Genomic DNA, 57,671 nt, shown 5'->3' with positions numbered 1-57,671 from the left:
CTCCTCGGTCTCAGCATCGACCGGAGCAATGTGACTCGCTACCCGAGCGAATCCGACCTGGACACACTCGTACGCCTGCGCTACGCCGAGCCGGCGGTCTCCTCGCTCTGGCTCGAAGCGTTTCGGGAGCGACTCAGCCGGCACGACGAGGCCGTCCGGCGTCTTGTGATCGGCCGATGGGGTGTGATGGTCAACAGCGAACTGGAGGACCTCACCGGAATGGTGCTGAGCGAGGATCTCGACGGCGCCCGCCTGGTCGCAGGCAAGGCCGCAACGTTCGCGGCGAAGGCGGTGGCGGCTGCCGCCGGCGACGTCTATGTGGGCACGAAGTGGGTGTACTCACAGCTCAGGCGATCCGCACCGGCCGACTTCCCGATGACCGCGTTCCAGGACTGCGTCAGAGGCCGATGGGCCGACGTCGATCCGTGGCGGGGTGCCTCCACCCTGTGGAATCTGGCACAGACCTGTATGGCGGTGGCCTGGACGGTCGGCTGGCACACCACAGACATCTCCCGATGGCCGACCTGGATCCCGGGTGACATCGGCCTGCACCGGGTACCGACGCTGATGCCGATGAGACTGCTGGACACCGTCGTGCTCAACCATGAACTGCACCGGCAGGTGACCGTCGCACCGGAGATGGCGCTGGTGTGGAGTCTGTGCAACGGGCTGTCAGCACGCAACGTGGTGGATGTCGTACAGCCGTTGCGTGCGATCGCTCCCGAGTACGCGTCACTGGACGAGGAACGATGCCATGACATCCTCGTGCAACTGGAACAACATCGCCTCGTCGTCACGGGGGAACGTCCCGCGTTGGAGTTGCTGCCGTGCTGAGCGAACCGCTGAGTCGACGCCTTGTTCTCACGGATCGGCTGCGGGTCCGGGTAGAGCTGGAACGCCTCGGAAGGCCGGCTGCGGGTACGGTTCGGATCGCGGTGCGCGACTGCGGAGTCTGTGGTTCTGACCTCTTGCGATACCGGACCACCACAGCGGCTCACCGGAATTGGGGGCACGAGGCGGTCGGCACGGTGGTGGCGCTGGGTGCCGGGGTGAGCCCGGACTGGCGGGGGGCATCGGTGGCTCTGCACACCAGCGTGGCCTGTGCTGCCTGTTCCCACTGCCGCGCCGGACGTCAGGAGAACTGCACGCGCTGGGAGTACCGGGAAGTCGGCGGGTTCGCCGACTTGACCGACGTTCCCGTCACCCACGTGGAGAGACTGCCGGCACCGCTGACGGACGTCGACGTTCTCCTGGAGCCGCTCCATGTTGCCCTGGACCTCGTCGCGAGGGCAGCTGTGGAGCCCGGGGAGTCGGTACTCCTGTTCGGAATCGGGCCCATCGCATTGCTGACGCTGCGCTGTCTGCGACTGCGTGGCCTGGGGCCGGTCCGTGCAGTGCACCGCGGCCACCGACGGGCATGTGCCGCGCTCGCGAGTGCCTGGGGAGCCGAGATCTGCACCGCGCGCACCGCACCGCCCAGCCGGGTGGCCATCGTGACGGCACCATACGCGGCAATCCCTGAGGCCGCCCAGGTCGTGGAGCGCGGCGGGCGTATCGTCTACAACGGTCTCAGCGAGCCATCCGTCACGCCCCTGGATCTGCGCACACTTCAAGTGGGGCAGAAGTCGCTCGTCCCCTCGTTCCCCCATCCTCAGGAGTCCTTCTGCGCTGCCTACGACATCCTGCACGGCTCACCGGAGGAATTCGGCAGGATCATCTCGCACCGCTTCGACCTGTCCGAGGCGGACCGGGGCTTCGCGCTCCTTGAGCGGGATGTGTCCGACGCCGTCAAGGTCGTGCTGGGCGACTACGGGAAGCGTCGTCTGCGGCGTCCGTGACGATGAAGAGCAGGCTCTTCGAGCGGCGGCCACGCTGAGACGAAGTTGTCGTCAAGCCCGGCGGATGATCACATCTGATGTACCCCTCACCGTCGCACGGTGGTGCGCACGCCATCGCCGTAGACGTCGATGTGGGACAGCGCGTACGGCACCGAGTGATCGATGGCTGGCAAGACCAGGGTGTGCGGCAGGAAGTGACGCAGGGTCCACTTCAGGTGCGTCCGCATCCCGGCTTGCGTTCCGGTGCCGTGGGTGACGACCAGGGCGGCAGGGGATTCCAACGACATGTTCCTGAGCAGCCACAGCAGACCGAACGCGTCGAGGCATGCATCGTCCTTGAGCGGCACGACGATCGCCGAACCAGCAGTGCCCGCCAGGCGTTTGAGCACCTGGCGGGCGTCTGTCGTGTGCCGGGCCGTGCCGCGCAAGTCCACCACAGGCCCGCAGAAGGCGCCCACGGAACCGTAGACGGCCGTTCCGCCCCGCGTTGCCTGCCGCCGGACCAGTCTGCGCCGTTGCAGCCAGAACAGGCCTCGACCGCCGTCGATGATGAACTCGAGTTCGAGTAGTTCACCGGAGGGGACGCTCTCGGAAAGCGCCGAGAGGACGTCGATGATCTCCTGGACGATTGCCCGTGGAAGCCGTCGGGAGGCGTACAGGCTCTCCGCCGAGTCGAAGACGATCGCTTCCCCGCCCACGGGAGCGATTTCGACGACGTGGGTGTCCTGACCGAGGTAGGCGACGCCTTCGGCCGCCACGTCCAGCAGTTCCATGACGATGAGGCCGGCGACGCGCGGAGTCGCCGTGTTCACACCGGAACCTTCCATGCACAGGGACGTGTACGCCTTGTACAAGCCCGCGTACAGACCGAGCAGTTCCTGCTCGCGGTCGCCCGGCACCCGCAGGAAGGCGTTGGTGTCGACACCTGCGAGACGTTCCGAGCTGCCTTGCCAGGTCAGGCTGGTACGTATGACTGCCGGGGCGCTCAGGTTGACGCCGGTCCCAGCCAGGAACGAGGGGAACGCCCGGGCGACTTGGAGATGGGTCGGCGGGATGCTTCCGACCTCGGGGATCGCCGGATAGCCCAGCGGACGACTCCGACGTAGGTGCGCCAGGTTGAACTCGCGCACCACATCCGCTCCGACGATGTGGAACGCCGGGACTCTTCCACCGATACGGGAGAGTTCCTCGGAGAATTCGATCAGTTCCGCGGCTTTCACCCCGACTGCGGCACGCAGTGGTTCGGACGGCCGGTCGACCGACGGCTGATTCACTGGGAAGGTCCTCACGAAGACGTCGGGCAACGGCAGCAGCCGGTCAGGCCGATGGGTCCACCCTCAAGTAGCGTGCCGCGGCTCGCCCTTGCGGGGTCAGACGAGCCATCTCTGAAGCCGGGATGGCCGCCGCTGCCCCGGCCCAAGGACGCAGACCCGTGCTCACCTTGAGCATGGTGCGGCTTCGGGAGGTGGGCTTGACGCCCCGATGGAAACCGCGGGTGTCGGCGGCGATGAGATCACCGGTTCGCCCCGTGAGCACACGTATCGCGGCATCGCCATAGAATCCGGCCATTTCCCTCCGAGTCCAGGTCAGGGGATGGCGTCGCCACCGGTACGGCTTGCGCCGGTGGCTGCCCGCGACGAAGCAGAACGGTCCCTCCGCGACAGTCGGTACATCGGTGAGGTAGACGAAGAACTTCAGGAACCGCGTGTGCTGATAGTCGGCGTGAAACCGGTTGGCGCTCGACTCCGGAAGGTCGTTGGGATAGCTCTTGACCACCTTGGGCGAGATAAGGCCCGTCGGACAGCCGTAGTAGCCCTGGGCGATGCGCAGGACGATGTCGGAGAACAGCACCGAAGAGGCACTGGAACAGTTCATCAGGGGATCCGCGACGTAAATCATGCTCTCCTCCCGAGCCAGTTCCTCCTCCCCACGCGTCATCAGCTCCCGCAGCCGGGCCATCTCACCGGCATCCGCCTCCTGTTCCCGCAGGGGCTTGCGCACTCGGGCCGGCACGATGCGCCCGTCTCCCCAGGCTGCGTCCGCCTCGGACCTCACCCGCAGGAGCGCCGAGCGGTCCACGACATCGCGAAGGACGCAGTAGCCGTTGAGCCGGAGATCGCGCACCGCTTTTCGGGCCAGACCGTCTGGCGACCCGAAGCCGCTGTGGCGCAGGGCCGCCCGACGCTGGTCGATGAGAAACCGTAGCGATTCGTCCATTGCGCCCATGGTTCACGCTCCCTTCGGGGCCGTGTCGGTCGGGCCCGATGCGGGCCGAGCCTTCGTCACGCAGTGGCTGCGCCCCGTGCTCAGGTGGAGCATCGCCATGTGATGGCCGTGCCTGACGTACGGTCGTGGATGACGGAAGTCGTCGAGGAGCGAGGCCTGAAGCCCGGCCGCCTCCGCGTAGTGCGCCAGGGTGGCGAGGTCGTAGCTCCAGTCTTTGATGTCCGCCCTGCGGGGCCCGGGTGTGTCGTGCAGGTAGAACGTCGCCAGCAGACAGCCGGTCGGCGTCAGCATGTGGGGAACGGCGGAGATCAGGGTCTCGGTGTCCTTGGGGGCCATGTGTGTCAGAACCGACTGTGCCCAGATCATGTCGAAGCTCCGCCGGGCCAATGGAGCCAACCACTCCGTAGCGGGCAGCAGGACGAGGTCGGGACGGCGTGCGGCCAACTCGGCTGCGGCGATCCGGTCGGTGCCCAGATTGAGAGCCGTCCTGGAGATGTCCGCGCCCACGTACCCTCCAGGATCCAGGTATCTGATCATCGCCAGACCCGCGGCGACCGGACCGCAGCCGAAGTCGAGCAGCCGCATGCCCCGGCGCAGACCGTGTCCGAGGCAGTAGTCGAGCTGGAACTGTCTGCTGCTGTAACTGAAGTGATGGGGGTCGTCACGCCAGAGCCGGTCGTACCGCTGCTGCTGGTAGCGGAGATAGTTCTGCCCCCGCAGCCGGCAGAGGGCGTAGCGCCAGGTCTCCGCGATACGCCGGGAGAGAGTGATCGGGGGTGTCGCACGCGTACTGGCGCTCATGGAAACTCCCTTCTGCCTCTGTCGAAGCCCGGCCTGGTTTCCGCCACGTCGGCAGGTCTACTTGGGCCGGCCGATCCAGGTGCAGAGGTAGTCCTGGTGCACGAGGCGCTGTTCGGAGCGGATGACCGGCTGCTGCGGATACGTGAACCCGGGCGCCACGTCTTTCGGGCAGTACGGATCGCGCGCGCGCATGGACCGCTCGCTCTCGGTGTGCATGTGCTGAAGGTAGGAGCGGCCGGCGCAGCCACCGCCGCACTGGGCGAGCAGTTCACAGCCGGAGCAGCCGTCGATCTGATCGGGATTCTGGTTGCGCTGACGGAACACCCGGAACTGGGGCGTGTTGATGATGTCCTTGAGGCTGTGCTGGAGCAGATCGAGCGGTGCTTTGTAGTCATGCAGGTAGACGCAGGGGCTGGCGTAGATCTGCCCCTCGGGCGTGATCGAGTGAATCCTGAACGACGTACGTCCGCACGGGCACCGCTTGGCCCCCGCGAAGTCGGTCATGGCAGCTATCGGCGGCTCGCCCAGGTCGACAGGGTCGCACAGTTCCAGTAGCCGGGCGAAACCCTCGTAGTACATCTCGGCCGGCAGCGCGATCTCCATGTGCTCGGGTTGCACCGGCTTCACCGGGTTGATCCGTACGTTGGCGTCGTATTCCTTGGCCAGTGCGACTATCGCCTCGATATGAGGTATCGAGAAGTTCCACTTCATTCCGCACATGATGGCGGTGTGCGGCTTGTTCTCCTTCTGCGCGATCTTCATCGACTCGATCGCCTGGTTGTAGATGCGCGCGCCGCGGTTCTTGTTGTGCTCGTCCTCGAACGGGGAGTCGAAAGAGATGTCGATGTCGTTGAGGAGGTCAAACGATTCGCGGTGGTCGCGGTAGAGACGCAACAAGGTCACGCCACTGGTGGTCAGACCCACGATGATGCCGGCGTCGACCAACTTTTTGATGATGTACGGCAACTTGGTGTTGACGGGATTCGCGCCATTGGTGAAGAGGGGCTCGTTACCACCGAGGTTGACCGTCTCCACCCCGATACCGGACAGCTCATCGACGATTCGGTCGACCATCCACTCTTCCATGTCGGCGCCTTTGACTCGCGCGTTCATGCTGTAACAGTGGTTGCACCGGTAGGGGCAGTCGTTGCCCAGAGTCCAGCCGATATTGCGGATGGTGGGCGGGCATTCGGCCAGGTCGCCGAATTCATCCACCGGTCCGACGTTCAGCTGGTAGTGCTCAAACTCGTCGAAATCCTCTGGGTTGTAACGCTTGGGGGCGACGAGCGGCCACGCCAGCGGTGTGATGTTCGAGGGAGTGTCCGGCACGGATTTCTCCTTTGATCGGTCGGCGAACAGCCCGGAAAGGGCGTATGCATGCGATGCATCCACGGAGCGCGTCGGCGGACGGCATCGGTGGGCGGATTAGCGTTCGAAATGACGGGCGGCGACCTCGTGCACCAGCGACCGGATGGAGGAGGGTACGGAGGAGCGCACACACACCGAGAAGGACCAAAGATCGGCGTACCTGCGAGTGATGCCGAGAGCGTCCTCGCCGTATCCCCGGTGTGCCAGCGTGCCGAGAGACAGGACTTCGCCGTCGGACCAGCCGATGAGGACACTCGGGTCCTTCATCTGCATGGTCAGGGGCAGGCAGCTGACAACGATGTCTGTCTGTGCCAGCCCGGGGACCTCTTTTACCAGCTGTTCCTCGAGCACGTCCCGTTCGACCGGCACCGACGCTTCTCGCAACGTCGTCTCGGCTCGTTCGGAAAGCCGGTCTCGGTCCTCGATCCGGTAGGCCACGTCGAACAGGCGGCGGGATCGGAGATCAGGGATCACCGGACTCCCGAGCGGTCCCAGACTGACCTTCGACTCCCCGGCCTCCACCAGGTCGAGGAACTGATCGTCCCCCAGGACCAGCAGCTCCGACTCGTCGAAGGGGTCACCGACGTGGTGTGCGTTGAGGTTCCGGATGGCCTTGTCGAGCATGGCGTCGGCCGTCACCTTGCCGGAGGAGTACACGATCTGTTCGAGCGTCTGGTACCGCACTCGAAGCAACTCGATGACACCACTGACCACGGAGTGCCGGCGAGCGCCGCCCGCGTAGGCGCCGAAGCCGAAGCGGAACAGTCGGTCACCACCGGCGGCCGTGCTGCCGAGCAGCTCGCTCTCGATGTCGTTCGGCCGCGTGGCGAAGACGGCGGCATGTTCCAGCAGCTCCGTGTTGAAGTGCCACGGAGCACCCGCGCCGAGCGTGTCGCGCTGAGTGAAGTCGATGAGGTCAGCGCTGACCGTCGCGGTCACGAGCGTTTCCACGAAGGAGTACACGGGCAACAGGCGGACGATCTCGCCCTCGCTCTGGCAAGAGTGGTGTCCGGGCTTCCCGGCTAGCAGCAGAACCGATACTGCAATGGCCTCGACCGCATCGATGTGCCGTAGCAGCGAGTTGATGACGTCGGCTCGCTCCACGCCGTCGACATCCACGGCCGCCGTGGCGATCTCCTCACGGATGCGTGTGAGGTATCCCTGGAACCGAGGAACATTTCCGGGCGGCGCAAAGTACCCGAACTGATAGCTCAGCGTGTGTCCGAACGGCAAAAGGTCGGAGTCGTGGACCAGCGCGTAGATGCGCGCGAGAAGGTCCAGGGACAGCTCGGGTCCGAGCAACTCGTCGAGGTGGTCCAAACGCTCGGTGTTGCCCGGCAGCTCGACAAAGCCGTCGGCGACCGAATGGCAGAACTCGTTCGACCGCATTCGCTCGATGAAACGGGCCGTCCAGTAACTGGTCCCGATGCAGTGCGGCAGTCGAGTGTTCTCATTCGTGGGGATGGTCAGATACGCAAGTCCGGTCTGACGCAGCCGACTCATGCGCTGCACCGATCGAGTCTGCAGCACCATGCGCTCGGCGAGTGTCAGACGGTGAATGAGACCGGGATGAACGAACACCGACTCGGTAAGCGCAGCGAGTGCGCTGACGGCTGCGGTCTTGTGGGGGGTGGAAAGGGGACTCATTGCGCTCCCGCGGGGTCAGCGTCACACGGACCAGTAAAGCAACTTGAAGGTACCGCCGGGTTTCTGACGGAGCAACAACCACTAGGTGTTTCCCTCGTCAAGTCACCTGTAGCCGACAGGTGTTGACACATGTCATCGGGTGTGTGTAGCTGCGGCAGCTTCTCCACCGGTGGAGCACGTGTGTGCACCTCGTCTCCCGGCCAACTGTCAAACCTGTTCAGTTGAACGTTTTGACCGCGATGGTTCTGCGTCTAACGTCCGAGCCGTCGGTGAGGTCAACAGACTCACTGAAGGACACCCACGAAGGGAGATCGACATGGGCGAGAACCAGGTTGCCGAGCTTGAGGTGAACGAGTTCCCCGAGGCCCCGCTGGACGTCGAGACGGCGCTTGCGCTCGACGAGTCCGACAGCATCCAGAGCACCCTCGGCTGACCCCGCTTCGCTCACCAGGAACCCGGTGCCGACCGCTATCGGCACCGGGTTCTGACATCTTCGACGTCGCTGCACCTGTCGTACAGGTAGCTGTGGCGACAGCCCACCGGGAGGCGTCTGCACATGGACATTCCAAGGCCGAGCCGATGGCATTCCGCATTGCGGCTGTATCTCCTTGCGTACGCGGTCACGTCCTTCGGCTCGGGCATGATCTATCCGCTCAACGCGATCTATCTCTCGGAGCACCGTGGGATGGGCAACGGGGTGGTGGCCGCCTACTTCGTCGTCTTGTCCGTCTCGTCGATGGTCATCACCCCACTGGCCGCACTCTTCGTACCCAAAGTCGGCCCGGCCCGCCTCTTCGGCCTCGGACTCGCCGGCCAGGCGGCGGGCATGCTGATGATCGTCCTGATACCCGCCCTCTGGGCTCCGTACCTGGCCGCTCTCGTGGGCGGGGCGGGCGCAGGCGCCTACTACGCCATGCTCACTCCCGTGCTGGTCTCGGTCTTCGGACTCAACAACCTCAGTGAGGTCTTCGGGCAGCAGTACAGAGTGGCGAACCTGTCGATGGCAGCGTCCGGTCTCCTGGCGGGCGCGCTGGTGACGGGACTGGACTCGGCGGGTTTCGCCATTGGATACGTGTGCAACGGCCTGAGCTTCGTCGCCTTCGGTTTCATCGTTCTCGGCCCGGTGAGGCGACGAGCCGGTCGCGTTGGTGACCCTGCCGGCGCGACCGAGGCCTTGGAACGGCCGGACAGGCCCCGAACATGGCGGGGCGCGTGGGCACCCTACCGGGACCCGAGCTTTCTGCCGCTGCTGGGCGTGCAGGCAGGCATCGTGATCTTCGGCGTCGCGCAGCTCGACACCGTTGTTCCGCTGGTGCTCCACACCAGCGCCCATCTGCCTGTCTGGGGTATCACGACCGCTCTGGTGGTCAACTGCGTCACCGTCATGCTGCTCCAGGGGTGGGGAGTGCGCTGGGTGTCCGCCCACTCCACCGTCGCGGCGCTGCGCCTGGCGCTGGTGCTGTGGCTGGGGTCCTTGGTCTTCGGGGTGGCGGCGAACGCCGTTCCCTGGACGCAAGGCCGAGTCCTGGCGGTCATGTTGTACGCAGCCGTCTTCGGATGCGGCGAGGTTCTCGTCTCACCGAGTCTGCAGCCACTGGCGGCACGCACGGCGCCGGAGGGCGGCCTCGCGCCCTACACGGCGTCGCTGTCGCTCGCCTACAGCCTCGGCCTCGTCGTCGGCCCCGCCGTGATGCTGCAGGTGTTCTACCGACTCGGGTACGGGACCTATTGGACGATTCTGGGATGCGGCCTGGGGGCCGCCCTGGTGCTCTTGGCCGTCTTCAGCCGCCGGTCGGCCGCTGCACGGTGCGGGCTGACCGTGTACGCACCGGAGGCGGACGGTCCCGGCCCGGCGCGGGCCGCCTCATGAGCATCGTTTCGGTCGATGCCGGACCCGCGGTCCGCGACCTGGCCATCGAGTGGGCGGCGGCCTGCTCGCACTTCGACGAAGCTCTGGTCCACACTCAGAGCGCGGCGAGAGTCAGCGTTCTCACCCGTGGGCACCAGCGGCGTGGTCTGCACATCGAATACCAACAAGGCGTCAGTGTCCTCGTGCGCATGGGCCGTCGGTGGCTCCACCAACATGCCCCGGTAGAGACTCCGGCGCGCCTTGCGGACTGGCTGAGCGAGCTGTCCGGACGGCCGGTCACGGTCCCGGACGGGGCTCCGCCGCCCCCCGATGAGTGGATCAAGGAAGCCGTCTCACGGATCACACCGTCCGACGCGTGGTGGCGAGCCGTTCCCCACGACACGGACCTCACTGTGCAGGAGGATTTCGAAATACGTCACGTGGCGAGCGCTGACGCACACGGTGTCGCCACCGAGCACACGACAGGTGGTACCCGCCGACGCTGCACCGTTGTCCATCGCGTCGAGCACGGTTACGTGGGCAAGAGGCGCCACTACCGGAGCGGGCTCAAGGCCTTCGAGGAGCGCACGGCCATGGAACTCGCGGCACGCGCGCTTACTCAGGCCGTGCAGATCGCGGCGGCGGCGCCGGTGACGCGGCGGACCACTCCCGTGGTCTTCGCACCGGCGGTCGGCGCTGCCTTCTTCCACGAACTGGTGGGTCACGCCGCCGAGGCGGACAACCTTGCCGCCCCTGACAGCTACTTGGCGCGTCTGCTCGACCGAAGGGTGACCGACTCCGGCCTCGTGGTGATCGACGATCCCGCTCTGGAGGACGGCTTTGGATCGATGGCCGTCGACGACGAGGGAGCGCCGGCGCAGCCGGTCCGCCTGATCGACAGAGGAGTGGTGTCCGGTTCGCTCAATTCGCTTCGCACACGCGGCGGGGGCGCCCGCAACGGGCACGGCCGCCGCGCGAGCTTCCGGGCTCCGGCCCTGCCGCGTGCGACGAACCTGGTCATCGGACCTGGTCCAGCCGGGCCCGCTGATCTGACCGCGCCGGGCGCGGGTGAGCTCCTGCTGATCTCCGCACTGGGCGCCGGTGGCGTCCACCCGCACTCGGGGGAGTTCCTGTTCACCGCGTCCGAGGCGTATCTGATCACGAAGCAGGGCCGCCGACCGCTGCGGGACGTGCATCTCACCGGCATGGCGACTGACGCGTTGGCCCGTCTGACCGCGATCGGCTCCGACGGCGCGACCGACAGCGCGGCCTGTCTCAAGCGCGGCCAGGCGATCGGCGTCGGCTTTTCCTCTCCTTCGATCCGTTTCGACGAGTTGACCTGGTGGAGCTGACGTGGAACCGCGCAAACAGCACGCGATGATCCTGGAAGCGGCCCAGCGGATCAGCTCGCTGGCCAGACGCGGCGAGACGGTGGAGGTGCACCTCGCGTCGACCGCGACGCGGACTCGCCGACTGATCGGCGGCCGTGCCACGGCCACCGCGTCGGACGTGGCGGGGCTGCTCCGATTCGTCGCGGACGGACGTGAGGTGTTCGCCTCCTTCGACGCCGCCTCGCACTCCCGTGCCGAGCAGGTGCTCGCCCTGTGTCGGCAGGCGGTCGCGGCGGCTCCCCTGTCGACCGACGCCACCGAAGGCGACGAGGCAGCGCATGCGGGCCCCACCTGCAGCCCCCTGGCGCCGCTCGCGTGCTCCTGCCCGCGCACGGCCGAAGAGCAGGGCTCAGCCCCCGAGGATCTCAAAGACCGACTGACGGAGGCCGCTGCGGGTGCCCTCACCGAGGCGCTGGTCGAAGAGAAGAGCACGGCGGTCGTGTTCGTCTCATCGGCAGGCACCGTGCGTTCGTACACTCGGGCTCTGGCGCGTGCCAAGGTGACGACAGGTGCCGACGGCGCATCCGGGACCTCCACCGTTCATGCCTGCCACCCGGGCCGCCTCGACCTGCCTACCCTGGTGTCGACGGCTCGGTGGTCCGGTCAGTTCGCTGCGGTCCGGCAGACAGGGCGCCGGCCGTCCGTACCGCACACTCTCGCGCAGCGGCGGGCCCTGTTCATGCCCGCCGCTGCGGCCTCTCTGGTGCACCTGATTACCTTTCACCTCCTGGACAGCGGCGATGAGAGCCGGGACGGCTCCACCGGACTCTCGCTCTGCGACGATCCGCATGCCGCAGGCGGTCCGTTCGCCAGCGCCTTTGACGAGGAGGGGGTGGCCTCGGTTCCAGTGGTCCTGTGGAGCACAGCGACCGGCCGCGGGTCCCTGGTGAGCCGCCATGGGTGGCTGGGCGCGCGGCCCATCGGGCCCGGGACCGGACTCACCGGTCATGCCCGCCGGCGTGACCTGGACGTCATGCCGACGCCACAGCCCACCAACGTCCGGCTCACGGGCCCGCGGCCGCCGGCCGCGACCGGTTGGGAGGGGACCGTCGTCTACGGGATCGACGGTCTGGACAAGCAGGCTCACCACGCCGGTGCCCGGCTCTCTGTCGCTCTGCTGTCTGCCCACGTGCGCGACGGCCGGGTGCAAGGCCTCCATGAGCCGGTTCGACTGACTGGCACGGCCTATGAGTTGCTGCACCGCATCACGGCTCTGGGGCCCCCGCTGTACTACCAGCCCGGTTCCCAGTTCGCCACGTCGGCGTCCTGGATGGTCGTCGACACGACTGCCTAGCCTCGGGTCGGCAGGGTGGCGACGTAACGTGGTCCTCGGCGAGCAGGTCACTTCTCAAGCAGCCGGGCTCGCAGCGCCTCGCGCACCTGCCGTGTGACACCGAACGGTGCCAGTGCGTGCTCCAGATCGCCGTACCGGGAACGGACGGAAGCGAACAGCCGATGGACCGCCTCCGGGCGGGTGCGGCCCAGCTCGGCAACAGCATCGATGCCCCGCTCCCACCGAAGACGTCGGCTCCACTGCGCCGGTGCCGCCGCCTCGCTCGTCAATGCATACTCCTGTGCGATTTCCTGGTCGGGGGCGCCCAGGAGACCCAACAGCACGGCCACCGCCAGCCCCGTCCGGTCCCGGCCGAGAACGCAGGACACAACCACGGGCACGACGTCGTCGCGGGCGAGAGCACATACCAGCGCGGCCAAGTCGGGGCGTGCGGCGGCAAACGCGCCCGTGAGGAGTGCGCTCTCGTCAGTCCCCGGCTCGGGAGGGCCGTCACTGCGGCGGAGCGGGAAGCTCTCATGCCTGACACCTGCGGCGGAGAGCCTCGTCACGAGGTCCGGCTCGACCTCCCGGGCGCGCCGCAGATCGTACACACGAGCGAGCCCCAGCTGCTGCCCGAGCACGTCCAGATCCTTCTGGGACGCCGGCATGAGCCAGCCACTGCGGTACAGAACTCCCCGCCGCAACGGTCCGGTCGGGGTGGATATGCCTGTCACTTCCCTGAAATTGCCGATCGCCTCGAACGGTGTGCGGGTCACAGGCCGAGCACCTCCAGGGACAGATGCCGGCCAACCGCGTCGGCCCACAGATCCGCCAGGACATCGGGTGTCCGCTGATCCGCGTCGTCGTGGACCGTGAGTCTGGGGATCACTCCGATGAGCGGGAGACCCGTGTACGTGGTGACGGTCCGCGACCAGGAAGCCACGTCAGCGCCGGGCAGCGGACCGCTGAGAAGGTATCCGATCACATAGCGGCGCACGTCCCGGGGAAGCAGCGTATAGGTGCCGCACAGCGCGGCCTGAGAACCACCGGCACCGCTGTAGTGCGACAGCAGAATTCTCGGCCGCGCCGAGGCACCTTCCGCCAAGATGCGGACGACCTCCAGGTTGGCCAGGTCCCGCACTGCGTCCAGCGGACTGCCGGCACCTTCCACCAGCAAAGTGGAGTCCAGGGACGATAGCCGGGACAGCGCTGCACGGACTGTCGCCACCAGCCGGGTGGCGACTTCCGGGGGCAACTGCGCCAGATCGAGTGTGTCGGGCGTGGCGAGGGGGACAGGACCGGCCTTGGTGGTGCCCATGGCGAGCGTCAGGGAGTCCCGACGCAGGGTCACTGGGCTCAGCTCCGGTCGCCACCGGGTGCGGGCGGCGGCCACGTGCAAGGGGATGGGGCACTCGCCGGCCTGTTCGGATTCGACCACTGTCACCGCCTTGAACGGCGTGACCTGGCGGCCATGACGGACGAGGTGACGGGCCAGCCCGACGCTGATGTGCGTCTTCGACGAGTTCGGGCCGGTGCCCCAGACGATCAGGGGAGCTGGTCTCATCTGTGCGTCGTCACTCACCGTCGACCTGCCTCGCCTTGTCGGGGCGTCCCATCCGCCTGTAGAAGAGGGCGAGTTCAGGCCGGGCGGCGACCGGCACCCGCAGATCGCGGAACGGCTCGAAGACGCGCCGATCGGCTACCGGGGCCGGACTGAGCCATGTTCCGGACTCCAGACGGATCTCGAGGCCGCCCATGATCTCCACGATCGCGGGCCCCAGGCGAGTACGGCCGAAATGTGAGCGGACGTGTTCCGCCGCGGAGAACGAGACCGGTCTGAGCACTGTGCCACCGAGTAGGTCCTGGATCAGATACGCGCCCTGTGCATCACATTCCACGTCGACGTCGTGGCATCTCACTGGCACACCGTGCAGAGCGGCGGCCACGCTTCCGGTGAACATCCATGACGCCTGGGAGTCGAGGAGCCCGCTTGCGACCTCCCACACCGCTTGGTCGATCTCCTCCGGCTTCAAGCGACGCTCCCCATCCGCCGGGCGCGCTCCTGCCAGGTCGCCCAGGTCTCGGCGCCACCGTCTGCGGCCCGGACGCGCAGCGGGACGTATCCCCGGCCCATCAGCCGCCGGTGCATGGCCGCGTACCCCATGCTCTCTGCGTGCGTGAGAGTCTGGAACTCCCGGGTCGCCTCGAAACGGAGATCGACGCTCCATCGCACCGAGTCGGACCTGTTCTCCGTGCCGGTGTGCAGGAGAAGGCTGTTGAACACGACGACATCCCCCCGCGCCATGGGCAGCAGGGTGACAGCGGACTCCCGTGCACGCGTAGCGCCGAGCTGGTAGATGCGCAGTTGCCGGTCCCGTGTGCTTTGAGGAACGTTGTCTTCGCCGACGGCTTCGGAGAGCAGCCCCCAGCGATGACTGCCGGGTACGACGGCGAGACACCCACGATCCTCGCCGGCGTCGACGAGCGGAATCCAGACCTGCGCCATGCGGTGGGCCATCAGTTCTGTGCCGTGTCCGTAGAACTGAGCGTCCTGATGCCAGGGGACGGGCACCAGGCGTCCGGGCGTATGGGCGCGGAGGTGGCCATTGCCTTGGTAAGTGATGTCGGGACCCAGCACATCGGTCAGCAGCGCGGTCAGCGACGGGTCACACATCAGGTCTCGTGTCTGCCGGCAGAACAGCAGTTTGTCGAAGGCTCGCGGAGAGACTGGCCGGGCTCCGGCGACGGCCGGCAGGCGCTTCTCGATCGGCAGGTCGCGGTGGGCGCAGTCGATCTCACCGGCTTCCATCGCTGCTGCGGCGAGTTCGGAAAGGTGCTGGTCGATCACGTCGCACAGGGCGTCCAGCAGCGCGCCGGGAATGACGTTGCGGTGCACCGCGAATCCCTGTTCGTCGAAGGTCTCGCGGCCGTTCGTGTCAGTCACCGCGTGGTCCTTCGACGATGGCGGCGATGCCGTCGAGTTCGGTCAATGCGTCCATCTCCTCTCGCAGCACAGCCATGGTCAGATCGAGCAACGCGTCGACGATCCAGCCGGGCTGCCGCGGATAGTAGGTGGGGTTGGTCAGGACCAGCAGCCGCTTCGCGAGAAAGGGGGGGTATGAGTCGCGGGCGAAGGTGTTTCCCGACAGGCCCAGGTAGGTCTGGACTGTGTCGTGATACGCCTGTCGATAGGCGCCCTGGAAAGCCTGATGGGTTCGTAGGCTGAACCAGATGTAGTTGACGAGCAGCGCGGCGAGGTCGTCCGCGACGTCTCCCGTGCCAGGCAGCCGTGCGCCCGTGACCGTCACGGTGTCGCCCTGCAGGAAGATGTTCCACGGGTGGAAGTCATGATGAGTACGGTGCAGACGCCCCTCGTCCGGGAGCCGGATGCGCCAGTCCGTCAGCCGGTGTTCCAGTTCGCGGTGCATCGCGGACCGGTGGCCCCAGCGCTCCGTACTGCTGTCAATGAGGCGGAACGTTGCGTTCATCAATGTGTCCCGGATGCTGCGGCGGTACAGCGTTCCGTCGTCCTGGACCGGCACGTGCAGTTCGGCCAGGTATGCGGCAAGCGCGGCGGCGTCCTTCGCGTGGAGGCCGTTGTCGAGGCACACCAGCCTGTCCGCCAGGAGATCGCCTGGTATCTCCGGTTCCATCAGGCACCAGTCGGCGGCGGGCCGGTCCACTCGTACCAAGCGGTCTCCGTCGAGGGAGACGGCATTCACCTGCACATGCCCTGGAATCCGGGAGTAACCCTCCATGCGCCAGGCCAGCTCGCGGGCGCGATCACTGAGCAGTGTCTCCCCATACAGGGCCTCGTGCGGCGTTTTGAGGAAGAAGGCCGCGGTGTCGCCACCAGGCTTGACCACGGCCACTCGGACCGAACGGGTCATCCCGTGCTTCTTGGCGCCGGTCTCGTAGTCGGTGTCGACACCGGTCACCTCGACGGGCAGGGAGAGGAGTTCACTCATCGCGGTACTCCAACGCTCCGGCGTGGTGCCCAGGGCACGGATGAGTTCGTCTAGCGCGGGCAAGAGGGCTCCTTGGGCTGTCAGCGAGACGCAAGCTACCCGCGGCAGGAGTCGTGCACACCTATCAAGTGCCGAGAGCGCCGAGGACGAGATATGTATCTAAAGTCGGTGCCCGGCCTCACTCCGAACCGCCCTGGTTATGCTAGGGAGATGACCAATGTTGACGCGTGGCCCGGCATGGACATCTGGCAGCACGCGGATCAACTGATCCAGCGAGGACGCCTCCATGTCGACAGGGCCTGCGGGTCTGCGCATCCCATGCTCCCGGACCTTGTGTATCCCCTCGACTACGGCTACATCGAGGACACCAGGGGCGGCGACGGAGAGGAAGTGGATGTGTGGCTGGGGTCCGGGCCCGACGATCAGGTCACCGCTCTCGCCTGCACGATCGACCCCTTCCGGAGGGACGCCGAGGTCAAGTTGTTCTACAGGTGCACGCCTGAGCAGATTCAGCGGATCCGGGACTTCTACGCACCGCAGTCGCAGGCGAGTCTCATCGTGCTTCGCCCTGAACGGGACGAGACAGCCGTCCTGTCGTCCCCTTGATGACATCGGTCAGGCTCGCCGCGGCGGACGCTGTCCCTCACGGAGGCAGGCTTTCAGGACGACTCCGCAGGCCCGCGAACCTGAACTTGGCGGAGTCGTTGCCTGGTGTGTCTGCTTGTCTCGGGTTCCCGGGTGGTGCCGGACCCGCTACTCGATGAACTTCGGCAGTATGAGCGGGGGCCAGCGCCCTTCGCGGAACATGCCCAGCGCGTGTGCCCTGGCGACCAGCGCCGCGCGGTTGGGCGCCTGGAGTCTTCGCAGCATGAGGCCGACGTGGTAGTCGACGCCTTGGCGGCTCAGATAAAGACGGGCGGCCAGTTGCAGTGTGGAGGCACCGGCCGCAATGCCTTCCAGGATTGCCGCGTCGATCTTGCTCAGCTGTGGATGCGAGTCCGTAGCCGGTTCCTCCTTCGCCGCGGATTCGACCGTGTCCGGCGGGGGCTTGTCCGGGTGGAGGAAGACGATGATGCCCGCCAGACCCGTCCCGGTGTCTTTGACGGCTATCGCGGTCAGTTCGCCGCGGAAGACCCGGCCTGACGCCTCGACGCCGGAGACCCGCTCGACGAAGCGGTTCACGCGTTCCTCGGCCAGTGCGGCGAAGCGCTTGCTCAGCACGGTCACGGACAGGGGGTGCAGCAGCTCCAGGAGACTGCGGCCACAGGTCTGCGCCGGAGTCCGGCCGAACTGGTGGGCGAAGTCAGGCTCCGCTGCCGTGATGATCAGATCAGGAGATACGTGTGAGGTAAGTGGCTGCTGCAGCAGCGGGGTGTTCCAGGAGTCGCCGCGGGAGCCCATCCGGTCGTTGGGTCGGGGCCGGTCGACGCCGATCGGTTTCTCTAACGCGAAGACCACGCTGCTTGTGTTCACGGTGAACCTCGTCTCTCGGGGCGCGACAGATCGGGTGAGACGGACGGAAAGTGGCTGACAGGACCGTGCGTGAATGCTCCGGTTCCACTGTTCGGCGCCTGCCAGGAGCGTAGATAGGTGTGCTGTAGCGACGCAAGCAGTGTTTTGCCAATCATAAAACACATGTGAATCCACGAGTCGTGCTGTGCGCCGCGCGTGGGCGATATGTCCAGTCCTGCCGTGAGATGCGGCGCGAACCGTGCGCCGACGCCTCGGAGCGAGTGTGGTTCCTGTGGCGCCAGCTTTTCCTAACGCTTTAGCGGCGGCAGGGCATACCTTTTACAAGTGGTCTTATTCGCTGAGTCTCTGGTGGGATCGGCGCGCCAATAGCAGGAGGCCAAGACGCCCAGGCGCCAGCAGCGACTATTTGAGTTGTTTCCCTAGAAATTGGAACTGCACCCGTGTCCGGCCGCCCTGTGGGAATCACCCGGTGAGCAGCCTCGTCCGGTCTCATTCGGCCAATGCGCGGGTACGGCGCCGGGCGGCCCGCGAGTCGCGGCGACGGCTTTAGTGCTGTGCGGCGAGCATGTGATGGAGGATGTCTTTGCGCTGCATGTCACTCATTCCACCGGTGATGAGGGCGTCTTGGACGAACCTGGCCTCAGACCCCCGCGCACAGCCCAGATGTTCGTGGAGCACCATCAGGCACGTCGCCGCCTTCACGAGCCCTTCAGAACCGACGAACTGGGCGATCGAGCAGCGCAGCGCAGCCTCCGAATCCTTTGTCAGCAGCGCATCGATGCCCGTCAATGCCGTGGCCCGGACCGTCTCGATGACGATCCGTACATCGGTGAGCCAACCCTGAACGTGCCTGTGATCGAGGGGCGCTGAACCCGCCGTCCGACCTCCCCGAACGAAGGTCAAGGCCCGTTCCAGTTCCGGCTCCAGCCAGGCCACAGCGGCCAGCCCGTAGAGAGCACGGCCGAAACTGGTGATGTCGTACAGAATGCGCGGACCGTCTCCGGGAGCGCCGAGGACTGCGGTGCTGGGCACCGGGACCGAGTCCATGAGGAATGTGCCGGTCGGGCTGGAGCGCAGGCCGGTCAGCTCCTCCTCCGGCCCCCGGCTGACCCCCTGACTGTCGAGGTCGAGCAAGAAGAGAGTGATGCCGTGCTCTCCGAGGTCCGCGATGCGGGCCTGGATCATGGCGCGATCGGCCACGGGAGCGTTGGCGACGTGTTCCTCCACACCCGTTAATGACCAGCCGCCCGTTTCCCGGGCGACAGCCCGGGAAACGGTGCGGACCGAGTTCCCCCAGCCCTGCGGCTCGGTGAGCGACGACGCTCCCACCTCTCCGTTCAAGAGCGGACGCAGGTAGTGCTCGTGTTGCCAGGGCGAACCGTACTCGGTCAGTGCCCGTATCAGGCCTGCGTGGGTGATCAGGGACAAGACGAAACCCAGGTCCCCGCCACCGCGGGCGACGTCGGCCAGCCGCAACGCCAGATGGCGCCATGTCCCGCCGTGGCCGCCGAGGTGCTCGGGTACCCCCGCACGCCACAGGCCGGCCTCGGTGAGACGGCGCCATGAAACGAGATCGAGGCCCTTTACGCGGTGGGAGGGATGCGCGCGAGGGGCCACATGAACGCGGGCCAGCTCCTCGAAGGGCCGATCGCCGGCGGGGATCCCTGGGATCGCCGGTACCGGAAGGGCGGTGGAAGGTGCATCGGAGGTCACGGATTTCTCCTCGGCTCGGTACCGGCGCACGATCAAGGCGCCGGCGGCAGGGCTGCCGCGAGGACCGGGCGTCGGGGCAGTGATGGCGCTCCGGACCGAGTGGCGGCACGCGCCTCGGCAACCGGGCGCCGGCCCGATGGACTGAGAAGGCCGGTGTCCGCGTCGTCGCCGAAAGCGGGCACGTTCGACGTACCAGGCTGGTGTGCCATGGCGTGCGTCTGAGGGCCGGACCCGGTGCGGGCAACTCGTCGCCCACAGAGGCGTCGTCGCGTGGTCCTGGCTCAGCGCAGCTTGAAGTGAGTCAGCTCCAGGGGTCGGTCGTGTCGACCGAGCCCCCATCGGACCCCTCGGCCCGGACGACGGCGGTGTGCTGGGCGTGGGTGGGCGTCTCGGCGGTTGTCACCGCGCCGCAAAGGGCGATGAGGACTAGGCCGCCGAGGACGATGAAGACGCGATTCCGCTGCGCGAGGTTGCTGTTCAAGTCCACTCCTTCCGTACCGAGGCCTGCTGCGGGCTTCTGGAGAGGAAGTTAAAGGCGGCCGTTATCCCACCCCTTTGGCGCTGCTATCCCTTTTCGATAGTCGGCGTGCGGTGGGCTGCCTGGCCAGGTGAGTGGCCCGGTCGCGGCCGTGGAGCCGCTCCCGGCCTGCTCGGTGCGGGCCCGGGCGATGTGCGTCATCTCGTGTTCCCACAGATACCAGCACACCCGCTCGACACCGCGTTTCAGGTAACGGCGGTAGGTGCTGAAGGAGACCGAGAGTTCGCGGGCCACGGCCTGCTGGGTGTTTTCCCCGTTCAGGTAGGTGGCCCAGACTGCTGCTCGCTGCCACTTCGCCCTGGGGTCCTGGCCGATGGCCTCGACCGCCTGCACAATCAGTGCGCGCAGGATCTTCTCCGGGTCGCCGGAACTCTGCACGACGAACGCGGCGTGCAGCAGGGGGTTGTCAGCCAGACGTTCGCGCTGATGCCAGGTGCGCAGGGCGTCGTGCACCGCGTCGTCGAAGGAGGCCCTGGAGAAGACGGTCGCGCGGGGGGCGCTCGTTCCGTCCGGTGTCAGAAAACCATGAAACATTCGGTTGTCCAGACGGTCTGCCCACTCGGACACACCTCTGGCCCGCCAGTCATGTCCGAAGAGCGTCACCCGCTCTTCGACGGGGTACAGGGTTTCCGGCAGCCGACGGAAGTCGGCGGACTCCAGCAGGCGGTTCAGGCGGGCATCGCCCCGGACCGCAAAGAAGGTCCAGTCCAGCCGCTCCTGGCTCAGAACTTCTCGAGTGACCTGGGCAAGCATCCGGGGCAATACAGTCAAACGCTCGGCAGAACGTTTCCGCGTGAAGGCGAAGCGCATGAGGTTGGCCCCTCGTCCAGGCCGCAGGCCGCCTTCGGCCTCTGCGTGGTCGCGCACGGCGCGAACCACGGGATCGACTGCCGTCTCGGCGGCGTCCCACCGGCCCAACCGCAGCAGAGCCAGGCACCCCACCGTCTCACCGGTATCAGCCGACCGATACAGACGAAAGTTCTCCGACTGCCGGTGCAGCCAGAAGTCCACGACCGCCAGGCCGCTCTCGCCGAGGGACGTATGAGCCAGCTCGCGTACCTGCCGCATGCCCGCAGCATCACACGGGATCTCGTACACGCTGTCGTGGCGGTCGCTCCAGTCGTAACCCAGCATCCAACTACCGTGAGCCTGAAGATGGTTGAAGACGGCAGCGGCTCGCAGCGACTCCGGTTCCCGACGATCCCGGACCATGTCCTGCACATGGGACCGCAGCGCCTTGTGCATCGACAAATACAAGTCGGGCGCACGCCAGCGGAGATCCCGGTCCACGGCCTCCGCCACCACGGGCAGCAGGCGCAGCCCGGTCCGTCCAGCTGAGACGTACGGTAGGCGCCGCAGCCAGTCGAACACGTCGTACGCCTGCTCCGGCATGAACAAGCGCAGCAGATCCTCAGTGACGTCCGGGACGTGAGCACATATCTCCAGCGCCTGCCGGTGGACGGCGGAGGGCGCCGGATCCACCACTCGGCGCAGCAGTTCGGCAACTGCCGGCGGAGAGGGGCACCAGCCGTCCTCGGGGCCGTATCCGCTTTCCTGCCCGAGGAGACGAAGGGCGAGGGGATGCCCGTGGGAGAAGGCGATTCGCTGTCTGCGGCCGACGGCCGAAGCAGGCATCGCATCGGCGAGAACCCGTGCTGAATCCTCCCGACCCAAGCCTTCCAGAGCCCTGACAATGAGACCGTCCTGCCATGCCGGATCGCTGCGCCAGCGCGGGCTCGGCGGCTGACGCCCGGCCAGGACGACCAGCGACCCCGGCGTCAGGGACAACAGGAACCGGTCCCTGAACCAGCCTTCCAGGCGGTCGAGGCGTTCCGCCCCGTCAACGAGAAGGACCACACGTCCTGGACCGGGCGGGACGGCCGCGGCGGCGAAAGCCTCTGTGGTCGGCTCGATCAGATCGACATCCACCTCGACAACGTCCCGCCCCATGCGAACGGCCTCGACGGACAATCGCTGCAACAGCATCGTCTTGCCGATTCCGCCGGGCCCGTACCAGGCCAGCACCGTGACGTCGTCCGGCCGGCCATCCAGCGCCTCGCGGAACTCGTGCAGTTCGGCCCGCCGGCCCACGAACCCTCGTAGGAATGCTGCTTGCCGCAGTCTGACGGCGGGATCGGCGGGAGCGGGATGCTCCCGTTCCACAGCAACGTCGCTGGGGGTCATCGGCGGATGAAGACCTCTTGTAGGCGGCTCACCGGTCGAGCAAGGGTGAAGTGGTCGGAACTCGGGGCCCGGAAGCTGAGGCGCAGGCGGGACCGGTGGGGTCGACGGTCGGGATCCAAGCCAGCAACTGCTCGGCGCGCTCCCTGTCCTCGGACGGACCCCGTGTGGCCAGCGTCGCCATGGCACTCTTCAGCAGAGCCCGCGCGCGGGTGTGCTCGCCGTTCCGCAGCCACAGCTCCGCCAGATCAAGCCGAGTGGACGCTGCGCCGGCCTGGTCCAGCATGCGTTCACGAACCGCTATGGACCTCTCGAAGAGCGACGACGCCTCGACGGGCAGACCGAGCCGCTCGTTCACGCGTCCGAGGTCGTCCAGCAGATAGCCTTCACCGATCACATCACCTTCCGAGACAACCGTGCGCAGTGCCTCGTCCAGAGCCTCCCGGGCCTTGTGAACCTGTCCGCGACGCAGGAAAAGCTGCCCCATCCTCTGCAGCGTCCGAGCTTGGCCGCGCGCAAGCCCGCGAACACGTTGAATCTCTAGGGCCACCTGCAGTTCCGCTTCGGCCCGTTCCAGCTCGCCCCGTTGGATCAGCAGCGGCGAGCGCGCCGTGAGCACCGTACTGCGCACCCACTCGGCGCCCAGGTCGTGCTCGGCCTGGTCGAAGAACCTCAGCGCAGTCTCGTCATCGCCCGCCAAGCGCTCCACGGTGCCAAGGTCCCTCCGACACAGCCCCGACTCCCGGGTGGCCCCCAAGGTCTGGAAGATCTCCAGTGCCGATGACAGCAAAGTGCGCGCCTCGGACAGCTGCCGACGGTTGAAGTGCAGGGAACCGAGGGAGAACAGCAGGGCTGCTTGCCCCCGGAGATTGTCCGTGCGGCGTACGGCGGTCAGCGCTTTGCGGTGGGTGCGGGCCCAGTGGTCCAGATAGCCGCGTGCCTCGTAGAACCAGGCGAGGTTGACGGCGATCTCCCAGGCGTAGTCGTCCTCGCCCTGCTGGGCGAGGTCCTCCACGACCAGGCTGAGGTTCTCCCGCTCGCTCTCCAGCCATTCGGCAGGCTTGGCCAGCAGCATGCGGGCGTGGCTCTCCGGCAGGTGCCAGCGCTCGGCCGGTCCGCTGATGAGGAAGTAGTCGCCGAAGGCATGACGATGCGCCCGGGTGACCAGGAAGAGCCAGGCACCGCCCATGCGGCGTAATGCGGCGAGCCGCTCGGCCTCGCTGGACTCCGCGTGCAGCCGGTCGCGCGCGAACAGCTGCACGAGGTCGTGAAGTCCGTAACGCAGTTCGCCATCGGCCTCGACCCCCGTCGCGTCGAGCATCTGGACGTCGACCAGGGGTTCCAGCAGGTCGGAGGGGTAGGCGTAGGAGTCGTCGAGCAGCGCGCCGCCGATCCAACTGGGGAAAGTGGATCCCTTGGCCAGACTGAGCAGGCGCAACAGTCTTCGGTCGGTGTCGGCGAGTCCGTCGTACGTGAGAGAAAGGCTGGCGCGGACGGTCAGCTCGCCGTGGGCCAGTTCGTCGAGACGGTGACGCTCGTCCGCCAGACGCTGCACCATCGCGGCAAGGGACCAGTGTGGGCGGGCCGCGAGCCGGGCTGCCACGATGCGCAGGGCAAGCGGCAGTCCTCCGACGGCACGGATCAGCGCCTGCGCGGCCTCCGGTTCATCGCGCACCCGTTGCGGGCCGATGACGTTCTCGAAGAGCTCGAGCGAATGCGACTGGTCGAGGATGTTCAGGAGGATGCGGTGCGCTCCGGGCAACGCGGTGAGCCGGGCCCTGCTGGTGACGAGGACCCCGCACGAACGACTACCCGGCAGCAGGGGCACGATCTGCTCCTCGCTGGCGGCGTCGTCCAGGACCACCAGGATCCGGCGGTCGGCCAGCAGGCTCCGGTAGATCTCCGCACGCTCCTCCAGAGAATCCGGGATGCCCGGACCGGGCAGGCCCAGCGCGCGCAAGAATCGTCCCAGCACCTCCCGGGGCGCCACGGGATCCGTGCGACTGCCGCGCAGGCGGCAGAAGAGTTGACCGTCGGGGAAGTGGCGCTCGGACAGACGGTGGGCGACTCGGGTGGCGAAGGTGGTCTTACCGACCCCTGGCCGGCCCACCACGACAACGATGCCTGTGGCCCGGTGCGAAAGCGTCTGTGTCAGCACATCTTCCGTCTCTGCCATATGGGTTTCCTGACCGACGAAGTCCCCGGTGTCTACAGGTAGTTGCCGGGCCATGGCAGCTCGGGAGGCGATGGCTCCCCGGGCGTGGGATGCGCCCGCGAGCTTGTCGGTCCTCTCGTTCGCCGACCTCTTCGGGACAGGAGAGACATGCTCGGTGCGCAGCTGCAGGACCGGATCGTCGGTCAGGATGGCCTGTGCCAGATGGCGCAGATCCTGACCGGGTTCGAGGCCCAGCTCGTCCTGGAGCAGGGTACGGCCCCGACGGTAGGTGTCCAGAGCTTCCGCCTGGCGCCCGGAACGGTAGAGAGCGAGCATCAGCTGCCCGCGGAATCGTTCGCGTAAAGGGTTCTCGTCGACCAGCCGTCCCACCTCGGCAATCAGCTGGTGGTGGCGTCCCAGGCCGAGTTCCAGGTCGAGGAACGTCTCCGTCGCCGCGAGGCGTTCCTCGTCGATCCGCTCGGCGACCCGGGCGAGTGTCTCGCTGGCGATGCCGTTCAGACACGGCCCGTGCCACAGGCCGACCGCGACGCGCAGTCGGTCGGCAGCCTCCGCAGCCCTGCCCTCACCGACCATGGTGCGGGCTTCCGCCACCGAGCTGCGGAAGACATTGAGGTCCAGGGCATTGTCACTGGTCTGGAGCAGGTAGCCGGGCGACCTGGTCACGATCACGGCCTCCACGCGTGCCGCTGCCAGCGTTTTGCGCACTCTGGAGACGCAGATCTGTACCTGTGTCCGAGCCGTCTCGGGTGGGTCCTGCGTCCAGAGCAGCCGCACGAGGCGATCGCTGCTCATCAGTCTGCCGCTCTCCAGCAGAAGTGCCGCGAGTACGACCTCTTGGCGGCCGGCAGTGACCGTCACTGCGCCGTGGTCACCGAACACTTTTAGTTCGCCGAGGACCCGGAAGGCGAAACCACCCGTCCGACTTCGCGACTCGAGGTGCGCTGTTGCCATGGCCCTCCTCATCCCACACACGGGGAGACATGTTTGTCTGCCGGAGGAAGTGTAGGACGCAAACGTATCTCTCGGATCGGCATGGCCACCGGATGAACAGCAATGCTTCCGGCGCCCGCCGTGATCGCCTGTCCCGATCGGGCTGCGGCCGTCAATTCAGGCACGTGCGCCATTGCGGCTGACCCGGCCATGAGCATCTTCGGAACACAAGTTGACCATGGCTGCGCGGCTGGATAGCACCGGGATAGCGCTGACTTAACGGTTGACCGAAGGATGACACGGCGAGAGCCCCATCCTCCCACTGGTTCGGATACTACGAGGAGTCGGTCATCCAGTGATCAACGGTAATGAATCCGAATTGGTTCCGGCCAGTCCGGCCGCCACATCGGCCGGTGTGCAACATGTGTTACTCACGTACCACTACGAGGACGTCGGCGATCTCGAGGGCTATGCGTCCCTGCTTACGGACGATGTGATGTTCGATCACCCCGGAGCGCCACCCGCGCGAGGCCGCAACGCCGTACTAAGCGCGCACACCGCCCAGGCGACTTTGCACACGCAACACGAACTGATCACCGTGGTGGCTGAAGAGGGCACTGTCGTAGTCCTCGGGCGTCTGCTGCGTTCTGCTCCTGGTGCCTCGGAGTGGACGTGCGGTCAGGTGGAGTTCGCGGACGTGTTCATCCTGTCAGCGCAGAGTCTCGTGCGAAGCCGCCGCCGGTACTACTACGCCCCTACCTGACCAAGTGGGGGCGTCGTGGTGCCGAATGCGACGATCGAGATCGTCAGCCACCTGCTCTTGGATATCGTGCGCCGTGAGGAGTCGATGCAATCCGCCGCCACGCGGGCTCCCTCGACGGCCAGCCCGACGGCACGGTCGAATCGGACGGGGCCGGTGGGCCCGGAACGGGGACCTGCTCTCCAAGGAGCTGGGGGCGGTGATCGAGCTGAGCGCCGAGCGCACACGGTGTTTCGCCACGCTGCAGCGCGCCTGTACGTCTTCTCGGGCTCCACGGCCAAGCTGACGGTCCCGTCCTCCGCCTTCCGGCCGGCACGCATCTGCGCCACCGGGTGCGGGCGTACCACGGCACGGATTACGGCTCCTGGTCCGGTTGCACGACCTTCGTGAGGGACACCGGCCTCCCAAAAACACCTTCAACATGACCGTCTCCTTCTGAGTAGCGGGCCGGGGTGGAGCATGCCGACGCCCCACCCCGGCCGGATCTCACCGAATGCGCTTCGCCGGCTTGGTGGCCGCGTTGAGCAGATACTCCAGAGGGCCGCGATGGAAGAAACGGGACCAGACCGCCGCGAACACGATCGCCCCGAGGACGAACATGAGCAGCGGCACCCAGGACTGCTGGCTGCTGGTCCCGGCGTGCACGGACAGCGCGGACTGCGCGAGGAAGTGGCCGACGTAGGCGGTCAGGGACATGGTGCCCACGGCGATGACCGGCTTCGCGAGGCGCCGCAGGCGCGGCAGGCGCTCCATCGCCACTGTCGCGCCCACGATCACGAGGATCGCGACACCGACGCTGCCGATGATGTCGAACGTGGTGCCGCTGTGCGGCCCGGCGGTAGAGCACGTTGTGCCCGTAACGGGCGCGGGCACGGTCGGCGACGGCTTCGATGGCGAGGATGCGGTCGTCGCGCTGGTCAAGGGTGAGTTGCCGGGCTGCGGCAGCGGCCGGTCTCAGAGCGTCGGCACGCAGCGCGATGCTCCGCACGCGGGCGCGTTGCAGGCCGAGGAGGTCATAGATCTCGTAGGCCGTGCGGGTCAGCATCGTGGTGTGCAAGGTGGGTTCGGGCAGGGTGCGGCTGCGGCGGGTGGCGCTGGCGTCGGCGTATCGGATGGGCAGGTGAGCCCTTGGGCGATCTGCTGGGGGTCGCGCAGCTGGGTGCTGAGGTTCTCGGCCAGGGCGAGCAGGTCTCGCCGGTGGGCGGCGGGATCGAGCTCGTCGTGTGCGAAGCGGTGCTCGGCGCTGAGGGTCGCAGGGGTGTTGCCAAGAAGGTGGGCGGTTTTCGTGCCCACGCCCGGCAGTTCCCCTACGGGGCGGGGACGACGGAAGGCCGCGATCTCCCGAGGAGCCGCCGATGACGGTTCGCCGAGCGACGGTCTCCAAAACCGGATGTCGCAGGTTCGAGTCCTGCCTCCCCTGCCACCGATCGGGTCGTCAGAGCATTCCGCGCAGGAGAACGCGCAGTTCTCGCAGCCGGGAGCGGGGACGGGGACAGGGGACGGCCAACCGGCAATCTTCGGAGCCGGCCGTGTATGGGGTGATCAGTTGGCGAGCCCTGCGCAGCGCAAGCGGCTGCGGCGGGGTACGGCCAGAGCAGCTCTGTCCCGCGGCGCTGTGGACGGGATTCCCGCGCACGCCTGCACCTGCCCGGTGGGCGAGACAGCGGGTGCCGCTGCTGCCGTGCGCAGCAGGGTGGGGTCGGCTCGCAGGACACGTTGGTGCATCTCCTGGAGTTCAGGGCCGGGATCGACGCCGAGTTCCCGGGCCAGGAGCCGTTGCACTTCACCGTAGACCGCCAGACCTGCGGCCTGCCGCCCCGACCGGTAGAGGGCGAGCATGAGGAGTTTCCGCAGGCCTTCGTCGAAAGGGTGGTGCGCAACGAGTTGCTGTAGGTCGACCGCTGCCGCGGTGGTGCTTCCGAGTTCCAGTTCCGCAGCGAGCCGGTCGGTATGGGCCTGGAGACGGAGATGCTCAAGGACGTGCCGATGAGCGTCGGCCCGTGGCCCCCCGAGCCCCTGCAGTGCCTCGCCCTGCCACAGTGCCAGTGCGTGGTGCAGATGACGGGCGACATCCTGGAGGCAGCCTTCGCGCCGGGCCCTCTCCGCCCTCGACGTCAGGGATCTGAACGCCTTGAGATCGCAGTTGGTTTCCGTGGTGGCCAGGGAGTAGCTGTCCCCCCGAGAGTGGATGGCAGACGACGCCGAGGTGCAGGCCGGTTCCAGTGCCCGGCGCAGCCGGTAGACATGGGTGCGTATCGTGCCGACGGCTGTGGCGGGGGCGGAGCCGGCCCAGATGGCGTCGGCCAGGGCACTCACGGACACCGGGGTTCCCTCGGCAAGGATCAGTGTGGCCAGCACCGCCTGCTGCTGGGGTGGGCCCAGCTTGATTTCCCCAGTTCTGTTCCAGGTGCGCACGGGGCCCAGTACTGAGAAACGCAGGTGGTTCATCGAAGAAATCCTCCATCGCGGGCAGAAAACGCACCCGGAAGAACACGTGCCGCGGACTTCCCGGGCTGTCCCACAGTCTGGGAGGCGTACTTGACGACCTCTTGGAAGTCACTTGCCGACACCTTGCAGACGACTCGAATCGACCTTCATGCAGCGCTCGCCTCGTCGCGTGCGCGCATCGTGGTCTGCAGATGGCGCAAGGCGTAGTGGACCCTTGACTTGACCGTCCCCGGGGGTATGCCCAGGGTCGTAGCAGCCTGCTGCACAGTGAGTTCGTCCAGGTAAGTGGCGCGCAGCGCCTCCTGGTGGAGCGGGGCGAGATCCTCCAGGGCCTCGTGGAGGTCCAGGGCGGCCAACATGCGTTCGATCTCACGGCAGTTGCTGTCGACGTCCTTGAGCCAGGTCGCCGTACTGCTGATCTCGTGGGGTCGCAGCGAGCGGGCGCGGTATTCGTCGATGACCAGATTGCAGGCCACGCGGAACAACCACCGCCGTACGTTCATGGTCGCGGTGTCGTAGAGGTTGCGCTTGACCCAGCAGCGCAGCAGAGCCTCCTGGACGACGTCCTCCGCCCGGTAGGCGTCGCCGCCGACCAAGCGCAGGACGTAGGTGTAAAGGTCCCTGGTGTGAGCCTGGTAGAGGTCGAGCAGTGCCCTTTCCTCCGCTGACGCGGACCCGGTCGATCCGATGACGTGGTGCTGCATGGTGTGCTCCCGAGCTGCCGTGGACGCGTCAAGTGGTGGAGCACCTGAAGGTGTTGCCTGGCGATGGCAGCCCGATGGTCGTCCGATGGACGCGGTGACGATGGACGCGGTGACGAATGATGCGGTGACGACGGATCGATGCCGTGACGCTCTACGGGGCTACGGGCCTACGGGTCTACGGGCTCTACGGCTCTACGGGCTCTACGGGGTCTGCGCGGCGTAGGCACGCGGCGGCGTGCGCATCCGCTGTCCGACGTACCGCACCAGAGGAGCGTGGGCATTGGGGACCAGGCCCTGATCGCCCAGCCGCTGCCACATGTTCAGCAGTTCCGTGCCGTGTGCGAGGACCGGCTGCTCGTCTTGCAGGAAGCTCCAGGCGGCTGTCGCCCGCGCCACGTCATCGGCTGCCCGCGGGTCGGCGTGCTGGCAGCGGACGCGGGCTACGGCCAGTGCCAGCAGCGTTGCCTGGCGGGGGATGCCGCACAGGTGGGCGAGGTAGGCCTCCAGGGCTCTGGCTTCCAGGGCGTAGGGGTGTGCCGCCTCGTATCTGCCGGTGAGGTACTCGCGTAGCGCGGTGGCCAGCAGCAGGGCCTGGTCCAACTGGTCGGCGTGTGCCTGCCGTTGGATGGTGGTGACACGGTCGGCCAGCGCCGGGGGGAGCGTGGCGTCGTGGGGAGCCGGGGAGGCTGTCGGCGGGAGAGGGTCGTCGGACGGCACGGACAGCCGGCTGGAGCCGTCGGGCAGGACGTCGAGCAGGAAAGTCTCGCCGCTCGACCGGTCGTTCACGGCTGCCCGCACGACGGTGTCGCGCTCGCGGGCGTAGTCGTGCAGGAGGTTCAGGACCGCCTCGTGCACCGGGACGTCCTCCGCCTCCGGCACGAGGTCACCGTTCAGGACGGCGCGTTCCTCCTCGGAGATGTACACGTCGCAGGAGAAGACCTCGGAGTCCGGGGCCGGGAGTGTCATGGGTGTGTCCTCGGAGGATCGTGGCCGGCGGGCCGGCGCAGGAGAAAGTCGCGGGCGAGGTGAACCGCCCCGCACAAAGGGCCGTTGTGGAGTGTCATCACGCTCCCCCGGTCCAACGGGCCGGCATCCGATCCGGTTCAAAACCGGCCTAAAAACACAGAAGAAGCATGAAAGTAGACACTGTTACGACCTCGGAGAGGGCACCCGGTGGGAAATCCTTCAGCGATGCCACCGGGAGCCCATGCGTGGGTGCGCGGGCCCGCGTCCGCCCAGCCGCCGTCGGCCGCGGCGAACAACGCTCCTCCTCAGCCCCGGCCCCCGCTCGATCGCCAGGAACACGGCACCGGGCCCGTCGCCCCGCCCCCGCGCCGCAGCCACGGGCCGGTGGAGCGCACGGGCGGGACATCGGTCGGCCCGAACGGCTCCCCGGCCACGGCCATCGGCTGGGTGCAGGCGCACGGCGGCGCCGGCGTCACCTCCCTCGTCCGCTGCCTGGGCGGGGTGGACGTGGGACCACGCTGGCCCCAGCCCCTGCGCGGCGAACCCTCGCGTGTCCTGCTCGTCGGACGCACCAGCCTCACCGGATTGCAGGCGGTCTCCCGGCAGCTGGACGCGCTCCGGCAGGGCAGGGCTCCCCAGGGGCTGGACCTGCTCGGCGTGGTGCTGGTCGCGGACGTTCCCGGCAGGCTGCCACTGACGCTCGTACGGCGGGTGCGCGTCATCACCTCGGCCGTCACCGTCCACCGCGTCCCCTGGATCCCCTCCTGGCGCGTCGGCGAACCGGGTTCCGAACCACCGAGACAACTCACGTCCCTGGCCGCCGTGGTGAGCGGCACGGACATCCCCTCGCGGAGGCGTAGATGAGCGGCGTTTCCTGGATGCTCGCCGGTTTCAACCCCGACCCCGAGGCCGGGCAGGTGCTGGGCATCCTCGCCTGGTGCGCGTCCGCCGCCGGAGTCGGAGGGCTCATCGTCGTAGGCATCAGGATGTCGCTGCAACTGCGCCGCGGCGACCCAGGTGAAGGCGGCGAACACTTCCGGGGCGTCTTCTACATCGCCCTCGGCTGTCTTCTGGCCGCCACCGCAGGGCCACTCGTCGCCGCCCTGGGCGACCTGTCCCTCTGACCCGCCACCCCGTCCTGGGCGACCTGTCCCTCTGACCCGCCACCCCGTCCTGGGCGACCTGTCCCTCTGACCCGCCACCCCGCTCGTGCACCGCACTCCACCACCGTGCGGATGGGCCCGGCGGCCGAAAGTCCCACCCCTCCGTCCGAGCCCACCGCCCGCACGCGGACCGCCGGACGGACCGTGCACTGCACCCCTCTTGCCACCCTCTGCCATGCCACGCCATGCCATGCCGCGCCGCTCCGGGCCCGAGTACGCCCTGCTCGACGGAGACCGGCGGCATCCTCACCCGGAGATCCTCATGACTCTGCTCGACCTGTCCGTTCTGGCGGCCGGCGTTCCCGACCCCGTACGCAACGCCCCGCCCGCGCTCGCCGACAAGGTGAACACTGTGCTGGGCATCGCGGCCTGGGCAGGCACCGCCGCCGGGGTGGCCGGTGTGCTCGTCACCGGGGCGATGATGGCGATCTCCGTGAAGCGGGGAGAGAGCTCGGAACACATGAGCCGACTGGCCATGGTGCTGGGCGGATGCGTGCTCGTCGCCACGGCCGGTCCTCTGGTCACCTTCGTCTTCGCGTGAGCCGGACCCACCGATGCCACGTACACGACGTCCGTCGAAGCCGGACACCCCTTACTGGACACACCGCAGCTGGCAGGCGTCCGCCGCCTTCCTCGCCGTGGTGGCTCTGGCGTCCGCGGTGGTGTTCTTCACCTCCGGCGCCGAACGCGGCGGCTACGCCCAGGCGGTGCCGCGCACCCCGGCAACGTCCGAGGTACGAGTGAACCCCTGCCAGGCCCAGGCACAGTCCCAGACCCAGACCCAGCCCCAGGCACAGTCCCAGGCTGAGGCCCAGGCTCAGGGCGGCGACGCAGCGCCGGCGGATCTGCGCTGGGGCACGGTGCACGGCACCCGGGTGCCCGTCTCGGCCTCCCAAGGACCCGCCCGTCAGGAGAGCCGGCTGTGGCGGTGTTTCGCCCGCACCCGGGTTGGCGCCGCACTCGCCGCGCAGATCATCTGCTCACAGATGAGCGGACCCGACTGGCGCTCGGCCACCGAGGAACAGGTGGTACCCGGGCGGGGGCGGGAGAAGTTCGCCGCAAAACGTGAGTTCGTACAGGACACCGCGGAGTCGGCCGCCCGGGCCACCGCCACCTGGGCGGGCTACCGCACCCTGTCGTACGAGGGCCGCTCCGCCACCGTGGGGCTGCTGATCAAGACGGCCCAGGGATACGCGGCGACATCGGTGCGGTTGCGCTGGACGGACGACGACTGGAAGGTCCTCGCCGCCGACGACGGCGCCCTGTACTCCCGGCTGACCACCAGCGCGGTTCCCGCCGGATACACCCTGTGGGAGGCCTGACATGGCATGCCCGAACGGCAATCCGCTGGCCGACGCCGTCGTCGGCTTCTTCGAGTTCCTCGGCAACCCCGTCAACACCATCGTCAAGGGGATCGCCAACGCGGTACTCGCAGGCGCCATCGAGATCTTCGACTCGCTCATCACCAACGTCCCCACGTTCTCCTCCACCACCACGGCCGCGCAGGTCAGCGACCAGACACAGTGGCTGGTCGTCTATCTCGCCGTCGGATCGCTGCTGGTCGCCGCCGCCCGCATGGCACTTCAGCAACGCGGCGACGCGGGACGTACGGCACTGAAGGGCATCCTGCGGGTCATCTTCGTCGCCGGTGCCGCCACCACCGTCGCCACCGCCTGCGCGTCGCTGTCCGACCGGTACGCCGACCATCTCTTCCAGCTAGGGGCCGAAGCCCAGATCAACAGCATCGGCTGCCAGGACGGCGCGAACATCGAGCCGTTCCTGCTGCTGATCCTCGCCTTCCTTCTGATGATCGCCGGCATCCTACAGACGATCATGCTCTACATCCGGCTGGGCGTCATGATCCTGCTGCTGGGCACGCTTCCGCTCGCCGCCGCGGCGTCCATGACCGAGTGGGGCGCCAGCTGGTGGCGCAAGCACATCGGCTGGCTGACCGCGTGGCTGGCGTACAAGATGGCCGTCGCGCTGGTCATCTACGCGGGCTCCGCGATGACCACCGCGGGCCGGGGGACCGGGGACCCGGAGGCGATCCACGAACGCATCGCCGGCATCGGCGTGATGCTGCTGTCCGCCATCGCCCTGCCCGCGCTGCTGAAACTGGTCGTGCCGGCCACGGCGGCCCTCGGCGGGGACCCGGTCACCTCCTACGCCGTCTCCCAGGGCCAGAACGCCCTGGCCTCCGGCGCCCGCTCGGTCGGCAGCCAACTCAGCAGCCCCAGCGGCGCACAGCCCGCGGGCGGCGGTGGCGGTGCGCCCGGTCCGGCCGGTGCTCCCGGAGGTGCTGGAGCGACCGGTGCCGGCGGCGGGGCCGGAGCAGTCGGCGGTGCCGGAGCCGCGGGCGGAGCCGGGGCCGCGGGCGGAGCCGGTGCGGCGGGCGGTGCCGGTGCGGCGGGTGCCGCGGGCGCGGCGGCCGGACCGGTCGGTGCCGCGGTCGGCGCAGCCGTCGGAGCGGCGCAGACCGTGGGACGCGCCGCCGCCGGTGCGGCGGGCGGCGGCAACGGCAACAACAACTGAGCGGCCGCGTCCGCCAGTTCTCCTCGACAGCCGCCGGGCTCCATGTCCCCCCTTGGAGTCCGGCGGCGCCCCTCACCACCGTGAAAAGACCATTCACCCGCACCATCAGGACAAGGACACCGGCTCACCATGACAGCGGACATCACGACACACCCCACATACGGCAACTGGCGCCGCCCCAGGCGCCCGGGCCTGGGCCCCCTGGGACTGGTCGGCACCGTCGTCGTCTTCGGCGGGCTGGTCCTGACCCTCCTCGCCTCCCTGATCTCCCTCATCGCCGCCCTCGTCGTCCTCGTCCCCGTGGTGCTGTTCCTCATCCCCCTCGCGATCCGCACCCAGGACGGCCGCAACGTCTACCAGTTGATGGCCCTGCGCATCGGATGGCTGCGGCGCAAGTCCAAAGGCGCGCATCTGTACGTCTCCGGCCCACTGTCCCCGCGCCCCGGCGGCCGCTTCCGCCCGCCGGGTCTGCTCAACAAGGTCACCGTCAGCGAGGGACACGACGCCTACGACCGTCCCTTCGGAGTCCTCCACCATCCCGCCCGCAACCTCTACACCATCGTCCTCGGCTGCGACCCGGACGGCGGTTCGCTCGTCGACCCCGAGCAGGTCGACGTGTGGGTGGCCCAGTGGGGCGAATGGCTCGCCCGGCTCTCCCACGAGCCCGGACTGCGCGGGGCGGGCGTCATCGTGGAAACCGCCCCCGACCCCGGCACCCGGCTCGCCAACGAGGTACTGCCGCGCATCCACCCCGACGCCCCGGCGGCGGCCCGCGCCGTGATGCACGAGGTCGTCGAGCGCTACCCGACGGCCTCCTCCGAGATGCACACCTACGTCACCCTCACCTACGGGGTGCCCGGCGGGAACAAGCGCAAGAAGGAGGACATCGTCACCGACCTCGCCATCCGCATCCCCGGACTGCTCAGCGGCCTGGTCGGAGCCGGCGGCGGCGCCGCCTACCCGCTGTCGGCCGAGCGCATCGCCGAAGTCGTGCGCGTCGCCTACGACCCCGCGGTCGCCGCCGACGTCCTCGAAGCCCGCGCCCAACACGGAGGCACGCACCTGGAATGGGACGACGCCGGACCCGCCGGCGCGGTCGAGACGGTCAGCAGCTACCAGCACGACTCCGGTGTCTCACGGACCTGGCTGATGACCCTCGCCCCCCGCGGCACGGTCCGCTCCTCGGTGCTGCGCAGCATGCTCGAAGCCGTGTCCGGCACCCGCCGCAAGCGGGTCGCGCTCATCTACCGGCCCGTCGACCCGGCCACCGCCGCCCGCATCGTCGAGGCCGACCGGCGCGCCGCCCAGTTCATGGCCACCTCCGGGCGCGGCATGGTCCAGGCCCGCGCCGCCTCCGAGGTACGCGCCGCCGAACAGACCGCCGCCGAGGAGGCATCGGGCGCCGGCCTCGTGGAGTTCTCGCTGATGCTCACCGTCACCGTCGACAGCGCCGAGCAGCTCGCCGACGCCGGTGTCGCCGTCCGCAACCTCACCGCCGCCTCCCGGGTCCAGATGCGTCCCGCCGACCGGATGCAGGCCGCCGCGTTCACCTGCACCCTGCCCGTCGGGATCCTCCCGTGGGAGCAGACCTTCATCCCGCACGAACTGCAGGAGGCGCTGTGAGCCGGGAGAACCAGAAGAAGGCCAAGGCCAAACCAGCGCCCGCACAGCCCAAGGAACTCTTCGTCCCACCGCGTGGCTGGTACGGCCCGGGCGGCGGACGCGTCGGTCACCTCGACCCGCCCACCATGTGGCGCGCCACCACGGTGCAGGCCTGCGGCATGTGGCCGTTCGCCGCCGGCTCCGGCGCCCCGATGATCGGGGTCCCGCTGGGACAGCACCTGTTCACCGGCGCCACCGTCTGCGGCGACCCGCTGTCCTGGTTCACCCGCGCCCGCTACATCTCCAACCCCTCCCTGTTCATGCTCGGCATGCCGGGCCTGGGCAAGTCCACCCTGGTCAACCGCATGCTCATCGGGCTGGCCGCCACCGGAGTGGTCCCGCTGGTCCTGGGCGACCTCAAACCCGACTACGCCGACACCGTCCGCGCGCTGGGCGGCCAGGTCATCTCCATCGGCCGCGGCCGCGGCGGCATCAACGTCCTGGACCCCGGCGCCATGGGCCAGGCCGCCGACCGTATCGGCGGCGAGGCCGGGGACATCCTGCGGGCCGAGACCCACGGCCGTGTCCTCAACATGGTCGCCGCGCTGATCACCATCGTGCGCGGCCGTCCCATGGACGACCACGAACAGTCCGTGCTCTCCGCCGTCCTGCACCACCTGCGCGAACGCACCGCACCCGGCCGCACCGCGCTCCTTCCCGACCTGCTCCAGGTCCTGACCGAGGGACCGGACCGGGTCCGCGCGGTCACCCTCGACCGGGGCAACGACGCCCGCTACCGCGACGCCGTCGACCCCCTGCACCGCTCCCTGCTCGGCATCCTCGACGGGCCCCTCGGCGACACCTTCGCCTCCGAGACCTCCACCCGCATCGACCCGAACTCCCCGGCGGTGTGCATCGACATCTCCGGCATCGGCGAGGCCGACACCCAGCTGACCGCCGCGGCCATGCTCGCCGCCTGGTCCGACGGCCTGGGCACCGTCGCCGCCTCCCACGCCCTGGCCGACGCCGGACTCGCCCCGCGGCGCTGGTTCTTCACCGTCCTCGACGAACTGTGGCGCCCGCTGCGCGCCGCCTCCGGCATCGTCGACCGCATCGACGCCCTCACCCGGCTCAACCGCTCCCTCGGCCTGGGCGACGCCAAGATCACCCACACGCTCAAGGACGCCGAGGCGCTCGGCACCGACGCGGACCGGGCCAAGGCCCGCGGCTTCGTCGAACGCGCCGGCATGGTGGTGTGCGCCGGGCTGCCCCGAACCGAGATGGAGGACCTCGGCCGGGTCGTGGGACTGTCCCGGCGCGAGATCGAACTCGTCTCGTCCTGGTCCTCCCCGCCCGGCTGGGGCGTCACCACCGAGCATGAGGAGCCCCCCGGACGCGGCCGCTTCCTCATCAAGGTCGGCGGCCGCCCCGGCATCCCCATCAAGGTCGCCATCACCCAGGCCGAACGCGAACTGCACAACACCAACACCCGCTGGACCCCCAACGAGACGGCCGACCCCGCCACCAGGAACCTCGCACGGCAGGTCGCCCGCGCCGCCCAGGAAGGCCCGCTGCCCCTCGACCCCCGACTGACCGGGGAGACGGTGTGAGCGCCGGCCGCAGCGGCGCACGCGGCCCGCACGACGAACTGACCTGGGCGGTGGCCGGCGTCGTCGTCGCAGCCCTGGGCCTGTTCAGCCTGGCCATGCTCGGCGGATCACTCGCCTCCCTGTTCACCGGCCATGGCTTCACCCACCCTCCCTACGCCCTGTCCACCCTGGTCGGGCTGACCACCTCGGACCCGGCCGCGTACTGGCCGGCCACCCCCGCCTGGGCCGTCTACACCGGCATGACCGCGCCCCTGCTGCTCCTGACCGCACTCGTGGCCGTCGTCGCCACGGCCCTGCGCCGCCGCCGCGACACCACGCCAGGGCTGGCGGGCCGCCGCGAACTCGCCGGCATGTGCCCCGACGGCATCACCGACCGGGCCCGCTCCCTGCGCCCCACCCTCAAGGGCCGCGACCGCCTCGACGCCGACGAGACCGGCAACCTGCTCGGCGACCTCATGCCGAACGGACCCGAACTGCGCAGCAGCTTCGAGGACGTCGAACTCGACCTCATGGCACCCCGCGCCGGAAAGTCCACCGGCATCGCCATCCCACGCGTCCTGCGCGCCCAGGGCGCCGTCGTCCTCACCTCCAACAAGTCCGACGTCTACGCCGTCACCCGCGCCCAGCGCGAGAACGCCGGCACCGTGTGGACCTTCGACCCCCAGGGCATCGCCCACACCCCCCGTGGCATGTGGTGGAACATGCTGGGCGAGTGCCACACCATCGAAGGCGCCCGCCGGCTCGCCGGCCACTTCGTGGCATCCGTCAACGACGACGCCTCCAAGAAGGACTTCTGGATCTCCGCCGCCCAGAACACCCTCACCGCCCTGTTCCTGGCCGCCGCGCGCGGCGGCGCCACCGTTCAGGACCTCCTGGCCTGGCTCGCCGACCCGGCCGACCGCACCCCCATCGACCTGCTGCGCGACACCGGACTGGACGCCATGGCCGAGCAGTTGCAGGGCACGGTCCGCGGCGCGGTGGAGACCCGCGACGGCATCTACGAAACCGCCCGCCAGACCGTCTCCTGCCTCCTCGACCCCGAGATCCTCGCCTGGGTCGCCCCCGACCCCGACCTGCCCGAGTTCCGCCCCGACCGACACGTCGCCGGACGCGACACCCTCTACCTGCTGTCGAAAGACGGCGGCGGCTCCGCGGCGGGCGTCATCGCGGGCCTCGCCGATTCCACCCTGCGCGCCGGAGTCGTCGCCGCCGAACGCATGGGCGGCCGCCTGGACCCGCCGCTGACCGCGGTCCTCGACGAGGCCGCCAACGTGTGCCGCATCTCCGATCTCCCCGACCTGTACTCGCACTTCGGCTCCCGCGGCATCAACGTCGTCACCCTGCTGCAGAGTTACCGCCAAGGCGCCCGCGTGTGGGGCGAGGCGGGCATGGACGCCCTGTGGAGCGCGGCCACCGTCAAACTCCTCGGCGCCGGCCTCGACGACGCCGACTTCGTCCAGAAGATCTCCACGCTCGTCGGCCAGCACGACGTCCGCACCCCCAGCATCTCCCGCAGCCGCGACGGCACATCACGCTCGTACTCCTACCGCCAGGAAGCCGTCCTGCCCCCCGACAAGATCCGCGCCCTCCCCAAGGGCACAGCCCTCCTCCTGGCCACCGGCGTCCGCCCAGCCCTGATCAGACTCCGCCCCTGGTTCAAGGAAGCCGACGCCGAGGCCATCTCAACGGCGGCGAAGGCGGAGGAGGCGGCCATCACACGGCGGGCGGTGGCCAAGCTGGGCGGCGCGGTCACGGCTGTGGAGGCGATGACCGTGAACCTCGACAAGGCGTGACCCGGTGGGCGGTGGATCTGCTCAGCCCCCTCTGAACCCAGCCATGACGGCAGCCGTTGTCCCGTGGCACAGACGGCAACACCGATGTCGGACGACCCGAAGGGAACCCTCATATGTCCACACCCCTGCCTCGGTCCGAGACCGCAGCCGATGCCCAGACCCTCTACAGCACGAACAGCGGAGGCCTGGACAGGAACCGGCCGGGCACCCCCGGGAGCGAGCACGGCAGCGAAGTGTCCCAGCCACGGTCGACGCACAGCGCCGGGACGAACGTCAGCGCCGGGACGAACGTCAGCACCGCGTCGAGCGTCATTCGGGTCAGCCGTGATGGCGACGACGTGAGCCTGCGCATCGACAACGATCCCGACGTCCCGCTTCCGGAGCCGCCCAATCCCAATGCGGCCCTCTTCCTCATGGACGGCCAGTTCCACGCGACGGAGCTGGACGAAAACAGCCCGGTCGCGAACTCGGACGCCCAGCCGAGCGTCATCGCCGGTCTCAACCGGGAGGGCGGCGACCTTCCCGATCTGACACCCGCCGCTACCGCCACCACCTGGACGTACAAGGCCGGGCAGTGGGTCAAGGCGCACACGGTCCAGCTCGCCATGCACGGGGCCAACGTGGCGGGCGTGATCGCCTCCGGCGTGGCGACGAAGAACCCGGGGCACGCCACAAACGTCGCCGCCGCCGCGGTACCCGCCGCCGGTGGTCTGGTCAGTGCCGTGGCGGCGGTGACTTACGGCGTGAAGCTGTTCGATGGCAGTACCGGCCCGACAGCCGAGGACAACAGGGACCGCAGGCAGCACAACAGACAAGTCATTCTCAACGCGACTGAGATGGGGTTCGGTGCCGCAGTGCAAATGGGCGCGGCCGCGATGAACTCGGCTGCCGAGCACGGGGCCGAGACGCTGCCTGCGAGCACTGTCAGCTTCCTCAAGATCGGTGCCACCGCGGCGGCGTTCATCGGGTCGGCAATGGTTGGGCATGCCGACGCCGCCAACGCGAACCTGCCCATCCGTGGGGTGCTGGAGAACTTCCAGACCGCCTCGCCGAACCGGATGGGCGGCGGCTCGCCGAACCAGACGTCGATTGCGATGAACACCTTCGACAGTGCTCGGGCGCTTGAGGCCAGCCCGCCAGGCGCCTCCACATCGGCGAGCCATCCTGGCGTGCCTCATCCACCGCACCGTGAACGGGAGGTCAACCTACGGTCCACCACTCCTCCTCCGGTGGCCTCGACCTCAGACGCAGCCACGAAGGCGGCCAGGAAACCGCCGGGCCGGTGACGTCCGGAACCCTGCGCACGGTGGCCGACGTGAGTGAGCAAGCCCCAGGCGCCGAGTCCGCCGACATCGGTGGGGAGCCGGCGCCGGCCGAGGAGGAGGGCGTCCGCTTCATCCTCTACATGGACGGCGCCGAGTACGACCAGGCCCTGCAAGGACTGGCCCTCTGGGTCGGGCATTTCTTGCTGCCGGTCTACGGAAGGGAGGTCACCTCTCAGGCCCCCTGGTGTCCCGAGTGGTGGCGGCACAAGGACGCGGTCGGGCTGCTTTACAGCCTGTGGATGGCTTGGTTCGAGCTGTCGAAGCCGGCTGCCGGGCTCACCGGCCCGGCGATCTGGCACCGGGACTACCTCGTCCATACGATGTCCCAACTCCGCGACCCCTCCGGCACGTTCGCCGGCTGCAAGCCGGGAAACCACCGGGACAAGCCCTTCCCCACCTCGGACTTCCGCTGAGACGGAGGCCGAGGGGGATCAAGAGCGGTGAGGTGCCCACCGGCGCCTCACCGCTCGCCCATCGCACCCGACCGACTTCTCCCCTTGCGGCTTCCCCGGGTAGCCCATCGCACGACGGCCTCGGCCGGCCCCCGCCCGAAACGGGCAAGGAGCGGCGCACTCACGGCCACCTGCACCCCGTACAGCACCCCACACCCCGCCACCACCCCCGCCGCCCCCACCCGGTCGTACCACCCCAGCCCGACACCGGTGAACACCGCGCCCAGCACGAGCGACTGCGTCAGATAGTGGGTCAGCGACAGCCGCCCCGTCGCGGCGAGCACACCAGCACTCCGGCCCCCACCCCCACCCGGGCGCGACAGCCACAGCAACAGCCCACAGGCGTACGCGGCCGTCAGCACCGGCCCCGTGACCACCCCCACCGCCTGACCGACGTAGAACCACCGCACGTCCAGCGGCCCGTTCGTACAGACCGCGGTCGTGATCCCGCCCGCGACACCGAGGGGCAGACAGCGCCGTACCATCGCGCGCAGGCGGCGCCGGTCGCGACCGTACCGTTCCAGCAGCCGGAGTCCGGCCGCCGCAAGCCCGGTGAGAAACGCGGCGAACACCTGCGGGGCGTACAGGAGATCCGTGCCGAGAGCCGTGGGCAGCGCATGCACATGCGCCCCGATCACCGACAGGGCGTCACCCCGGTAGGCCGCGACCGTGTCGGCCACCGCAGGCCCGTACAACGGACCGGGGGAGGGGCCGGTGGCCAGCACGGTCAGCAGGCCGTACATCAGGAGCACGAGCGACAGCACCGCGACGAGCGCCGCCGCCGCGCGCACCGCCAGCCGTGCGGAGGCCTCGCGCAGGGCGTACAACGGCAGTGCGAGTGCCGCGTACGTGGTGAGGATGTCACCGGGGTACAGCAGCACGGCGTGGAGCAGGCCCAGGGTGAACAGCGTTGCCGTACGCCGTAGATGGCGCGGTCCGAACACCACGCCCTCCGCCCGGCAGGCGCGCATCCGCTGGACGAAGGCGTAGCCGAACAGGAACGCGAACAGCGGATAGAACTTCCCCGCCACAAAGGCACTCACCAGCCAGGCCGCCATGTGGTCGGCCGTCCCCGCGGTCGGGCCGTCGCCGTACACGGTGTAAGGACCGGCCATCAGCAGCGCGTTGACGCACAGCACTCCCGACAAGGCGAACCCGCGCAGCACATCGACTTCCGCGACACGCGCCGTCGACCGCGTCTGCCGTCCGGCCACCGCTTGCCCGCCGTCCACCGACCGGCCGCCGCCCACCGTCCGCTCGCCGGTCATCGCCCGCCCCGCAGCGCAACCGTCCCGAAGGCGATCGTCGCCGCAGCGAACCAGGCCATGGCCCGGGCCGGCACCCGCCGCCCCGCCTCCCGTACCCCCAGGGCCAGGCACACGGCCCCCGCCGCCGCGCACCACACGCTCACCGTCCAGTCGTCCGGCATAAAAGACGATGCCCCTTCCGCGAGCCGGGAGCACAGGTGGGCCCCGGGTGTCCGCCATCGCGCACACAACGGGGGACAGCCCTCGGCGGTTCACGCCGAGGACCGTCCCCGGCGGATCCGTCCCCGGGTGAACCCGGCTGCCGGCCTGGCCGTTGTGTGCGGTGTTGTGCAGCCCGCGGCGCAGACCGGGCTCTCCGCACCGGCCCAGGAGCCCTTCCCCGTATGAGACGCGAACCGATGACGAGGCACAGGCCACGCACCGTGGTGCTGGCCGGTCTGCTCTGCCTTCTGGCCGGCACGACGCAGCCCTTCGCCCAGGCGGTGCCCCGCCCCGACAGGCCGCAGACCCTCGCGGAGGTCCGTGCCGAGCTGGAGTCGCTGTACCACGACGCCGAAGTCGCCACCGAGGAGTACAACGCGGCAGGTGAGGACGTCGCGGCGCAGGAGAAGAAGCTGGACGTGCTCGGCGCGCAGGTGGCACGGGCCGATGCCAGGCTCGTACGGCTGCGTGCCCTGGTCGGGGCAGCCGCACGCGCCCAGTATCGCGGCGGCGGCATGCCCGCCGAAGTGCAGTTCGCCCTCAGCCCTGATCCCGAGCACGCCCTGGACGCCGCGGGTCTGGCCCGGCAGGCCCAACTCGGCACCGACCGGCAGCTGGTGGCACTGGCCGAGACCGAGAGCCGGCTGAAGACGAGGGCCGAGAAGGCGGCCGAGGAACTCGACGGCCTCCGGGAGATCCAGCAGACCCGTGACACGGCTCGGGACAAGGTCACCCGGCAGATCGCCGCGGCCCGCAAACTCGAAGCCCGACTCGAGGCCGACGAACTGAAACACCTGGCCGCACTGGAGAAAAAGGACGCCGCCAAGGCGCAGGCCGCATGGCTGAAGACAGGTGTCCTCGACGGGGTGGGCACGAAGGCGAGCGCGGGTGGCAAGAAGGCTGTCGCCTATGCCACGGATCAGCTCGGCAAGCCGTATGTGTGGGGTGCCGAGGGCCCGGACTCCTTCGACTGCTCCGGCCTGACCTCCCAGGCCTGGCTCGCGGCCGGGGTGACCATCCCCCGCACCTCGCAGGAACAGTGGAAACAGCTCAAGCGCGTCGCCATCAAGGACATGCGGCCCGGGGACCTGATCATCTACTTCGACGACGCCAGCCATGTCGCCCTCTACGTCGGCGCGGGACGCATCATCCACGCACCACGCCCAGGACGGACGATCACCGTGGCGCCCGCCGCGTCGATGCAGATCCTTGGCGTCGTACGCCCCGATCCGCAGGCGCGGGCGGCGAAGAAATGACCCGCACGTCATGACGATCCACAGCGCCGCATCGACGGCGACGGCAGCACATCACTACCAGCGTGCCGGGCAGCGTTCCGCCCTGGCGACGGCGGGGGAGGGGAGCACACCGTGACGGCGTCAGGTGGCGGCCAGGAGGGCGAGAGCTCGAACGTCGCCGTCCAGGCAGCGGTCGCCGCCGGAGGCTGCGGCTGCCTGGCGATTCCGGTCGGAGGCGTCCTCGCCGTCACGCTGATCTTCATCGTGGGCGGCCTCGGTGTCGTCCTCATGCCGCTGGTGATTCTGATCATGTTCTTCCGAGGGCTGCTGCCCGCCGACCTCGGGGGGATCAGCGACGATCTGACCCCGGTGGAGCGCATCTGCGAGGACTTCGAAGCCGCACAGGACACCCCTTCGGACGAACTCGCCACCCGGGCACAGCAGATCGCGCTCGGCGACGGCCTCGGCACACTGGAGATCACCCCGCCCGGCTCCGACAGCCCTTCGCAGCCCTGCACCGTCCCCGCAGACCTCTACGATTCCATCGAGGACGCCGGATCGGTCTGCGATGTGATCGGTCCCGTCACCATCGCCGCGCAGATCCAGTACGAGACGGGCTTCGACGCCGACTTCGTGGGACCCAACGGTGCCAAGGGCATCTCCCAGGTACCGACCGACGTCTTCGAGCGCCTCCACAAGGACGGAGACCCCCTCGACGCCAAGCAGTCCATCGCGGCCCAGGGCGCTTACCTGTGTGAACTCGCCGAACAGGCACAGAGCCTGATCGACGCCGGCGAGGCAACCGGAAGCGTCCTCGACCTGACCCTCGCGGCCTACGACGTCGGCATGGACGTCGTACGCGAGGCACACGGCGTCCCCGCCACCGAGGAGGCGCAGAGCTATGTCGTAGGCGTACGGACCTGGTTCGCCTCCATGGAGGGAATCGGCCCACCCCCACGCACCATGCCCGACGGCCCGGGGCTCAGGGACACCTGACCTGTCGCACCCCGGGGGCGAACCGGGCGACGCCGTCTCCCCCGAGAGGCGTGCGTGCCGACCACGAGAGGATGCCGAGATGTCCACCCCACCGAACAGCGCGAGCGACTGGCTGCCAGGAGAAGCCTTGGCCGCGTCCCTGCAGATCCTGTTGATGGACGCTCCACGGCTGCCTGACGGGAGCCCTGATACCAGCAAGGTGAACATCACCGGAGAGGCTCTCCTGGCACGTGCCCAGCAGCTCGACGAGCGCAGTTCCTACGAGGGAGTCGTCGACCTCATCCAGCAGGGTGTCCTCGTGCCCAGGGGCACGGATGGGCAACAAGGCACGTTCCGCCTGAACCTGACGCTCCACGCACTCACCCCGGAGGACCGGGCCGACCTGTTGAGAGGACAGAGCTTTCGGCTCAACAGCGAGAGGCTGCGCGAGTACGCAGCCAATCTCCCTCGACGAGCGCCGGCCCAGGCTCAGCCGTCCGCAGCGCGTGCCGGGGCCTCTGCGGAAAGGCCCGACGATCAGCGGGCTCGTCCGAAGGGTCCACGGGGACCGGCAGGCGCTGACACTCCGTCATCCTCACCGCGGAACCAGGCCGGGTCAGGAGCCCTCCGGCAGCCCGCTCCGGCTCGGGCACCCGTTCACCCCACAGCGGCTCGGATCATCGACCAGGATGCCGCCGCCTACGCGAGATACCTTGCCGCTCAGCGCACTTCCTCGCCGCCGGTGCCGACACAGCCGCCGACGGCGGCTGCGGCCGCTGCCACACCCGCAGGACATGCCCCTCTCAGACAGGGGAACTTCGCGGGTCAGCCCGTGCCACAGCCGGCATCCATCGACCGAGGAGCGCCAAGTTCGGTCCACCAGGCAGCGCTTGTCGCACCTCCAGGTGCCGGCACGAGCCGCGCGCCGAGCCCTCGGAACCAGCAGTCGGCCTCCACTGCTCAGCCACTGCCAACGAGAGCGGACAGCCTTCCCGGTTCCAAGCGGTGGGCCAAGCTGTTGAAGCGCGGGTAACCGCCGATGCCGGCGGACAAGCCGGTGCGGGAGACCAACCCCATTGGTCTCCCGCACCGGGTCTACGGCGACCGATCAGGCGGAATCGCCCTTGCGAGCCGCTGCGGCAAGCGCCTTGAACTCGTGCCACCGCACGTCCGGCCGCGCCAGCCCGCGGCGTTCCAGGTACCGGTCGCTGGCGCGCCTGGTCTGCCGCAACACCCGTACGGCGTCCTTCAGGCGCCCCGAGCCCATCGGCTCCACCACCTTGGCCGGGACCAGTTCCCAGCTCTCCCCGGCCCTGCGCAGCTCCCCTCGGACCAGGGTGTTGGTCATGTTGTTCAGCAGTTCGTCGTGCCGGTGGACCAGCAGGGACGCCTGCCCGGGTGTCACCGCGCAGTCCGCGGGAACGTCGACGAGGTACCCGGCGGCCGTGGCCCTGGGGACGGTCCGTGCCAGCACCGGTGCCCCGGCGGCGTCGAGCGCGGCCAGCACGGCGGAGGGGAACTCGGCGAGGCGGGTGTGCCCCAACGGAGTGCCGGAGACGGCCGGCGGCGTGGACGCGGGCGAATCCAGCGGCGGCCGTACGATCACCTGCTCAGGTGTCACGGTGATCAGCAGCCGCAGGTAGTACCAGCTCATCAGCCGACGCATGGGAACGGAGACGTAGGCCCGGCTGTGCGGCTGCCTCTCGAAGAGCATCCGCCAGTAGTCCTCGGCGCCCTGAGTGCCCGTCATGATGTCGTCGGCGCACTCGGCGTGACCACCGACGAAGATCTGCTGGGCATGGGCGAGCCCGCTGCCGGTGGGGTCGGAGAAGAGCAGGGCGACCCGGCCGTCACGGCGCACGTTCAGCGCCTTCTGCGCGAAAGCCAGGGACGTGGTCACCAGGAGCGTGCCGTCCTTCTGCCGGAGCGTCGCGGTCGGCCAGGCGAGGGGAGCGCCGTCCCGGCCCAGGGTGACGAACTCACAGGTGCGGTAGGCGTCCAGCACATCGAGCGGGGCCGTTTCGAGGATCGTCATGTCCGTCACTCACCGCCCAGCGGGCCGCGCAGGGTGCGGCAGTGGGCCGCGTACTGGCGCCGGCCGACGGTACGCCACAGCAGACGTCCGAGAAGCGGGGCCCGGCCCAGGAAGAAGGCCCGCTCCTCGGGTGTGGCGTCCTCGAGGATGGCCCCGAGTGCGATGAGGCGTCGGTTGCTGGGGACGGTCTCGATCCCGCGGGCGCCCAGGAGGTCCCACTCGCCGGCCGTGAGGTGCTCGGCGACGAGTGGAAGCACCGACTGCTCCTCCTCGTCGAGATGTTCGACGAGCGCGATGCGGTGGGCGTCGAGGGCCAGCGCCAGTTCCTCACCGGCGATGCTGTCCGCGGTCCGCTCCCACTCGGGCAGCCACTGCGTCACGCCCGTCAGGCTTCCGTCGATGCGCAGGTGCTGGAGTTCCATCCGGGTGACGAGGGCGTCGTCCTGCACGCAGCGGGCTCGCAGCAGCGGCCAGAGGAGTTCGTCTTCGAGCTCGTGATGGTGGTGCAGTCCCGTCACGTACTCCCGGATGTGACCGGCGACGACGGGGACCCGGGCGCTGTCGCCGTCGGCCACGGCGCGCACCAGGCGGGGAAGGAGTGCCGACTCGCGGCGGAAGACCCGGTGCACCACGACCATCTCGTGGGTGTGGGGCCGGTCGTGGGGCCGGTCGGCGGTCGGGAGTTGTTCGGTCGTACGGCTGGCGAACACGCTTGCTTGCTCCAATGGTTCGGACGCGACGCAGTGGAAACGGGTCACGTCCGCCCAGCCTGTCGTCGCCCGCTTGCCATCGGCTTACCGTTCACTTGCAAGCCGCGTTGACGCGTCCATGACGTCGGTGTTTATTGCTTGTTCATAAGAGTGTTCGAACCCCTGGGTAGATTTCGCCGACGTGTTGCGACTGAGAGTTCTGGGTTCGCTGAGCGCCCAGGTCGACGGCGAGCCCGTCGACCTGGGCTCCCCACGACAGCGAGCCGTCCTGTCCCTGCTGCTCGCTGCCCGCGGCAGCGTCGTCTCGGTGGACCGCCTGATCGACGGTCTGTGGCAGGACGTGCCCCCAGCAAAGGCCATGGCGTCGCTGCACGTGTACGTGTCGAGGCTGCGCAGCTCACTGGAGCCGGGCCGCCCGCCGCGCACCCCGGCGAGCATCCTGGTCACCCTTGCTCCGGGATACGCGCTGCGGCTGCCGCCGGACGCGGTGGACGCATGGCGCTTCGAAGCCGGGGTCGCCCGTGCCCGCGATGCCGAGCCGGAGGAAGCGCGCGCCCTGCTCGCCGAAGCCCTGCGCTGCTGGCAAGGCCCCGCGTTCGCGGAACACACGGACGCGGACTGGGCCGGGCCCGAAGTGGCCCGGTTGACGGCACTGCGTGCCGAGGCCGGCGAACTGGCGGTCGCCGCCGACCTGCGCACCGGACACGTGTCCAAGGCCGCGCTGGAGGCCGAAGCCCTCGTCAGCGAGCACCCTTTGCGGGAAGAGGGGTGGCGACTGCTGGCCCTGGCCCAGTGGGCCTGCGGCCGACAGGCATACGCCCTTTCCACCCTGCGCCGCGCGGCCCGGACCCTGCGAGAGGAGCTCGGCTGCGAGCCGGGCCCGGAGCTGGTGAAGCTGGAACACGCGGTGCTGGCGCAACGCCTGGACGTGCTGAGTACGGCGGTGTCCGTCCCCGAGCAGGCGGGCCTGGGCGCAGGTCACGCGCGGAGCACCTCTTCGCCGGCCGAGGAAGCCCCGAGACCCCACCCCGACTCCGCGACTGACAGTCCCCGCTCCCGTGCCTCCGCAACTGACCGTTCCCGCTCACTCGCTGTCCCCGACAGCCCCCGTCCGCCCGCTACGACCGCTGACGGCTCCCGTCCGCCCGTGACCGCCGCTGATGGCTCCCGCCCGCCCGTGACCGCCGACACCACCCAGCCGCGGTGGCACGACCTCTTCGTCGGGAGAAGCGCCGAACTCCGCACCGCCCACAGCGCGGCGAGTACCGCCCGGCACAGTGGTGCCACGCTCCTCGTGACAGGCGAACCCGGAGCCGGCAAGTCCGCCCTCATCGGCCAACTCGCCGGCCGCCTGCGCACCGAGGGCTGGCGGGTGCTCATCGGACGCTGCCCCGAATACGAGGGTGCTCCACCGGCCTGGGCCTGGGTGGAGCTGCTCGGTGAACTCGCCCATGACATGCCCCCCGCCCGCCCCGAGGAACTGGCGGCCCTGCTGGGCGAGTCGGGCAACGAGGCGGCCCCGACGGCCGACGAGGCCGCCAGCGGACGTTTCCGTATGCACCGTGCCTTCACCGAGTGGATGCGGGCCGCGGCGAGCGCCGCCCCGCTCGCCGTCGTGGTGGAGGACCTGCACCGAGCCGACAGCGAGACCCTCGCCCTCGTCGAGGTGGCGGCCTCCGTAACCGGCGTACCGCTGCTCACCGTCGGCACCTACCGCCCCGCCGAAGTCGGGGACCACCTGGTCAAAACCCTGGCCCACCTCGCCCCCAGCGTTCCCCACCGGATCACGCTGGGCGGACTCCCGCCGCGCGACATGGCCACCGTCGTCGAGGCCGTCTGCGGCGAGGGCGTCGACCACGCCACGCTGTCGGCGCTCGCCGAACGCACCGGCGGCAACCCCTTCTACGTCCTGGAGAGCGCCCGACTGCTGGCCAGCGAGGGCGCCCTCGTCGCGGTCTCGGAGGTGCCCCAAGGCGTGCGCGACGTGCTGCGCAGGCGCCTTGCCCTGCTCCCCGACAGCGCGCGGACCGCCGTACAACTGACGGCGGTGGTGGGCATCGAGGCCGAGGTGACCATCCTCGCGGCGGTCGCCGAGGTGCCCGAGTCCGACCTGCTCGAAGGACTCGACGCGGCGCTGGTGGCGAACCTCCTGGTGGAACCCCGCCCGGGCCGGGTGCGCTTCGTGCACGCCCTGGTCCGGGACACGGTGTACACCGACCTGTCCGGTGTGCGCAGGTCGCGGCTGCACGCCCGCACCGCCGAGGTGCTGCGCCGGCACCGTCCCGACGACCTGGCCGCCCTCGCCCACCACTTCGCCCGGTCAGGTGACATCGCCGACGCACCGCTGGCCGTCGACTACGCGCTGCGCGCCGCGGAGGCGGCCGCGCGCCGCTATGCGCACGAGGTGGCCGTGGAACTGATCGAGCAGGCCATCGACACCCATGCCATGGCGGCGGCACCCGGAACCGCCGAGGAACAACCGGAACACATGGTGGGCCTGCTGGTGCGACTGCTCGGTGCCCAGGTGAGCGCCGGCTCGACCGACGCGGCACGGCATACCCGCAAACGCGCGACCGAGCTGGCCGAACACGCGGGCCGGGGCGATCTCGTGGCCGCGGTCTACGGAGCCTGGGCCGAACCCTCCTCCTGGCACAGCAGGCTGGCGGTGCCCGACGACCCGGCCGTACTGAGACGGATCGACGAACTCGCCTCCGACCAGGACCTGGACGACGGCACGCGCGCGGGCGTCCTCCACGCCCTCGTCGACGCGGTGGCGGTCAAGGACCCGCTCCGAGCGGCCGAAGCCGCCCGCACCCAGCTGCTGCTGGCCCGGGCCAGCGGTGAACCGCGCCTGCTCGCCGCCGCGTTGATGACCTCGGCGAAACTCTTCCCGCACGAACTGCACGGCGACGCGCGGACCCCCCTGGTCGCCGAACTGCGCGAACTCGCCCGCACCCACGACCTGCCCGCCTACCGCTGGATCTGCGAGCACCTCGACTCCCTCACCGCGATCGCCGGCAACGACCCGGCCGCGGTCAACCGGTACACGGCGGAGGCCCTGACCCTGGCCAAGCGCTACCGGATGGTGTGGGCCCAGGGCATCAACACCGCCACGAGGGCGATGCTCGCCGCCGTCCACGGCCGGTTCGACGAGGCGGAGGCCCAGTACGCCGAGGCCGACGTCCTGCTGCAACGCGTCGGCACCCACCAGGCGCAGGGCATGCGCACGCTCGGCGTGTCCACCATCCGGCTCGCCCAGGGACGCCCGGCCGACATCGAGCCGATGATGCGCTCCGTCTACGACGCGGTGGGCGCTCCGGTAGGGGTCCTCTACGCCCTCGTCCTCGCCCTCCTCGGCCGCCACGACGACGCGCGGGCCGTACGCCTGCCCGAAAAGCCGGTCACCGACCACCTCTACGGCATCGAACTGGACTTCCGCTCCCAACTGGCCGTCCTCCAAGGCGACCTGGACAGCGCCCCCGGGCTCATCGAGCACCTGCGGCCGCTGCGAGGCCAGTTCGCCGCCGCGGCCGCCGTCTACGCCACCCGCCCTCTGGACCACGCCCTGGCCGACCTGTACCTGCTCCTGGGCGAGGAGCAGAAAGCCGCCCAGCACTACGCCGCAGCCGAACGCACCGCCCGTACCTGGAACTCACCCCACTGCGCCGAAGCCGCCCGCCGAGCCCTTGAGGAACTCGCCGGCAAGCGCGCTCAACGCCGGGCCTTCCGCCTCTGAGCCCCCCGGCGGACCGCTCGGGCGACGACCTGTGCCGCGAACCGATCAGGTGCGCCCACTAGGCTGGGCTTGTCATGGTCAAAGTAAAAGTGCTCGGATCCTTCCGGATTGAGGTCGACGGCCGCGCGATTGACGTGAGCGGGCGCCTTCCCCGGATGCTCCTGGCACAACTGCTGATCGCCCGGGGAACCGTGGTGCCCACGGACCAGATCACCGAGCGGCTGTGGCCGGCAAAGACCCCGCCCAGCGCCCAGGCGACCCTGCATGCGTACGTCGCGCGTCTGCGGCGTGCCCTGGAACCGGAACGGCCCCCGCGAGCCCCCGCACGAGTGCTGATCAGTGCGCCGTACGGCTACGCCTTGGTCCTGGAACAGGACGCGGTGGACGCCTGGGTGTTCGAGCGGCGGGTGATGGACCGCACGGCGGGGGAGCAGACGCCCCAGGCCGTCGCGGAGCTGGCCGACACGCTCGCCCTGTGGGGCGGGCAGCCGTACGCGGAGTTCTCGGACGAGCCGTGGACCATGGGCGAGCGCACCCGCCTGGAGGAGATGCGCCGAACCGCCCGCGAACGGCTCGCGGCGGCGCGCCTTGGCTCCGGACTCGTGGACCAGGCGCTGGCCGACGCGGACGCCCTGACGCAGGAACAACCTCTGCACGAGGAAGCCTGGCGGCTGCTGGCGCTGGCGCTATGGGCCAAAGAACGCCAAGGCGACGCCCTGGGCGCGCTGCGACGGGCCCGGCGCGCGCTCGACGAGGAACTGGGAGTCGAACCCGGCGCCTCTTTGGTGGAGTTGGAGCAGGCTCTGCTGCACCAGCGCCTGGACGTGCTGCACCGCGCGACGCGAACGGGTGCCGCGCCCGAAGCGCCGACCACGCTCGCGGCCGACCGGCTCCTGGGCCGCGAGGCTGAGCTGGCAGCCCTGGCGGCCGCGGCGGATCGGGCCCGGCAAGGCCACGCCCAGGTGGTCCTGGTCTCCGGTGAGGCCGGCATCGGCAAGTCAAGCCTGCTGGAGACGGGCATCAGCCAACTGCCCCAGCAGGGCTGGCTGGTGGGGTTCGGCCAATGCCCCGAGACAGACGGCGCCCCGCCCGGCTGGGCCTGGCTCGACATGCTGCCCGGTCTTGCGCGGGCCGCCCCGCCCGGCCCGTACACGCCAGCGCTGGCACCGCTGCTCACTCCCGACGCCGCAGCCGGTTTCGGCGAGTCCGACGGCAGCCCCGCACAGCGTTTCCGCCTGCACAGAGCGCTCGTCGGCTGGCTCCGGGAGACGGCCCTGCGCCGCCCCCTGGCGATCGTCCTGGACGACCTGCACCGAGGTGACCAGGAGAGCGTCGAGCTGTTCCTGCTCTGCGCCGAGCAACTGCGCGACGCCCCCGTACTGCTGGTGGGTTCCTACCGCGCCGGAGAAGGCGACCTGACCGGTGCGCTGGCCCGCCTGGCCGTCCTCGCGCCCGCACGGGTGGCCCTCGGTGGACTGTCACAGGCCCACGCGAAGGAACTGCTGCGGCGCGGCGCATCCGACATGAGCGATCACGTCGCGGCGGCCTTGGCCGAACGCACCGGAGGCAACCCCTTCTACCTCCGGGAGAGTTCACTCATGCTGGCCGGCGAGGGCGAGCAGCAGGCGCTGGCAGCCGTCCCCCAAGGGGTCCAGGACGTACTCAAGCGCCGACTGGCCCTCCTGCCGTCCGCCGTCACGGCCGGCCTGCGGCTCGCGGCCGTCGCCGGGCGCGAGAGCTCGCTCACCCTCCTTCTCCGCGCCACGGACCACGACCCCGACCAGCTGCTCGACGCCCTGGAAGCGGGCGTCACCGCAGGCCTGCTCACCGAACCCCGCCCCGGCACGGTCCGCTTCACCCATGCCCTGGTACGCGACGCCCTCGCCGCCGACCTCACCCATCTGGGGCTGGCCCGGCTGCACTCCCGCCTGGGCAGGGCACTGATGTCCCTCGGCTCCGACGACGTCGCCGCCACAGCCCACCACCTCCTCCAGGCGGCTCCGGTGCTGACCGCCGACGCCGGACCAGCGGTCCGCCACGCCCTGCTCGCGGGAGAGCAGGCAGTGCGCCGCTACGCCCCGCAGAACGCCGAGGCCATGCTGAGCGCCGCGCTCGGCCTTCTCACCGGCCACCCCGAGGCCTTCGCCGATCAGGACGCCGCCCGGCTGCGCGTGACGGCTCTGGGCCAACTGGTGGACTCCCGCATCCGCATGGGAGCCATCGTCCCGGCACGGGAGGCCCAACAGGAGGCGGTACGCGTGGCCCGCGCGGAAAGGAAGGCCGACGGCCCCTGCGAACCCTCCGAGGTCGAACCCGCCGCCGCCTCGCGTACCGACCTGCTGATCGCCGCCTACACGACCTGGACCGAGCCGACCCCCTGGCGGGTGCGCGCCTACGCGGTGTCCGACCCCGAGGCCGTCGAGGAACTGGACATGCTGCTGGCCAGCGGGGACCTCACCGACCGGCAACGATGCCTGCTGCTCGACCAGCTGGCCGACGCCCTCGACGACTCCGACCCGCGCGCCGTGGAAGTGGCACGCGAGGCGGTGCGCTTGGCCCGCGCCGCGGGCGAGCTCCGGCTGCGAGGGCTGACCCTCACCTCACTGCTGCGCCGGATCGACTGCGACCTCGACCCCGAGACCTACGAGCGGCTCCACCACGAACTCGCCGAGGTGGCCGCTGCCGAGGACAGCCCCGAGTACTCCTGGATGAGTCACTACACCGCCGCCCGGATCGCCGCCGGCCACAACGACCCAGAGGCGATGGAGCGTTGCCTCGCCCGCGCCGACGACATCGCCCGCACCTACGAACTCCAGGGCCTGTTCGCGGTGGCCCGGCTACGGCACTGCATGCTCGCCATGGCCCAGGGCCGGTTCGACGAAGCGGAGCGGACTCTGGCGGAGGCGGTGGACGAACTCCGGGCACGAGGAGCCGTCGATCTCAGCGGCCTGGCCGCCCTGAGCATGGGCTGTATCCGGATCCAGCAAGGACGCCTCGCCGAGATGCTGCCCATGCTGCTCGCGGTGTGGGAGCAGTACCGGCCGGTCAACGAAGCGCTCACCGCGCTCTCCCTGTCCGCCGCCGGACGCCTCGAAGAGGCCCGCGCCGTCCTGGCCCGACGTGTCCCCATCCAGCGCGACTTCGCCTACGTGGTCCTCACCCAGCTGCGCGGTATGGCCGCGGTCGCCTTCGACGACCGCACACTTGCCGCGGAGGTCTACCAGGACCTGCTCCCCCTGCACACGCTGGCGGGGGGCTTGAGCAACCTCTCCATGGCCTTCCGGCCCGTCGCACAGACCCTCGGAGAACTCGCCCAGTACCTGGACCGCCCCGAACAGGCGCGCCACCACTACCTCCAGGCGCAGCGGGTGGCCACCGCATGGAACTCCCCACACTGGACGGACGCCGCTCGAACCGCCCTGTCAGGACTGCCGCAGGTATCCGCCTAGGAACCCTCACAGACCCTCTCCGCCCCTCACCTCATACCGCGGGCACCGGTTCGACGAGCTCGGCCAGGAACGCCGCCGCGAGTTCGAGGAAACGCTGAGGCGAATCGGCCGTCAGCTGGAGATCCACGAGCACCTCGTCATTGTCCGCCGTGCACATCAGCCTGAGATGGTCACAGATCTGGCGCACGGTCCCCCGCTGGAACGCCTCCGCGGCATCCGCCCCGGACGCAGTGACCTCCGCGTTGACCCGCAACACCCGGCGCAGGCCCGCCGGATCACGCCCCGCCCGCTCGGCCGCCTCGGCCGCGACGGCCCAAAGACCCTGAAAGTACGGCAGCGGCATCGAGGCCCCCAACCAGCCCTCCGCGCGCCTGCCGACACGCTCCAGCGCGGGCGGGGTGAAGCCACCCAGCAGCACCGGCGGCCTCGGACGCTGCCGCGGCTTGGGCAGGATCGTCGACTCGGGAATCCTCCACAACGAGCCCGCGTGAACGACCGGATCGGACTGCCATACGGCGTCGAGAACGTCGAGAGTCTCCTCCAGCCGTGCGCCACGGCCCCGCCAGGGCACCCCGGCGGCCGTGTACTCCTCACGCATCCAGCCCAGCCCGAGCCCCACGTCCAAGCGCCCGTGACTGATCAGATCGAGCGTCGTCAACGAGCGGGCGAGCAGCAGGGGAGGCTGCCACAGGGCGTTGAGCGTGCTGCTCCCGAGCCGGACCCGTTCGGTGACCGTCGCCGCCACCGTCAGAGCGAGCAGCGGATCGAGGTGGGTGCCGTACCGCAGCGGCATCGGCTTGCCACTGACGTACCCGTCGGGAGGGATGATCGGGGCCAGCAGCCGATCGGCCGCCCAGAGACTGTGGCAGCCCAGCTTCTCCAGGGCCGCGCACATCGTGGCGGTGTGGTCGGGGTCGGCGAACGGGCCGAACTGCGGGACGGCGAATCCGATGCGCATCGGTGAGAGTTCCTCGGTGGGTACGGGACGGGGCGGGCCTCGGGACCGTCAGGCCACAGACCGCCGAAGCGGCCGCACGGGCAAAGACGCCCGGAAGGGCCTTCGGATCAGGACGACGCTCAACCAGCCGCGTACCCTCCGCGGACTCGCCGGATCTCGCGGCGATACTGCCGCTGCCCCACAACCCTCCACAGCAGCCGGGCAGGAAGGGGCAACCGGGCAAGGAACTCCCGACGCTCGTCAGCCGGGCTGTCCTCCAGAATGGCGCCCAGCGCGATCATCAGCCGGTTCCGCGGAGTCTCGGCAAGGCCCCGCTCTCCCACCGCATGCCACTGCTGCTCAGTCACATGAAGGGCGACCAACGGCATGACCTCCCGCTCCTCCTCATCCAGATGGGAGCACAACTGCTGGTGATGCTTACGCAGCGCCTCCACCAGCTCGTCACGCACCTCGGGCCGGACCTCCGGCTGCCACCGGTCCATGAGCCCCTGGACCACCGCGATCCCCTCGTCGAGCTCGCGATGCTGCGCCTCCATCGCCAGCACCTGCTCGGCAGCCAGATGCAGCTGAGGCAGCAGCACCGGCCACAACAGCTCGTCCTCACCGGTGTGGTGCGTGTGCAGCCCCTCGGCATAAAGCCGCCAATGCTCCGAAAGAACCAGGGCACGAGCACGGTCGCCCCGGCGCACGCCTTGAACGAGCTCGGCCAGCAGACGCGACTCACGGCGAAACACCCGATGGACCATGGCCATCTCGCGGGTGTAGGGGTGCACGGCGGATCCGTATGTATTGCTGGAGGTCATGCCCCCCAGTGTCCTGAGCCCCATTGCAGAACCCTTGTAAAGGACTTGCCGGACAGGACGACGAACCTCCGCAGGAGCAGCCCGCTATTAGGCTCGTTGGCAGTGGTTTTGGACGCTGTGGAGATGCCGGACTGTTGCCACGGGTGTGTCTGGCTCGTCTGTGGGCTCGGGGGCTGATGGCTGACTAATGGCTTTGTGACCGAGGCGGTAGAACTTCACTCCGACTGCTGTATAGGCGAGTTGGAGCCAGCCGTTGGTGGCGAGGCGGCCGATGCTGCGTGAAGCGCTGGTGGTGCTAAGGCCGATGAGTTTGCCGATGTCGGTGGCGGTAGTGCGTACCGGTTCTCCGACAGGGACTGCCGTGGCGTAGTACATGAGGATCTTCAGGTCTGCGCCTTGCTTCAGCTGGGATCGCAGCAGGAGGTTGTTCAGTTCGCGGGCTTCCATGAAGCGAGGCTGGGATGGCTCGGCGGTAGGAGACATCACATTGCTTCCTTCTTCGTCTCCGATGGGACGGGGACGACGGGGTGGCGGGCGTGCTCGATGGCCCTGTGTTGCTGCTTTGCGGAGCCGTCATATGCGGCCCGACCGTTCAGCTTGTAGAACGTCACCTTGCCTACTCTCTCCGCCTCCAAGAGGAATCCTCCCTTGTGGAGGTTACCCACGGAGCTACTTACGGCGTTCGGACGCAGCTCCAAAGCAATGCCGATCTGCCGGAAGCTCTCTCGCAATGGCTCATCGCCAGGCGGTGAGTTGAACAGGGAGTGACCGTAGACGAGCTTGTCGTTCTTCGTATAGCCCCTGTCCTTCGCCCACACGGCCGCGGCCAGCCTCTTACTCACGTTCACGTGGCGGCCGCCCCCGCTCCAGGCATACGGCTTCTCGTCTTTGTCGAGCAGTTCCAGTTGGAGGTGCTCGCCAGTACCCGTGTTCACTGCCGGCCTTGCCCGCCCCATACGGCTCCTCACCTTGACCTTTCCCCTGGAGGGGAACGATGTGCGGCCGACCGTAGTGGCGGAGCTTTCCGGGGCAGGGGCATGATCATTTCCCATGGAGGGGAAAGGTGCGTCCCGATGTGACATTCAAATAGCCCTCAGCGTTACACGGCACATGCTCTGACCTGCGAAGATCCGTGCGCCCTCTATATGCATTTATTTGTAGGCGTAGCGGGAACGGCCTCGGCTTTTGTTGTTGGCGGTGTTACTCCATATGGGGTGTCGTACATCTGTGTGGGTTTAGGGGCGTGCTGGTCGGCGTTCGGTCGATCTGGCTCTAGCGAAGGTGGGAAATTGTCGTGTGATGGTTGTGCAGGTGTGGGTGCAGGTGTGCCTAGGTGTGTTCGCTTGGTTTTCAGGTCGTTAGGCCTGATGCTGTATCAGTTTATGACGCTTCGTCAACTAACCCTACCTTCTTGCTAGTTGGTGCGGTTTTGAGGAGCTCGTGGAGCGGACTCCGGCGCCGGATCGCGGAGCGATCCGGCTGGTGTTGTGTGGTGTTTTGTCGGTGGGGTTTTTGTTGTTGGGGTGTCAGTGGCAGACCGGGTTGTTTGGGCTGGTCAGTGCCTGATGGGGGCT

Annotated in this window: 48 protein-coding genes and 2 pseudogenes (1 of these 50 running past the window's edge); 22 read left to right on the top strand and 28 right to left on the bottom strand. The window is 68.9% G+C overall.

Features of this window, described 5'->3' with window-relative positions; all coding sequences use genetic code 11:
• A protein-coding gene (locus ACIHIX_RS46020; protein WP_399966645.1) for a hypothetical protein crosses the window boundary here: on the top strand, positions 1 to 834 show its 3' portion. It extends 276 nt beyond the left edge of the window; the window shows 834 of its 1,110 coding nt (coding positions 277-1,110); its start codon lies beyond the left edge, outside the window; its stop codon occupies positions 832 to 834.
• The gene (locus ACIHIX_RS46015; protein WP_399966644.1) at positions 828 to 1,838 is read left to right on the top strand and encodes an alcohol dehydrogenase catalytic domain-containing protein; all 1,011 of its coding nucleotides are present in this window, start codon (positions 828 to 830) and stop codon (positions 1,836 to 1,838) included. Before ACIHIX_RS46020 ends, ACIHIX_RS46015 begins: the two co-directional genes overlap by 7 nt.
• Positions 1,839 to 1,924: 86 nt before the next feature.
• Here ACIHIX_RS46015 and ACIHIX_RS46010 read toward each other — a convergent pair whose 3' ends face one another.
• The 5 genes from ACIHIX_RS46010 to ACIHIX_RS45990 all read right to left on the bottom strand — a co-directional run bounded on the left by ACIHIX_RS46010 (position 1,925) and on the right by ACIHIX_RS45990 (position 7,880).
• The gene (locus ACIHIX_RS46010) at positions 1,925 to 3,142 is read right to left on the bottom strand and encodes a hypothetical protein (RefSeq protein WP_399966643.1); all 1,218 of its coding nucleotides are present in this window, start codon (positions 3,140 to 3,142) and stop codon (positions 1,925 to 1,927) included.
• Positions 3,143 to 3,155: 13 nt separating this feature from the next.
• Positions 3,156 to 4,064, bottom strand: a complete 909-nt coding sequence (locus tag ACIHIX_RS46005; protein ID WP_399966642.1) for a phytanoyl-CoA dioxygenase family protein — start codon at positions 4,062 to 4,064, stop codon at positions 3,156 to 3,158.
• 3 nt (positions 4,065 to 4,067) lie between these two features.
• The gene (locus ACIHIX_RS46000) at positions 4,068 to 4,865 is read right to left on the bottom strand and encodes a class I SAM-dependent methyltransferase (RefSeq protein ID WP_399966641.1); all 798 of its coding nucleotides are present in this window, start codon (positions 4,863 to 4,865) and stop codon (positions 4,068 to 4,070) included.
• Positions 4,866 to 4,922: 57 nt separating this feature from the next.
• Entirely contained in the window at positions 4,923 to 6,194 is a 1,272-nt protein-coding gene (locus ACIHIX_RS45995) for a radical SAM protein (protein ID WP_399966640.1), read from the bottom strand.
• Positions 6,195 to 6,290: 96 nt separating this feature from the next.
• Entirely contained in the window at positions 6,291 to 7,880 is a 1,590-nt protein-coding gene (locus ACIHIX_RS45990; RefSeq protein ID WP_399966639.1) for a hypothetical protein, read from the bottom strand.
• A 592-nt stretch (positions 7,881 to 8,472) separates the two neighbouring features.
• On the opposite strand from ACIHIX_RS45990, the gene ACIHIX_RS45985 reads away from it, so the two are divergent.
• From ACIHIX_RS45985 to ACIHIX_RS45975, 3 genes are all read left to right on the top strand, one after another.
• Complete coding sequence (locus ACIHIX_RS45985) at positions 8,473 to 9,750, top strand: MFS transporter (protein ID WP_399966638.1); 1,278 nt, start codon at positions 8,473 to 8,475, stop codon at positions 9,748 to 9,750.
• A 419-nt stretch (positions 9,751 to 10,169) separates the two neighbouring features.
• The gene (locus ACIHIX_RS45980) at positions 10,170 to 11,081 is read left to right on the top strand and encodes a TldD/PmbA family protein (RefSeq protein WP_399966637.1); all 912 of its coding nucleotides are present in this window, start codon (positions 10,170 to 10,172) and stop codon (positions 11,079 to 11,081) included.
• Between the two features lie 25 nt (positions 11,082 to 11,106).
• Positions 11,107 to 12,414 (top strand): metallopeptidase TldD-related protein, encoded by a 1,308-nt coding sequence (locus ACIHIX_RS45975; protein ID WP_399966636.1) that lies wholly within the window; start codon positions 11,107 to 11,109, stop codon positions 12,412 to 12,414.
• A gap of 47 nt (positions 12,415 to 12,461) precedes the next feature.
• On the opposite strand, the gene ACIHIX_RS45970 is transcribed toward ACIHIX_RS45975, so the two are convergent.
• Genes ACIHIX_RS45970 through ACIHIX_RS45950 form a run of 5 tightly spaced genes read right to left on the bottom strand, consistent with a single transcriptional unit; the run spans position 12,462 to position 16,361 of the window.
• The gene (locus tag ACIHIX_RS45970; protein WP_399966635.1) at positions 12,462 to 13,169 is read right to left on the bottom strand and encodes a tyrosine-protein phosphatase; all 708 of its coding nucleotides are present in this window, start codon (positions 13,167 to 13,169) and stop codon (positions 12,462 to 12,464) included.
• Entirely contained in the window at positions 13,166 to 13,957 is a 792-nt protein-coding gene (locus ACIHIX_RS45965) for a hypothetical protein (protein ID WP_399966634.1), read from the bottom strand. Before ACIHIX_RS45965 ends, ACIHIX_RS45970 begins: the two co-directional genes overlap by 4 nt.
• 10 nt (positions 13,958 to 13,967) lie before the next feature.
• Complete coding sequence (locus ACIHIX_RS45960) at positions 13,968 to 14,426, bottom strand: nucleotidyltransferase domain-containing protein (RefSeq protein ID WP_399966633.1); 459 nt, start codon at positions 14,424 to 14,426, stop codon at positions 13,968 to 13,970.
• A complete protein-coding gene (locus ACIHIX_RS45955; protein ID WP_399966632.1) occupies positions 14,423 to 15,337 on the bottom strand; it encodes a phytanoyl-CoA dioxygenase family protein in 915 nt (304 codons plus the stop codon). The genes ACIHIX_RS45960 and ACIHIX_RS45955 overlap by 4 nt, the downstream gene beginning before the upstream one ends.
• Complete coding sequence (locus ACIHIX_RS45950; RefSeq protein WP_399966631.1) at positions 15,330 to 16,361, bottom strand: hypothetical protein; 1,032 nt, start codon at positions 16,359 to 16,361, stop codon at positions 15,330 to 15,332. The genes ACIHIX_RS45955 and ACIHIX_RS45950 overlap by 8 nt, the downstream gene beginning before the upstream one ends.
• A gap of 210 nt (positions 16,362 to 16,571) precedes the next feature.
• Between ACIHIX_RS45950 and ACIHIX_RS45945 the strand changes: the two genes are divergently transcribed.
• A complete protein-coding gene (locus tag ACIHIX_RS45945; protein ID WP_399966630.1) occupies positions 16,572 to 16,967 on the top strand; it encodes an inorganic pyrophosphatase in 396 nt (131 codons plus the stop codon).
• A gap of 147 nt (positions 16,968 to 17,114) precedes the next feature.
• Here ACIHIX_RS45945 and ACIHIX_RS45940 read toward each other — a convergent pair whose 3' ends face one another.
• The 5 genes from ACIHIX_RS45940 to ACIHIX_RS45920 form a co-directional block, all read right to left on the bottom strand.
• On the bottom strand, positions 17,115 to 17,834 hold the full coding sequence (locus tag ACIHIX_RS45940) for a LuxR C-terminal-related transcriptional regulator (RefSeq protein WP_399966629.1): 720 nt from the start codon (positions 17,832 to 17,834) through the stop codon (positions 17,115 to 17,117).
• 546 nt (positions 17,835 to 18,380) lie between these two features.
• Positions 18,381 to 19,547, bottom strand: a complete 1,167-nt coding sequence (locus ACIHIX_RS45935) for an acyl-CoA dehydrogenase family protein (RefSeq protein WP_399966628.1) — start codon at positions 19,545 to 19,547, stop codon at positions 18,381 to 18,383.
• Between the two features lie 301 nt (positions 19,548 to 19,848).
• On the bottom strand, positions 19,849 to 20,028 hold the full coding sequence (locus ACIHIX_RS45930) for a hypothetical protein (protein WP_399966627.1): 180 nt from the start codon (positions 20,026 to 20,028) through the stop codon (positions 19,849 to 19,851).
• Between the two features lie 48 nt (positions 20,029 to 20,076).
• Positions 20,077 to 22,269: a hypothetical protein gene (locus tag ACIHIX_RS45925; RefSeq protein ID WP_399966626.1), complete on the bottom strand. Its 2,193-nt coding sequence runs from the start codon at positions 22,267 to 22,269 to the stop codon at positions 20,077 to 20,079.
• A 28-nt stretch (positions 22,270 to 22,297) separates the two neighbouring features.
• The gene (locus ACIHIX_RS45920; RefSeq protein ID WP_399966625.1) at positions 22,298 to 25,393 is read right to left on the bottom strand and encodes a BTAD domain-containing putative transcriptional regulator; all 3,096 of its coding nucleotides are present in this window, start codon (positions 25,391 to 25,393) and stop codon (positions 22,298 to 22,300) included.
• Between the two features lie 334 nt (positions 25,394 to 25,727).
• On the opposite strand from ACIHIX_RS45920, the gene ACIHIX_RS45915 reads away from it, so the two are divergent.
• Positions 25,728 to 26,135, top strand: coding sequence for a nuclear transport factor 2 family protein (locus ACIHIX_RS45915; RefSeq protein WP_399966624.1), 408 nt, complete (start codon positions 25,728 to 25,730; stop codon positions 26,133 to 26,135).
• A gap of 483 nt (positions 26,136 to 26,618) precedes the next feature.
• Here the strand turns inward: ACIHIX_RS45915 and ACIHIX_RS45910 are convergent.
• Together ACIHIX_RS45910 and ACIHIX_RS45905 are read right to left on the bottom strand one after the other, a co-directional pair.
• A pseudogene (locus ACIHIX_RS45910) lies at positions 26,619 to 26,969 on the bottom strand (DUF418 domain-containing protein); the annotation flags it as partial.
• A gap of 142 nt (positions 26,970 to 27,111) precedes the next feature.
• A pseudogene (locus tag ACIHIX_RS45905) lies at positions 27,112 to 27,204 on the bottom strand (hypothetical protein); the annotation flags it as partial.
• Positions 27,205 to 27,260: 56 nt separating this feature from the next.
• Here ACIHIX_RS45905 and ACIHIX_RS45900 point away from each other — a divergent pair.
• Complete coding sequence (locus ACIHIX_RS45900; RefSeq protein WP_399966623.1) at positions 27,261 to 27,491, top strand: hypothetical protein; 231 nt, start codon at positions 27,261 to 27,263, stop codon at positions 27,489 to 27,491.
• Positions 27,492 to 27,674: 183 nt separating this feature from the next.
• Here the strand turns inward: ACIHIX_RS45900 and ACIHIX_RS45895 are convergent, their stop codons facing one another.
• From ACIHIX_RS45895 to ACIHIX_RS45885, 3 genes are all read right to left on the bottom strand, one after another.
• Positions 27,675 to 28,580, bottom strand: coding sequence for a BTAD domain-containing putative transcriptional regulator (locus tag ACIHIX_RS45895; RefSeq protein WP_399966622.1), 906 nt, complete (start codon positions 28,578 to 28,580; stop codon positions 27,675 to 27,677).
• A 146-nt stretch (positions 28,581 to 28,726) separates the two neighbouring features.
• Complete coding sequence (locus tag ACIHIX_RS45890) at positions 28,727 to 29,284, bottom strand: sigma-70 family RNA polymerase sigma factor (protein WP_399966621.1); 558 nt, start codon at positions 29,282 to 29,284, stop codon at positions 28,727 to 28,729.
• A 201-nt stretch (positions 29,285 to 29,485) separates the two neighbouring features.
• Positions 29,486 to 30,250, bottom strand: a complete 765-nt coding sequence (locus ACIHIX_RS45885) for a hypothetical protein (protein ID WP_399966620.1) — start codon at positions 30,248 to 30,250, stop codon at positions 29,486 to 29,488.
• A gap of 225 nt (positions 30,251 to 30,475) precedes the next feature.
• Here ACIHIX_RS45885 and ACIHIX_RS45880 point away from each other — a divergent pair, with 225 nt between their 5' ends.
• The 10 genes from ACIHIX_RS45880 (at position 30,476) to ACIHIX_RS45835 (ending at position 40,688) form a co-directional block, all read left to right on the top strand.
• On the top strand, positions 30,476 to 31,114 hold the full coding sequence (locus ACIHIX_RS45880) for a hypothetical protein (protein ID WP_399966619.1): 639 nt from the start codon (positions 30,476 to 30,478) through the stop codon (positions 31,112 to 31,114).
• Entirely contained in the window at positions 31,111 to 31,374 is a 264-nt protein-coding gene (locus ACIHIX_RS45875; protein WP_399966618.1) for a hypothetical protein, read from the top strand. Before ACIHIX_RS45880 ends, ACIHIX_RS45875 begins: the two co-directional genes overlap by 4 nt.
• Positions 31,375 to 31,675: 301 nt before the next feature.
• Positions 31,676 to 31,954 (top strand): hypothetical protein, encoded by a 279-nt coding sequence (locus tag ACIHIX_RS45870; RefSeq protein ID WP_079313121.1) that lies wholly within the window; start codon positions 31,676 to 31,678, stop codon positions 31,952 to 31,954.
• A gap of 13 nt (positions 31,955 to 31,967) precedes the next feature.
• Positions 31,968 to 32,735: a hypothetical protein gene (locus ACIHIX_RS45865; RefSeq protein ID WP_399966617.1), complete on the top strand. Its 768-nt coding sequence runs from the start codon at positions 31,968 to 31,970 to the stop codon at positions 32,733 to 32,735.
• Between the two features lies 1 nt (position 32,736).
• Positions 32,737 to 33,945, top strand: a complete 1,209-nt coding sequence (locus ACIHIX_RS45860) for a hypothetical protein (protein WP_399966616.1) — start codon at positions 32,737 to 32,739, stop codon at positions 33,943 to 33,945.
• A gap of 129 nt (positions 33,946 to 34,074) precedes the next feature.
• A complete protein-coding gene (locus ACIHIX_RS45855; RefSeq protein WP_399966615.1) occupies positions 34,075 to 35,568 on the top strand; it encodes an SCO6880 family protein in 1,494 nt (497 codons plus the stop codon).
• Positions 35,565 to 37,157, top strand: coding sequence for an ATP/GTP-binding protein (locus ACIHIX_RS45850; RefSeq protein WP_399966614.1), 1,593 nt, complete (start codon positions 35,565 to 35,567; stop codon positions 37,155 to 37,157). Before ACIHIX_RS45855 ends, ACIHIX_RS45850 begins: the two co-directional genes overlap by 4 nt.
• Positions 37,154 to 38,950, top strand: coding sequence for a type IV secretory system conjugative DNA transfer family protein (locus ACIHIX_RS45845; RefSeq protein ID WP_399966613.1), 1,797 nt, complete (start codon positions 37,154 to 37,156; stop codon positions 38,948 to 38,950). Before ACIHIX_RS45850 ends, ACIHIX_RS45845 begins: the two co-directional genes overlap by 4 nt.
• A gap of 113 nt (positions 38,951 to 39,063) precedes the next feature.
• A complete protein-coding gene (locus ACIHIX_RS45840; RefSeq protein WP_399966612.1) occupies positions 39,064 to 40,236 on the top strand; it encodes a hypothetical protein in 1,173 nt (390 codons plus the stop codon).
• Between the two features lie 29 nt (positions 40,237 to 40,265).
• Positions 40,266 to 40,688 carry a DUF4913 domain-containing protein gene (locus ACIHIX_RS45835; protein WP_399966611.1) on the top strand — a complete coding sequence of 141 codons (423 nt, stop codon included), beginning with the start codon at positions 40,266 to 40,268 and terminating at the stop codon, positions 40,686 to 40,688.
• Between the two features lie 47 nt (positions 40,689 to 40,735).
• Here ACIHIX_RS45835 and ACIHIX_RS45830 read toward each other — a convergent pair whose 3' ends face one another.
• Together ACIHIX_RS45830 and ACIHIX_RS45825 are read right to left on the bottom strand one after the other, a co-directional pair.
• Positions 40,736 to 41,995 carry a DUF418 domain-containing protein gene (locus ACIHIX_RS45830; protein WP_399966610.1) on the bottom strand — a complete coding sequence of 420 codons (1,260 nt, stop codon included), beginning with the start codon at positions 41,993 to 41,995 and terminating at the stop codon, positions 40,736 to 40,738.
• Positions 41,992 to 42,156 (bottom strand): hypothetical protein, encoded by a 165-nt coding sequence (locus ACIHIX_RS45825; protein ID WP_399966609.1) that lies wholly within the window; start codon positions 42,154 to 42,156, stop codon positions 41,992 to 41,994. The genes ACIHIX_RS45830 and ACIHIX_RS45825 overlap by 4 nt, the downstream gene beginning before the upstream one ends.
• 222 nt (positions 42,157 to 42,378) lie before the next feature.
• Between ACIHIX_RS45825 and ACIHIX_RS45820 the strand changes: the two genes are divergently transcribed.
• Together ACIHIX_RS45820 and ACIHIX_RS45815 are read left to right on the top strand one after the other, a co-directional pair.
• Positions 42,379 to 43,452 carry an NlpC/P60 family protein gene (locus ACIHIX_RS45820; RefSeq protein WP_399966608.1) on the top strand — a complete coding sequence of 358 codons (1,074 nt, stop codon included), beginning with the start codon at positions 42,379 to 42,381 and terminating at the stop codon, positions 43,450 to 43,452.
• Positions 43,453 to 43,563: 111 nt separating this feature from the next.
• A complete protein-coding gene (locus ACIHIX_RS45815) occupies positions 43,564 to 44,427 on the top strand; it encodes a lytic transglycosylase domain-containing protein (protein WP_399966607.1) in 864 nt (287 codons plus the stop codon).
• 1,087 nt (positions 44,428 to 45,514) lie between these two features.
• Here the strand turns inward: ACIHIX_RS45815 and ACIHIX_RS45810 are convergent.
• A complete protein-coding gene (locus tag ACIHIX_RS45810; RefSeq protein ID WP_399966606.1) occupies positions 45,515 to 46,441 on the bottom strand; it encodes a pyridoxamine 5'-phosphate oxidase family protein in 927 nt (308 codons plus the stop codon).
• Positions 46,442 to 46,446: 5 nt separating this feature from the next.
• Positions 46,447 to 47,151, bottom strand: a complete 705-nt coding sequence (locus ACIHIX_RS45805) for a hemerythrin domain-containing protein (protein WP_399966605.1) — start codon at positions 47,149 to 47,151, stop codon at positions 46,447 to 46,449.
• 181 nt (positions 47,152 to 47,332) lie between these two features.
• Between ACIHIX_RS45805 and ACIHIX_RS45800 the strand changes: the two genes are divergently transcribed.
• Entirely contained in the window at positions 47,333 to 50,887 is a 3,555-nt protein-coding gene (locus ACIHIX_RS45800; RefSeq protein ID WP_399966604.1) for a BTAD domain-containing putative transcriptional regulator, read from the top strand.
• A gap of 155 nt (positions 50,888 to 51,042) precedes the next feature.
• Positions 51,043 to 54,336, top strand: coding sequence for a BTAD domain-containing putative transcriptional regulator (locus ACIHIX_RS45795; RefSeq protein ID WP_399966603.1), 3,294 nt, complete (start codon positions 51,043 to 51,045; stop codon positions 54,334 to 54,336).
• Positions 54,337 to 54,367: 31 nt separating this feature from the next.
• Here the strand turns inward: ACIHIX_RS45795 and ACIHIX_RS45790 are convergent, their stop codons facing one another.
• The 4 genes from ACIHIX_RS45790 to ACIHIX_RS45775 all read right to left on the bottom strand — a co-directional run bounded on the left by ACIHIX_RS45790 (position 54,368) and on the right by ACIHIX_RS45775 (position 57,149).
• Positions 54,368 to 55,294: a TIGR03619 family F420-dependent LLM class oxidoreductase gene (locus tag ACIHIX_RS45790; protein WP_399966602.1), complete on the bottom strand. Its 927-nt coding sequence runs from the start codon at positions 55,292 to 55,294 to the stop codon at positions 54,368 to 54,370.
• Between the two features lie 119 nt (positions 55,295 to 55,413).
• Entirely contained in the window at positions 55,414 to 56,097 is a 684-nt protein-coding gene (locus ACIHIX_RS45785) for a hemerythrin domain-containing protein (protein ID WP_399966601.1), read from the bottom strand.
• Between the two features lie 87 nt (positions 56,098 to 56,184).
• Entirely contained in the window at positions 56,185 to 56,544 is a 360-nt protein-coding gene (locus ACIHIX_RS45780; RefSeq protein WP_399966600.1) for a hypothetical protein, read from the bottom strand.
• 35 nt (positions 56,545 to 56,579) lie between these two features.
• Complete coding sequence (locus ACIHIX_RS45775) at positions 56,580 to 57,149, bottom strand: transcriptional regulator (protein WP_399966599.1); 570 nt, start codon at positions 57,147 to 57,149, stop codon at positions 56,580 to 56,582.
• Positions 57,150 to 57,671 lie beyond the last annotated feature (522 nt).

Origin of the sequence: Streptomyces sp. NPDC051913 (assembly GCF_044593635.1) — a bacterium.
Classification (GTDB): Bacteria; Actinomycetota; Actinomycetes; order Streptomycetales; family Streptomycetaceae; genus Streptomyces.
The sequence above is the reverse complement of the archived record's forward strand: the minus strand, read 5'-3'. Positions and strand labels throughout refer to the sequence as shown.

Coding starts and splice junctions, on each gene's coding strand:
- ACIHIX_RS46000 (WP_399966641.1), bottom strand. CDS start 4,865: ATGAGCGCCAGTACGCGTGCGACACCCCCGATCACTCTCTCCCGGCGT.
- ACIHIX_RS45810 (WP_399966606.1), bottom strand. CDS start 46,441: ATGACGATCCTCGAAACGGCCCCGCTCGATGTGCTGGACGCCTACCGC.
- ACIHIX_RS45920 (WP_399966625.1), bottom strand. CDS start 25,393: ATGGCAACAGCGCACCTCGAGTCGCGAAGTCGGACGGGTGGTTTCGCC.
- ACIHIX_RS45830 (WP_399966610.1), bottom strand. CDS start 41,995: ATGACCGGCGAGCGGACGGTGGGCGGCGGCCGGTCGGTGGACGGCGGG.
- ACIHIX_RS45950 (WP_399966631.1), bottom strand. CDS start 16,361: ATGAGTGAACTCCTCTCCCTGCCCGTCGAGGTGACCGGTGTCGACACC.
- ACIHIX_RS45975 (WP_399966636.1), top strand. CDS start 11,107: ATGATCCTGGAAGCGGCCCAGCGGATCAGCTCGCTGGCCAGACGCGGC.
- ACIHIX_RS45990 (WP_399966639.1), bottom strand. CDS start 7,880: ATGAGTCCCCTTTCCACCCCCCACAAGACCGCAGCCGTCAGCGCACTC.
- ACIHIX_RS45875 (WP_399966618.1), top strand. CDS start 31,111: ATGAGCGGCGTTTCCTGGATGCTCGCCGGTTTCAACCCCGACCCCGAG.
- ACIHIX_RS45865 (WP_399966617.1), top strand. CDS start 31,968: ATGCCACGTACACGACGTCCGTCGAAGCCGGACACCCCTTACTGGACA.
- ACIHIX_RS45785 (WP_399966601.1), bottom strand. CDS start 56,097: ATGACCTCCAGCAATACATACGGATCCGCCGTGCACCCCTACACCCGC.
- ACIHIX_RS45855 (WP_399966615.1), top strand. CDS start 34,075: ATGACAGCGGACATCACGACACACCCCACATACGGCAACTGGCGCCGC.
- ACIHIX_RS45890 (WP_399966621.1), bottom strand. CDS start 29,284: ATGCAGCACCACGTCATCGGATCGACCGGGTCCGCGTCAGCGGAGGAA.
- ACIHIX_RS45965 (WP_399966634.1), bottom strand. CDS start 13,957: ATGAGACCAGCTCCCCTGATCGTCTGGGGCACCGGCCCGAACTCGTCG.
- ACIHIX_RS45790 (WP_399966602.1), bottom strand. CDS start 55,294: ATGCGCATCGGATTCGCCGTCCCGCAGTTCGGCCCGTTCGCCGACCCC.
- ACIHIX_RS45925 (WP_399966626.1), bottom strand. CDS start 22,269: ATGACCCCCAGCGACGTTGCTGTGGAACGGGAGCATCCCGCTCCCGCC.
- ACIHIX_RS45870 (WP_079313121.1), top strand. CDS start 31,676: ATGACTCTGCTCGACCTGTCCGTTCTGGCGGCCGGCGTTCCCGACCCC.
- ACIHIX_RS45820 (WP_399966608.1), top strand. CDS start 42,379: ATGAGACGCGAACCGATGACGAGGCACAGGCCACGCACCGTGGTGCTG.
- ACIHIX_RS45880 (WP_399966619.1), top strand. CDS start 30,476: ATGCCACCGGGAGCCCATGCGTGGGTGCGCGGGCCCGCGTCCGCCCAG.
- ACIHIX_RS46005 (WP_399966642.1), bottom strand. CDS start 4,064: ATGGGCGCAATGGACGAATCGCTACGGTTTCTCATCGACCAGCGTCGG.
- ACIHIX_RS45775 (WP_399966599.1), bottom strand. CDS start 57,149: ATGGGAAATGATCATGCCCCTGCCCCGGAAAGCTCCGCCACTACGGTC.
- ACIHIX_RS45825 (WP_399966609.1), bottom strand. CDS start 42,156: ATGCCGGACGACTGGACGGTGAGCGTGTGGTGCGCGGCGGCGGGGGCC.
- ACIHIX_RS45895 (WP_399966622.1), bottom strand. CDS start 28,580: ATGAACCACCTGCGTTTCTCAGTACTGGGCCCCGTGCGCACCTGGAAC.
- ACIHIX_RS45885 (WP_399966620.1), bottom strand. CDS start 30,250: ATGACACTCCCGGCCCCGGACTCCGAGGTCTTCTCCTGCGACGTGTAC.
- ACIHIX_RS45780 (WP_399966600.1), bottom strand. CDS start 56,544: ATGGAAGCCCGCGAACTGAACAACCTCCTGCTGCGATCCCAGCTGAAG.
- ACIHIX_RS45860 (WP_399966616.1), top strand. CDS start 32,737: ATGGCATGCCCGAACGGCAATCCGCTGGCCGACGCCGTCGTCGGCTTC.
- ACIHIX_RS45795 (WP_399966603.1), top strand. CDS start 51,043: ATGCTCCTGGCACAACTGCTGATCGCCCGGGGAACCGTGGTGCCCACG.
- ACIHIX_RS45945 (WP_399966630.1), top strand. CDS start 16,572: ATGACCAATGTTGACGCGTGGCCCGGCATGGACATCTGGCAGCACGCG.
- ACIHIX_RS45840 (WP_399966612.1), top strand. CDS start 39,064: ATGTCCACACCCCTGCCTCGGTCCGAGACCGCAGCCGATGCCCAGACC.